Here is a 57,671-nt window from a genome sequence, read left to right as displayed (position 1 = left end):
CAATGGCATGCATTGGGCCGAAGTAATCTGGATGGCTTACCAGGCGGAAGAAGTTCCGGTCAGTAAAGAAACCTTCCGGAATGCCTATGTGCACGGCGAACGAACGTTAGGTAAAAACCCTATCGTAAAGCCTCACCACACTTTCCTCGACATGCTGCGCCTGAAGACAGACATACAAATTGAATGGCTCAAAGCCGGCGACTTTATTCCGGAAGCTTACGCAACCTCCGGATTAAAACAACGGCTTGCCGACTGGTGTTATGCTTATGCACGAAAATCCATCGACACGGCACGTCCTATACTTGAAGCTTTATCACAAAAGTACCCGTTAATACTGGTTTCAAACTTCTATGGCAACATCGAATCGGTATTGAAGGACTTCCACCTGGACAGCTATTTCCAGTCGATTGTCGAATCGGCCGTAGTCGGTATCCGCAAACCCGATCCTGCCATATTCGGATTAGGAGTCAAAGAGTTATCGCTTCCGGCTGAAGAGATCGTCGTTATCGGCGATTCCTACGACAAAGATATTGTACCGGCCACTACTATCGGATGCAAAACAATCTGGTTGAAAAGCATCGGCTGGAGCGATTACGCGGGAAATGAGACAGCAGATATTGTTATTTCTGACTTCAAAGAACTGGAACAAGTATTCGCCCTATAGGTATTCTGACCATCAAAGGTTCAATCAGAACCTTTCAGAAAATAAAAGTCGCCCTATCTTTGCATATAAAAAAGATAGGGCTTTTATTATGTTAAAAAAATACGTATTATTACTGTTCGCTGTACTCACTTCGTGTAACCTGATAGACTACCATCCCTACGATGGCAGGTTGACCATTCCCGAACGTAACATCAATAATCAAAATATATCGCTAATCGAGACAACTACAAAAGAGAAAGACACCATACGTTTCGTATTGACAGGTGATACACAACGCAATTACGATGAAACTGAAGATTTTGTAAAACATATCAATGCCCAAAAAGATTACATTGATTTTATCATTCACGGAGGAGACTATACCGAATTCGGGATGAAAAAGGAATATGAATGGACTATTGATATCCTATCCAAACTCAATACCCCTTATGTCGGATTGATTGGAAACCATGATGTAATAGGCAATGGAGACCAGGTTTTCCATAAATTATTCGGGGAAGAAAACTTTTCCTTCATCGTAAGGGATGTCAAATTCGTTTGTCTCAACACCAATGCTATCGAATACGACTACTCCCATCCTGTCCCCGATTTCAAATTTCTTAAAAAAGAGCTACAGGATAGTTCGCGTCCGTATCGTCGTACAGTCGTAGCCATGCATGCGCGTCCAGGAAGTGAACAATTTGACAATAACGTAAAAGATGTATTCCAATTATACATCCGTGAATTTCCATCGTTAATGTTTTGCTTAAATGCACATGACCATAACCTACAAATAGAAGACCTGTTTAACGATGGAATTATCTATTATGGTTGCAGTAATATAGCTAAACGAAACTACCTATTATTTACCCTAACTCCTGACAACTACACGTATGAAGTTATCAATTTTTAAATGGATGATCCTGTTTCTCTCTTTGACAAGTACCCTACAAGCTCAAACGGAAAGAGAAATAGATGAGGTGCGATATAAAAAACGTGTAGAAAAATACATTTCCCGATGGAATAAGCTGATTCCACGCTACAGCAAACTCCAATATGCCGGTTCCATGGGAATGCTTTCACTCGGAACCGGTTGGAATTATTATCGCAATCACTGGGAAACAGATGTATATTTGGGAATAGTTCCCCGTAATTCAGACCGCCATGCAATGGCAACCCTTACGCTCAAACAGAATTATTACCCCTGGAATATCCATATCACCGACAAGTTGTCTTTCGAACCTCTTGCCTGCGGTATCTACATCAATACACTTTTGGATCAAGACTTTTGGGGTAAGCAACCGGACAAGTATCCACAAGGTTATTACTGGTTTTCGACACGCATCCGTACGCATGTGTTCATAGGAGAACGATTCACTTTAAAATTGAATACACAAAAGAGCTGGCATAAATCCATTTCGTTCTTTTACGAACTCAGCACTTGCGACCTATACCTGATAAACAAAATCGGGAATCGTTATCTGAAACCCAAAGACTACCTGAGTCTTTCGTTCGGCCTCAAACTGCAAATTCTATAAAGCGCAAAACAGGAGGTATATTCAAGATAACCTCCTGTTTTCTAATAAACTACATAAAACACTTAAAAGAACAAACTTCTATTTTAGAATGCAACACCGAAGCGTACGCCCCAGTTATTTATTCCGTCCATGGAATAAGTCAGGACTTTGCTTTTGTTTGTTGCATAGTTGTAATAAGCGGCTACGTGCAAACCGAATTTCTTTTCCGGAGTAAAGAAAATATTCATACCGATTTCAGGAGCTACATAGAAACCCCACTGGCGGTCGTATACTTTCATTACATTCATATAAGTCGACATTTCGCTGTATTCAGTACCCAATTTAGCTGATACATAAGGTTCGAACTGACCTTCACGTGTAAAGCTATAACGGAATGCTGCACCAAAAGGCAACTGGAATAAGGAATGTTGCTGATCGGATGTGATAGCAGAAGTTTCGCCTACATTGAGTGTCTGACGGTCGATGTATTTATTATTCGTGTGATAAGAAATAAATGCACCTACTGCAAAATTAGGAACTACATAATAACCGGCTTCACCGTGAGCACCCCAACCGCTTGTTTTATCAGCGAAGTTGTTTCCGAACGGAGTGTTAATATCCCAGTCGATATTGAAATACATATTGTTTACAACCTGGGCGCCAGCCAGTGAGGGCATCGCTAAACAGGCGATAAGTAAAGCGACTAATTTTATTGATTTATTTATCTTTTTCATAAGACTCAAATTTTACTGATTCGCGTTTAATTATTTCCTGAGGTAGGGTGATTGAACAAATGCCTGATCGATTGCACGGATTGACAACTGAGTGTCGACCTTATCAGAACCGGACAATAATCCAGCCATGTAAGCAGTCCAAACAACCGGCAGTTTAGTATCTGCTTTTGGAGTCGGAGCTTTCAGATCAACCATTTCAGCAAGCAGTGAACCTACGCTATAGCTGTAAACCACTGGGTACGGATAATACCAATCGTGCCAGTCATATCCCCATGTCGGACCCCATCCTGGTCTCCAATAATTCGGTGTCCAATAACCTGGGTAACCCCACCACCAGTAGTTGTTATTATAATCATTATACCAGTTTGTAAAATAATTTACATTTTCTACAAAAGAAACCTGCAGACCCAGATCTGCGTCTTCTTTATCCATTGTGCGTGTATAACCACGACTTTCCATATTGCCGATCACTGTAGAAATAATATTGTCAGCTTCTGATGCTGTCCAGTACTGAGGTTTTTCACTACTACCGATTACCAACACGCTGTCAGGTACATAGAATGTAGTGAACGATTTAAAATCCGTTTTGCTATCATGGTTTGTGTACACCACGAAATCATTATCCAGCTTTGACATATCCGGATCTTTCTGACAGGATGCCAGTAAAAGGATCAACAAGAAAAAAGGAATAATCTTTTTCATCTCATTTTAACGTTTAAAACAGTTTATACTATTATTTGTGCTTATATATAAGTTATCCATGAAACAGCAAATACTAAAAAAAGGTTCTCTTTGATGTTATTTTGGCTGTGTTAATTAACTTCTTGTAAGACTTCAAAATGCTTATAAACGATAGTTAAACGAGATAGGTTTTTACGGAAAAGAAAAGATCAGGTAAGGAACGCAGACGACGCAGAAAACGCAGACTTTCGCAGACTTTTTAATTATTTATCTGCGTGAATCTGCGTTATCTGCGTCGTCTGCGTACGGTAATAGCGTGTTTCAGCTTACCTTAAAGTACCCTGCTGTGCATCCTGTATCATCTTTTCGTTGGCAAGGATCAGGATTTCTACGCGACGGTTCAGTGCACGTCCTTCCGGCGTATCGTTGCTGGCAACAGGATCATGAACGCCTTTACCTTCATATTCCATACGACGTCCGCTTACACCCTGGTCGACCATCATATAGTCGTATACGCTTTTGGCACGTTTTTCAGACAAGGTCTGATTATAGTCTACCTTACCCGTATTGTCGGTATAGCCAACGATCTTGATGTCGGTATCCGGATTTTCATTCAAGCTGACAGCCAGTTTACGCAATGCACTGCGTGAAGCGTCACTCAATGTACTTGAGTTGGTTGCAAACAAAATACCTGAATCGAAAGTCACTTTCAGAGCCTCACCGTTATTGATTGTTTCAACAGTGGTTTCGGGTGGCAAAGTAGCTTCCAGTTCTTTCTTCTGTTTGTCCATCTTCTTACCGATCAAGGCTCCGGCTGTACCGCCTACGGCAGCTCCGATAACAGCACCTAATGCCGTGTTACCTGCCAACGCACCGATACCGGCTCCGGCAGCAGCACCGCCACCTACACCTATCGCAGTTCCCTTTGCTGTGTTATTCCATGTTCCACAACTCGTAAATACTACCGCCATACATAACAGTATGGATAATAACTTAAAATGTTTCATCTTTTTGCTCTTTTATAAACTTTATATGAATATAACAGTTTATCAATCGAACATGTTGATAGAATCGCAATATTCAAGTTCTCCCTGCACAATAAAACCGATTGCTTCGGGATCGAATTTACCGACACCATCCTTTTGCGCATTCTTCACTACATATTCAATCAATTCATCTTCATCTATTTCCACATCGACATCATCGTCTGCATCATCGTTCAGATAACCGCGTGATTCATAGAAATCGTAGATCAGGTCTACAATATAGTTAATATCGTCATTACTGAATTTGCCTTTCAATTCCTGGGGAAGATAGTTCTGAATAAATTTTACAGATTCGTCTTCATCGTAAATTAAATCGTCTTTGTCGCTCATAACTTTTTCAGTTTAATTGGTTACATACTCATGCAAAGATAAGTATCTTTTATTTATTTGTAAAACGAATAAATTATTTAAATACAGATCTTACCGCATTATCTCCTTCTTTCAGGATGTTGTCGATGATGCCGTGCTTTGTCTGGATCGTCAGATAAATGGCTTTCAACTTCGTAATGCCGATCATCTCATCCGTAGATAGTTCGGAACTGTACTTCTCATATTTTGTTTCTGCGAATTCGACATACTTCTTTTCCAACTCTTTCCAGTCATCTTTCGAATACTTATCTTCATTCGCCTGTACTTTCTCTACGAATTTTGTAAAGTCCTTTATATATGAATCTTTCGATTCCCCACAACTGCTCATGACAAAAAGAGCCGTCGCTGCAAACATCATCATTAAAAACCTTTTCATATCTTTTCCTCTTTAGATTAATTCCAACAAAAGTAAACAAAAAAAGAGGATCTGCACTGTCCGGCAGAATGAAACTGCCGGGCAGGTATTAATCGGCTGTAGCTACGATCCGGTCTGCCGTCCAACTATCAGCTACTATCTGTATCCGGTCTGCGGGTAAAGAAGAGGTAAAACTGATCGTTAAAGTACAATGGTCACCCGGCATAAGCGTGATATAGTTATCCGAATAATGTACAGGAAGGATACGCTTGCCGGTTTCCTTATCCAGTACTTTGATACGGTTGAAAAAAGAAATATTCGTTTTCGAATGGAGCGATACCATACCGGAATAGTTTGTTCCTTCCCTTTGCAGAGAAACTTTCACCTCCGGCTTTGCTTTGGGCAAACGGGATAAGCCGGAATAATCTTTTGGAAGTGTGGTCAGCCAATAGATATTCGGGGCATCCGGTAATGCGACGGCTACGTTGGAAGGCCGGGCAGGATCAGCCGGTTGCATAGACAGGCGGAGGAAGTAGACTCCTTGTACCTCTTCCGGAACGGGAACATCAAACAAGGGCGCTACCGTATTGGCTTTGGCATCCGACTTTATTTCTTTTTCCCAACGGATCTTACCGCTGGTGTCGTAGATACGGGCATTTACAATCAGATCCGGGTAATCGGACAGGGATGTATTCAACAGTTCTACCTGCCGAGTGACGGGATTGTAAAACGGATGCAGAGGTTCGCATCCTTTACGTGTACCGTACAGGGAAGCATTTACATCGAGGAACCAATCGTACATCTGTCCGCGCAGGGAAGTCCACGGGTTCTGGGTTTTCCAGATCAGTATGCCTGTGTACCAGTCCCAAAGATGCGAGCCCCAGCCCTCCATAAAACTACGGTATTGATCGTAATTCACGACCTGAGCATATTTACAATAGGTTTCGATATCCTTAACCTCTCCATAACGTTCCAAATGATCCTGATATCCCAGATCTCGATGATAACGCCAGGTGGCATTACGGGTAAAACCTTTTCTCGGAAATTCTGCCAGGTCTTTCTCCGTCATCATTTCCCGCATACTTTCCACCTCCGGCGAACCGACAGAGCCTGCCTCCGGATTAAACGGATGCGAACGGAAAGTAAAGAACCATTCCGGCTCCTGAATACCGTAAGGGCCGTCGCCATTATCGCCCAGCAGGTTGCGGGTAAAGAGGGAGTCGGTCGAATAACTGACGAACAGGCGTTCGGGATCAAGCTCGGGGAAGATTTTTTCCTTCAGTTGCTTGTCGATGTTTTTTGCCAACGGCCATTCGTTAGCTCCACACCAAAGACAAAGGCTCGGATGGTTACGTATCATTTTGACCTGGTCTTTTACCGAGGCGATAAAAAGATCGTGGTTATCGGGATATTCCCAACGACGTTCGCGGGAGTCCATTTTCATCGGGTCTTCCCAAGCACCGTTACAATCGCCGCTACCCCATAAGTCCTGGAAGACCAGTATTCCGTATTCATCACAGGCATTATAAAACTCCGGACGTTCGAGCAGGGCACCTCCCCATACGCGGATCATACGCAAATTCATTTCGGCATGGAAGCGGACTTCATCGCGGTAACGTTCAGGGGAAAGACGCAGTAACCAGTCAGAAGAGATATAATTACCTCCGGTTACATAAATCTTCTGGCCGTTCACGTAGAAGCGACGGCCTCCGTTGTCCGGACATTTATCTGTTGTGATCTCACGGATTCCGTATTTGAGTTGCTGGCTGTCGCTGATCCGGTTATCTGCTTCAAAGTAAATATGCATATCGTATAGAGGTTGTTCCCCTACTCCGTTGGGCCACCACAACTGCGGATTTTTTATTTTCATCGGGTCGAAATGAACTTCCCTTTTTTCGTATGGAGACAAGGTGAGACGTTGCGTTAAACGGATACCGTTTGTTTCGCAGACTAACAGACCTTTGCGTGGTGTATCGGTGACATTCTCTACCTCAACAGAGGTCTTTACCAAAGCATCCTCCTGCGTTTTCTTTTCCGGAGAGCGGACACCCGGTACTTTCGTTACGATATATGGCGACTGGACGGTAACAGCACCGGTAGTAGTAACCGACACCTCATCCCAAATACCGGTATTACGATCCCTGATGGGTTGAACCCAGTCCCAGCCGGGCGTATATTGCATAGTGTTATTACGGGCGATCTGTCCGTCACCGCCTTGGCCGCCATTCGGATCACCGGGGTATGTCGGAGGATATACGAGGACAGCCAAAACATTCGTTCCTTTCTTTTGAAGATGTTCCGTTATATTAAACGATTTCCGCAGGAACATTCCTTCATGGGTGGTATTATTAAGCCGTTTGCCGTTCAGGAACAGTTCTGCTTTATAGTTTATTCCCCAGAAGTTCAGCCAGACAATCCGACCGTCCGGTACTGTCGGAGTTTCAAACTGGCAAACGAACCAAAATGTATAAAAATCATTGCCGGCTTCATAAATATCGGGGATCAGGTTATTGTTCATTCCGAACTCCGGTGCAGGATACAGGCCGTTTTCCAATAAAGTGGTCAGTACTGTCCCGGGAACACGGGCAGGCATCCAGCCTGTTGTTTCCAGGGGTGTAAAGCTTAAAAGGTTTCCGTCTGTCTTTATCTCACCGGCTCTCCGTGCCATCCAGCCGGAATTAAGCAAAGCTTTTTCTCCGGGTTCAGGGATTGTTATTATATTTTCCTGTGCAAATGCAGAGAATACTCCGCTTGCTATCAACAGCAAAACAATAAAAGAAAGAGTTGTATGTTTCATAATGTATTCTATTTAATAGGCGTAATATACAATAAAAAGATAAAAGGCCTCCCCCGAAAATGGGAGAAGCCTTCCTCTTTAAATATTATTAATGTTGCCGGGATAGATTCGGACTATTTAGAATCAATTCTTAAATACCAGCCCATCCCCTTCCCGATCGATAATGATCGGACGGTTCTTATCGATCTTCATACCCAGTATCTCCTTCGACAGTTCGTTAAGGACATATTTCTGGATAGCACGCTTCACCGGACGGGCACCGAACTGGGAATCGTAACCTGCATCTGAGATAAAATCGACGGCAGCATCTGTAAAGTTCAAGGCGACACCGTTGTTTGCCAGCATCTTCTTCACGCTGTTCAACTGCAAGGTAACGATCTTACGGATCTCTTCCTCATTCAGCGGGGTGAACATGATGATCTCGTCGATACGGTTTAGGAATTCCGGACGAATGGATTTCTTCAGTAATTCCAGTACCTGTATACGGGTTTCATCGATCACTTTTTCGCGGTTGTCGGGCGTGATCTTCTCGAAGCTTTCACGAATCAGGGATGACCCCATATTGCTGGTCATGATGATGATCGAGTTCTTGAAATTCACAACGCGTCCCTTGTTGTCCGTCAGACGACCGTCGTCCAATACCTGCAACAGGATATTGAATACGTCTGGATGCGCCTTTTCGATCTCGTCGAACAGGACGACAGAATAAGGTTTACGGCGAATTGCTTCCGTCAACTGTCCACCTTCATCGTAACCGACATATCCCGGAGGTGCACCGATCAGACGAGTCGCACTGAATTTCTCCTGATACTCGCTCATATCGATACGGGTCATGCTGTTCTCATCGTCAAACAGGTATTCAGCCAACGCTTTGGCAAGCTCGGTCTTACCTACACCGGTCGTACCGAGGAAGATGAACGAACCGATCGGACGTTTCGGATCCTGCAATCCGGCACGGCTACGACGCACGGCATCCGCAATGGCTGTAATAGCCTCTTCCTGACCGATCACACGGGTATGTAATTCGTCTTCCAGGCGGAGTAGTTTGTCGCGTTCGCTCTGCATCATCTTGTTGACGGGAATACCGGTCCAACGGGATACCACATCGGCAATGTCTTCGCTGTCGACTTCCTCTTTGATCATGGCGGCAGCCCCCTGCATAGTATGTAGCTTGGCTTGTATTTCCTTGATCTCTTCTTCTTTCGCCTGCAGTTTGCCGTAACGGATCTCGGCAACCTTGCCGTAATCGCCTTCACGTTCTGCCTTATCGGCTTCAAACTTCAGGTTCTCGATGTCGATCTTATTTTGCTGTATCTTGTTGATCTGTTCCTTTTCGCTCTCCCACTGGGCTTTCTGTTTCTTTTCTTCTTCCTTGAGGTTGGCGATTTCTTTGTTCAACTGTTCCAGTTTCGTCTTATCGTTTTCACGTTTGATGGCTTCGCGTTCGATCTCCAACTGTTTGATACGGCGGGAAACTTCATCCAATGATTCGGGCACTGAATCCACCTGCAAACGTAGACGGGCAGCAGCCTCATCCATCAGGTCGATCGCCTTATCCGGTAGAAAACGGTCGGTAATATACCGTGTCGAAAGCTGGACGGCAGCGATAATGGCATCGTCTTTGATACGTACCTTATGATGGTTTTCGTACTTCTCTTTCAGACCACGCAGGATCGAAATAGTATCCAGTTCATCCGGTTCTTCGACCATCACAACCTGGAAACGACGTTCCAGCGCCTTATCTTTTTCAAAGTATTTCTGATATTCATCCAATGTCGTTGCACCGATAGAGCGCAATTCACCACGTGCCAACGCCGGTTTCAGGATATTGGCGGCATCCATAGCCCCGTCGCTCTTACCGGCTCCTACCAATGTATGGATCTCATCGATGAAAAGGATGATCTCGCCTTCCGACTTGGTCACCTCGTTGACTACGGATTTCAACCGTTCCTCAAATTCTCCTTTATATTTGGCACCGGCAATCAATGCCCCCATATCCAGAGAGTAAATCTGTTTTGATTTCAGATTCTCCGGAACGTCACCACGAACAATACGATGCGCCAATCCTTCAGCGATAGCAGTTTTACCGACACCCGGTTCACCGATCAGGATCGGGTTGTTCTTTGTACGACGGCTCAGGATCTGAAGTACACGACGGATCTCGTCATCACGGCCGATCACCGGGTCGAGCTTGCCGCTACGGGCACGTTCGTTCAGGTTGATGGCGTATTTATTCAGAGAGTCGTATGTGTCTTCAGCCGACTGGCTCGTTACTTTATTTCCCTTACGCAATTCCTCGATCGCTTTCTCCAGTTCTTTTTCCGTAACACCGGCATCTTTCAAGATCTGCGAAGCCGTACTTTTTACGGTGAACAAAGCGAGAATGATATGTTCCAAAGAAACATACTGGTCACCCATCTTACCGGAATAATCGATTGCTTTCTGCAAAACGGCATTCGATTCGCTCGACAGGTAAGGTTCGCCACCGGATACTTTCGGATAGGATTCTATCTGACGATCCAGCACCATGTTCAGATTCTGGATATTCACACCCAGTTTCTGGAAGAGGAAGTTCGTGATGCTTTCGCCCGTCATAATGACAGCCTTCAGCAAATGAACAGGTTCGATCACCTGTTGGTTATTCTTCTGAACCAACTGTACCGCCTGCTGAACAGCCTCTTGTGATTTAATTGTAAAATTGTTTAAATTCATACCTTATATTACTTTCTTGTTATCTTCTTTATTTTAAACTTTCACTGATAACTCTACAAAACAAATACCAGATCAAAAACAAGTCATTTTGTCAGTATTATTTAATTATAAGAGAAAGATGTTATGCCGATCAGTCGGGATTAACGACATATTTTGCACTTTCGGTAAGAAAACAACAAGAAAGCAAAAAAGGTTTACTTTTGCAGAAGATGTGTGACTTTTTCACACACCGGGGTACTAATCCAATACAAACTAAAAGAGAAATGAATATGACAAAAGGTGAAGCAGACTTCCTTTCTGCGCTGGAATCGAACATAAGCATACTGATCAAGATCGCCCGGGTGTATGCTTATACCACGCACGACAGGAAAGACCTGATCAATGACATCATCCTCGAATTGTGGAAGTCGTACCCGAAGTTTAAAGGCGACTCCAAAATATCGACCTGGATCTATCGCGTCTCGCTCAACGTGGCGTTGAATGTCAAACGAAAGCGAGACAACAACAAAGTATTGTTTTTCGATGAGTTGAAGGTAACGGACGGCAGTGATATCCTCGAAGTCCCGACCGACAACTCCTCTGAAATCGGCCAACTCTATCGGTGCATCGAAAGTTTATCGGAACAGAACAAGGCGATTATCCTATTGTATCTGGATGATAAATCGTACGAAGAGATCTCTCAAATCCTCGGTCTGTCCAGGACGAACGTCAGTACACGTTTGAACCGGATAAAAGAACAATTAAGAAAACAAATGAACCCCAATAAATGAATCGTTATGGAACTCGATAATATAAAAAACAGCTGGAAACAGGAAAACCAGCAAATTGTAGCGAATGTACATCTGAATAGAACAGCCCTGATGAAAAAGATCTCGGCAGAAACAAACCGGATGAAAAGAAAGAATCTGTTACTCTTGTTGTTCAGAATACCTTTTCCGGTAGTTATCCTTGCCATATTATTTTCACACCTTCATATACAAAACATGGTTAATTTCTATATTGGAATAGTGTTGTTTCTGGCTTTTGCCTGCTTTGCCTCATGGGGACTGATAAAATATTATCTGAATCTGAGAAAGCTGGATATAACAGATTCATATCTTGAAAATAAAAAGACTATACGGGAACTGGAGTTATATAAACTGAATGTGACGAAAAGGAATTACTATTGCAGCCCGGTGGGAATAGCCGGTATTTTCCTGATGATCAATGCGCCTCTGTTTACTACTACCGAAGGGGCTGTCATGTTGTTACTTATCATGGCTGTCATGGTTGCCTCCATATTCATAAATCTGAAATATGTCTTACCGGCACAGTTCAAACGGTTGAATAAGGAGATGGAGGAGATTCGGAGGATGGAAGAGGAATAGGCAAACTCAAAATCATTTGTGTGTTCGAATATAGCGGCAGATCATATCTGTCGCTATATAACTTATATCGAATTAACGATGTATAATCCTGTTGGTTTTTGAAATAAAAGAATATCTTTGTGCATCAAGGTTTTCACATTGAAAAGCTTAGTCTAATATCGGCAGCATGACCAGAAAAAACATATTCGGTTTATTATTTGCTATTCTCTGTATATCAGGATGTATATCGTGTAATAAATATCTCCTGAGTGAGAAAGACAAAGTGAAAGAGAAGGAGGATGTTCCTATTGAAACATTTGAAGCTATTTCAAATATTGACCTGTCTGCCCGAAAGAATTGGATACTGATAATGAACTTCGATTGTATATACAATTATACCATAGATAAAAATATAATTAAAGCTACTCCTAAAGATACCCTCAGCTATATATATGGTCCATACATAACAGAAAATGAGGATGGGCAGGATTGGATTATCTCGGGATTAGGTCCGTATTTTCACTTTGCATCTCATAGTTTCTACTCTAATTTCATATCCGGAACCGACACTACATTACAAATGAACTTTGATCAAACAACTGAAGAGAAGTTATTTGCCGCCGACTGTTTGTCTTGCCAATATTCAGGAAAAGTATCGACCTATCTTTCCGGTATTTTAGTTCATTACAATTCTTTTTTGGATTTTAAGTTAAAGAATGTTCCCGAATCTGCAACCGTCATGATAAAAAGCCGGATGCCTATCCAACCATTCAGAGAGAAGACGAATCCGCAGCATTATAAGGCGATCGTCTTTTCTTATTGTGGAGATGGTTATGCAGACCTTTATATTACTATGACTAATAAAATTTATTGTATCAAATTAACCCCTAAAATAAACGTCTCTGAGCCCAATAGTGATCTATACCTAAACTCACGTCACTACACAAACCCAGATACTTACTACAAATTCACTTTGTCTTATGACAAAGAAATAGACAACTTTTCAATCGAAGATATAGAGAACAAGGTGTGGAGTCAGATGCCATAAAGGTATCGATATTTGTCGTGTCATAATGTTTACTATAAAAAAGTTAGCCTACTAATAATTGCTTCACTATCTCCTGAAATTTCCGTGGTATCCGTTTAAATACTTCCGACCGGATTCCGTCCGGCACCCCATAAAAAGCCTCGGCTATCCCTCCAGTGATACAAGCTAGCGTATCGCTATCGCCACCTAAAGAGACAGCCAGGCGGATGGCGTTTTCAAAATCTGTACTATCCAGAAAGGCGATGATTGCTTCGGGAACGGTGCCCTGGCAACTTTCATTGAAATGATAAGTCGGACGTATATCGTCACAGGTACGGTTCAGATCATAGGAAAAAGTAGTTTCTATATATTGTTTGATTTCTTGCTTGCTTTTTCCGGTTCGTGCCAGATAAATCGCAGCTGCGGTAGCCTGAGCTCCTTTTATTCCTTCGAGATGGTTATGAGAGACAATAGCTGTTTCCCTGGCGACATCCAAAGTCTCCTCCAACGAATCGAATTTCCATCCGACAGCACTTACCCGCATCGCCGAACCATTTCCCCAGCTGTTATACGGTTGCGGATCCTTTTCCCGAAGCCAACCGCTGAAACGACCGCCGTAACCTCCCATCGGACATGGATATTTACGTCCGTATTCCTGCATGACACGGGTCAGATCTCCCCCATTAAGCAGCCAGTCTACAACGGCAATTGTCATGATCGTGTCATCCGTATAATCACTTTCACTTGTAAACAGCGGAAAGTCCGTCGTCTTTATATTATCGAATTCATAAACGGAGCCGATAATGTCTCCTGCTATTGCACCTATCATAGTATGTTAATTAATATTCTTCGGTTGCATAAATATAATAAATATATTCAAACCTTACTCGCTTGTACTAAAAAAACTATATAAATCATCGGATTCCTATATCCTTCAGATATATTTGTGTACTTATTCAAATTCAAAACAGTATTTAATATGAAAAAGACGATTACGTGTGGCCTCTTATTACCTATCGCCACACTGGCATTGATTGCTTGCAGCGGAAATAATAATCTTACAAACCAATTAAAAGGTTCCTGGGTCGCTCCTATCAACGGTATGCCCGAACAGATGGAAGGTTTCGAACTGAAAGACGATGGACTTGCCTCTTCTATCAATATGGCAACACTGGTTTATGAGAAGTGGGAAACTATAAAACTGGACAATACAGATGTCTTGGTACTTCAGGGAAAAAGTATCGGCAACGGACAAACACTCTCATTCTCCGACACACTAAAGATTGACAAGATATCTGAAAACTCACTGACGCTCACCCAAGACAGTTACACCAGAACATATACAAAAAAGTAAAAGAAAGCCACTGTCTGTAATACGGATTCCGTCTTACAGACAGTGCTGATCTTCAATCATGTAATCCTGTCCGAGCAATACTTCTTCCGCTTACATGTCTTGCAAGGAATTCCCATCCAAAGCTCATCGAACTGTTCGACGGCTTCCGTCACCAACTCTTCTACGGAGGTGAAGATTCCCGCTTCGAAGTTACGGTTGTCTTTTCCTTTCATGCCTAACGCGGCTCCCGTCAAGTTTGCCGATCCGATATAGACCTGCTTCAGGTCGAATATCAATAACTTGAAATGGACACGCGGACAAAGTACGCGCTCCATCCGACTCCAAAGCAAAGGATACTTATCAAAATCATCGCGGAAGTTCTGTCCCGGTTCTTTAGCATGGATCAGACGTACTTCGACACCTTCCTTCACCTTTTGCTCCAACAGCTTCAGGAGGGGCACAGCGTCTTTTCCTTCTTTGATATAAAGGTCTTTTATATCAGCCGTACCGATCCATACCGTCCGCTTCGCCTGCCGGATAGCCTCGATAAGGGAAGAGTAATGTTGTTCGTTTTTAATGTATTGGAGCATAATTCAACTTTAATCCTTCTTTAACAGCATTCAATAGTTTATTATATAAAAGTTCTTTTGAATATCTTCTTTGTTGTGGATGATAAAAGCTAACTAACAAAGGCCCATTCTTTATCTGATATGTCCAAACTCCACCAAATTTATGGCCTTGGCCAGGTTGATATTTATAACCATATAAATCCTCAAATAAAGTAACAAACAATGGAGTTATAACACTACCACAACAGATTATTATCTCGACACCTTCATACAAACTCAACTGCATTGGCAAGTATTTTCTATCTTTTTCATGAAAGGTCTCTTTCAACTTTCTATTTTTAGACACTGAACCACCAGGCTCTTTGTTGATGTTGACAATACATAAGTTCCTCAATATATCTTTACGGTCAATTTTTCCAAACACCTCAACAACCTCTCTAAACGACAGATTCTCTTCTAAATGTAACAGACCATACGCCCATTCTGATAAAACTTGCCAAGTTTCTTGTCTGCCACCTTTGTTCAACTCATGTCTTAAATCAAAACGATTTCCAGCATTCGCTTCTTTCAGCACAAACAAGATCTTTCGGTTTACAGCATTCCAGCATTCTTCATTAACCAATCCGTCCATAACAAAAGGAGCAATATACGAAGAGCTCCAGTCATCAAACAACTTATTTTCCAAATCCCTTATCGACATATTTAATGCATTTATTTTATTCTTCCTTCAAATCTTCATTACGCATCCCCTTCAACCAGTTCTCGCGCAACACATAATACTTCTGCTTCCCTCTCCCCAGCCAGGTCAGCTTGCCCTGCTCGTTCAGCTTTTTCAAATCCTTCAGTGCCTGGTAGCGGCTGCAATGGTTGAACAACATACAATCGGTGGAAGAGACCAGTCGCTCCTTTTTTAATTTGGACAGGATGTTATCCAGCCGTTCTTTTTCTGCGATCTCTTTGCGTTTCGGAAGGACGGCACGGACAAGAGGCATCACTTTCAACTTATGTTTCAAGTCTGGAGAAGTACGGTAGACAACATTGTTGAAACTGATCGATTCGGCACGGATTTGTTTAGGGTCAGTGATACCTTTCGGGGTCTTTAGTGTCACAGAGAAGTTACCGACGCCTTCGATATCAACCGTCTCACCCTCACGCAGATGGTAATGCAACTGTTCGGACAAAGCCCTGATAACCCCTTTTACGTCACCTGAAGTGAATGTCGACCGTCCGGCTATCTCTTCAGCCAACTGGTCGGTCGTGATCTTACCACCGGAAACGACTTTGGCATACAGCGAACCTGTTTCTCCCGTTTCCCGGTTCGGTGGATTCTTATAAAACGTATATTTAGCACACATATACAGTAGATTTAAGTTTTAAGTCCTTATTATTTAGTTCGAAAGATAGCAATAATTTTTCTTTTTCACAAGCATAAAATCAATTTTGAGCTAGCTAAAAATCAAATTCGAGCATGCTGAAAATTAATTTTGAGCTTGCTCAAAAGTAAAAAAATAAGGGAGAAAAATAATAGTTATTCGTATGTTTTGAGTTAGAATATAGGGAAGAAAACACTAAATTTACCCGGTAAACCAGAAACAATATATAAATATGCTAATTATATTAACCTCGGCCAAGACAATGACCGGCACTTCCAAGATAAAAGCGCCCGCAGGGACAACACCCCGTTTCACACAGGAAGCGACGGAAATAGCCCTGAATATGGCACAGTTCTCTGCCGATGAACTGAAAAAGATATTGAAACTCAACCCCAAGCTGGCGCTGGAGAATTACAACCGGTTCCAGGAGTTCCATACGGAAGAAGTGCATCCGCTACAGGCGTTGCTGGCATACACGGGCGTTGTTTTCAAGAATATCAACCCGAAGGACTTTTCGGAAGAAGATTTTCTGTACGCCAACGACCATCTGCGGATCGCTTCCATCTGCTACGGCCTGCTCCGTCCGCTCGACCTGATCAAGCCTTACCGGATGGAATATGAAGTGAAACTGCCGGAACTGGGCGAAGGGAATATGTATAATTACTGGCGTCCGCGTCAGACCCAGCTACTGATCGATGAAGTGAAAAAGAACGGTAATATCCTGATGAACCTTGCCAGCCAGGAGATACAGGGAGCCTACAACTGGAAAGAGGTGGAAAAAGCGGTACGCATCATCACGCCGGAGTTCAAGGTATGGAAAGACGGAAAAGCACAGACAATTGTCATTTACACGAAAATGGCCCGCGGACAAATGACCCGGTATATGCTGAAAAACCGGATCACTGACCCTGAAGAGCTCAAACAATTCTCCTGGGAAGGGTTTACTTATGACGAGAGCATGTCAGAAGGGGATAATTGGGTTTTCCTGCAAAGCTAAATACAAAAGATCGCCCTTCCACTCAATAATTCAGGAAGAGAAACGTTATATTTACGTTCCTTTTTAAACGAATCATGAAATGAAAAAGACCTGTTTACTATTACTCTTGCTCGTCGGGATAATCTATATAAATGAAGGTTACCGGATTATCAGCGACGATATGCCGGTGAAAAGTACCACCAAAGGTTCCCTCTCGGACATTGCCGACGAGGTGATAGCCATTCCGCTGGAAACGAAATCGGACTGCCGGCTGAAATATGCCACACAGATCAAACGCGACAGGAATGAATTGTTCCTGGTTAGCAACGGGCAGCTTTATCATTTCGACTGCTCCGGCAAGTTCGTCAACCGCATTACCAGCAACCAGCATTTCCCCGTTGCCGATTACGTCATCAATCCGCTCGAAAGACAACTGATCGTCATGGATAACGAGGAAAATGTTTATTACTACGATTACGACGGAACGTTGCTGGAAAGGAAAAGCCTTGCCGGAATCAATCCGCTGAAAGCCCCTACCCGCCTGATGTATTACGACCGCCATATCTGGCTGACGGCACAAGCATTGTCACCCTCCAAAGAAGATGCCGGCACACAATGTATGGACCAGTGGCTTTACAAATTCGATACGACACTCAACCTGCAGGACGCACGTAAACTGACGGCTGCCGACCTGGGACGTTTCTATCTCGGAGCCTGCTTCTCCACGGAGCTTTCTGTTGCCGACGGTAATGTGTATGCCTATTCACCCTCCACGCAACCGGACGAATTACTGGCCGATACACTTTATCTGATCAGCCGGAACCAGCTGAATATCCATAATGATTATTCCTCCATCCTGCCGTTGTGCATTGCCGGACGTTACCTGGTTTCCACTTATTCGAATGCAGCTGACGAAGAGGAGAATTACACGTTCTGTTACGACCGTCGCGAAGAATATGCTTATAATGTAACAGGCGGTTTCGAAGATAATTTCTATCATACGGGAAGAGTACCCGATTTGAAGGCGTTGGATGTTTACAACAGTTCTTTCTGTTACTGCCGATCGGGGGAAGAAGTGAAAAACGCATTTCCGGATCGTACGGAAGAAGATAATCCGGTTCTGTTTATCGTCCGGATGAAGGCATAATGAAAGACCAGGCATTTACCTTCCTAAAATGAATGATGAAGGCAAATACCTGGTCAAAATTTATTCAGGATCAGAATAATCTGCCACAGAAGCGTACTTTCATTACCGGATAAACAGTCAGTTTATCCATAATCTTTGTAAAGCTATCATCTCCATCCGTAAAAGCGTCACCCAAGTCACCGGCACTTGAATAAAGTTTAGGTGAACCATGGAACTGTACACCCAGTTCAAACTGCACACCGATACGATTTTTAGGTACAGCACGCCCGAAGCCCACACCGACATAAGGACGGAATCCATTCACTTTCAGACCACCGGATACATTACCATTCTTATCCACCGGAATAGTCTGGTCGCCGATAACGATTCCGGCAAAACCTTCATGCTGCACGTACTCAGCCAGTTCATCACTATGTCCGTCTATCTTCAGCAACTTAGAACCACCGAAATAAGCACCGGCAGTCACAAAGAAAGAGGAAGCATTAGGGAACGGATAAAAATTGACCAGCAATTCACCGGAAGCACGCTTTGTACTTCCTGTCATATCAAGAGAACGCACCTCAGGTTTCGAATTAACACCTTCATCCACAGCAACCAGGTCTACATCCACATCTGTATTAATGTGAATACCCGGCATGATTGAAACACCTCCGCGAATAGCAAAATAAGGCGTGACAGGAGTTGCCACATCGACACCGATACCTGTCGTACCGGCACTTACACCTACCGAAAGAGAGTTGAAAATTCCCAGTTCCTTCTGAGCGGAAACGGGATTAAACAATACGTTCAGGCATACGAATGCCCAAAGGAAAATCACCTTTTTCATACTAATAGAGTTTAATATTGTATACTAGTTCTGAGTTTACTGCTATATACCAGTCAGTCCGCGAAAGTACGAAAAAAGGAAATGACATAAAAAAAGTGGTGCATGAATTACTCCTGCACCACTTCCTTTTAACATATCGGATAGAATTTTATTCTTCGTCTTCGCTCAGATCTTCCTTCATATTATGGAAAACATTCTGAACGTCATCGTCTTCTTCCAGTTTTTCGATCAGCTTATCCAGTGCTTCACGCTGTTCGGCAGTCACTTCTTTCAAGTCGTTCGGGATACGGACAAACTCGCTGCTTGTGATCTCAAAACCGTTCTCCTCCAGATATTTCTGAATAGCCGAGTTCTGTGCAAACTCGCCGTAGATAACCACTTCTTCTTCGTCCTCATCCACTTCATCCACACCATAGTCGATCAGTTCGAGTTCCAGGTCTTCCAGTGAAATGCCTTCCTTCTTCGCAATATGGAATACGCACTTATGGTCGAACAGAAATTCAAGGCTACCGCTTGTACCCAGCGAACCACCATGTTTGTTGAAATAGCTACGCACGTTTGCAACCGTACGGGTAGTGTTGTCAGTCGCTGTTTCCACGAAGATAGCGATACCATACGGGCCGTATCCTTCATAGTTCATTTCCTTATAACCGGTGAAGTCTTTTTCTACAGCACGTTTAATGGCACGTTCAACATTGTCCTTCGGCATGTTCTCCTTCTTCGCGTTCTGCATCAATGCACGCAAGTGGGGATTGTTTTCCGGATCAGGACCGCCCGCTTTCGCTGCAATAGTGATTTCCTTACCCAGTTTCGTGAATACGCGGGCCATATTGCCCCAACGTTTAAATTTTCTTGCTTTACGGAACTCAAACGCTCTTCCCATATTATATGAATGTTTTTATTGTTATAAATGAATCATTATCTCAATGATGCGCCCAGTTTGTCTTCCAGGTTCTTCCGGATCTTCTGCATGATCGCATCGATTTGTTTGTCGTTCAATGTCTTTGTCTCATCCTGCAGGAAGAAACTTACAGCATACGATTTCTTTCCTGCCGGCAGGTTCTTGCCTTCGTAAACGTCGAACAGGGAGATATCCTTCAGAAGCTTACGCTCACTGTCGCGGGCAATCTTCTCGATTTCGGCAAATTGTACCGACTTGTCAAGCAACAACGCCAGGTCACGTTTTACTGCCGGGAACTTAGATATCTCAGAGAAAGTAACCTTGCTCTTCTTCGTTTCTTTCATCAGCAGTGTCCAGGATAATTCGGCAAAATATACGTCGAAGTCAATATCCATAGACTTGCATATCTTACGGCTGACAATACCGAAAGTACCCAGCTCGCGTCCTGAACCGGTCGTGATGCTGATACCTGACGAATAGATATCGTTGCTCAGGTTTCCAAAGATCACTTTCTTTCTGTCGACACCCAGGCGTGCCAGGATGTTTTCAACGTAAGCCTTCAGTTCGTATACGCTGGATTTCTCGTCGGCATGTGCCCAACTATTCTCTACACGGTTACCGCAGACCCATAATCCCAGACGATAGTCTTCCGAGAACTCAGCTAAAGTTGCGTCTTCGCGTTTCTTTTCAACATTATAATCGTAGCAGTTTCCGAATTCGAAGAAACGGATATTGCCGTTCTTACGTTTCGCATTGTGTTCGATACTTTCCAGACCGCCGAACAACAACGTCTGACGCATACCGTTCAGGTCTGCACTTAACGGGTTCATCAGCATGACGCAATGAGAAACCGGATAAGTAGTCAGTTCGTCGTAATAAGCGGAACGAGTCAACGAATTGTTCAGAATCTCATTGAAGCCCGAACCGCAAAGCTGTTCAGAGATCAGATTCTGCAACTGGTAACCACGGTCGGTAGCTGTCTTGTAGCTCAGATTCGATTTTACATTTTCACTGAACTCTACATTATTATATCCGTAGATACGGAGAATATCTTCAATGACATCGACATCACGCTGTACGTCGATACGGTAAACCGGTACATGGATAGTCAGACCTTCTTCAGTCTCTGAAACGATTTCCATTTCCAGACTTTCCAGAATGCTCTTAACCGTTTCCACCGGAATATCCTTACCGATCAGGGCATTGATCTTATTATAAGTCAGTTCTACCGTATAAGGCAGCATCGGACTCGGATAGACATCCTGAATAGCACCGGTGATCTTACCGCCAGCTACTTCCTGGATCAACAGAGCGGCACGCTTCAATACATAAATGGTATTGTTAGCATCCAGCCCACGTTCGAAACGGAAAGAGGCATCGGTATTCAAGCCGAAACGACGAGCTGTCTTACGGATCCATGTCGGATGGAAACAAGCTGATTCCAGGAACACATCCGTAGTCTGTTCCGTCACACCTGAATCGAGACCACCGAACACACCACCGATACACATCGCTTCTTCCGTGTTGCAGATCATCAGGTCGCGATCGGTCAACGTACGTTCAACACCGTCCAAAGTAACGAATTTAGTTCCTTCCGGCTGTGTCTTTACGATCACTTTGTTTCCTTTCACTTTACCTGCATCGAACGAGTGCAGAGGCTGCCCCATTTCGTGCAACACATAGTTAGTCACGTCCACTACATTATTAATAGGACGCAGACCGATTATAGTCAAACGGTTCTTCAACCATTCCGGACTTTCTTTTACCGTTACACCTTTGATCGTCACGCCGGAGTAACGCGGGCAGGCTTCCGTATTTTCAACAATCACTTCGATAGCCGGAGTTTCATCGTCGATCTTGAACGCGTCTACAGACGGGCGTTTCAAAGCTGCCGGCTTACCGTTTTGTTTCAGATAAGCAGCCAGGTCGCGGGCTACACCGAAATGAGAGGTTCCGTCCACACGGTTCGGAGTGATATCCACTTCGAGTACGTAGTCGCTCTTTACATTATAATACTCCTTCGCCGGAGTTCCTACAACTGCGTCAGCCGGCAGTACGATAATACCCGCATGATCTGTTCCGATACCGATCTCGTCTTCCGCACAGATCATACCGTTCGATTCAACACCACGAATCTTCGAGCGTTTGATCGTAAAGACTTCATCACCGTCATAAAGTTTCGTACCGTTCACAGCAACGACCACTTTCTGGCCTGCTGCCACATTAGGTGCGCCACAAACGATCTGTAAAGGTTCTTCACCGCCTACATTCACAGTGGTAATATGCAGGTGATCAGAGTTCGGGTGTTCCACACAGGTAAGAACTTCTCCGATAACCAATCCTTCCAGTCCACCTTTAATTGTTTGAACTTCTTCTACTCCGCCGGTTTCCAAACCGATAGAGGTTAGTGCTGCTGATACTTCTTCAGGCTGCAAGTCGAAATCAAGATACTCTTTCAGCCAGTTGTAAGATATATTCATTGTTCTAAAATTTATTCAATCAAGTTACTATGCGTCTGCGGTATTTCCCGCTTACGGCAATTTGACTGGCAAAAGTACAAATAATAGAACTATTATTCAAAACGTGTACTGACTTTATTCTCACATTGCCGGAAAAATCTTATAAATCAATGAATAATATCGGCAATTCATTTCGATATTCCTTGCCTAATACAAAAAATCACTCTACCTTAGATGCGTATTTTCAACCGATAAGATTAGCTTGAATACTAAGAAAGCGTTTTGAAAATCAAATCTAACATTCTAAAACACTAGTATTCTTTATTATAACGATATGTCTGGCAAATATTTATCGGTACAATTCATACTTTTCCCGTTGTTGGCTCTCCTGCTTTTCAACTCCTGTTCGCAGGCCGCAAAGAAAAAACATATATTGATCATTCAATCGTATGAATCCAGTTTTCCTGCCTATAAGGAAATGAAAAAGATCCTGGCATCCCGATTACAGAAAAAAGACATACAAGCAGAAGTCTATTCCTACTATCTGGACTGTGAACAGAATCTGGAGAAAAAGCAAAAAATAAATCTTTTCGGGAAGCTGAACGAACTGTGCCCCTGGAAGCCTGACATCATCCTGACTTTCGACGACCAGGCATTGAATATTTTACTAAGTTGCGGCCATCCGTGCATAGCCACGATTCCGGTTGTTTTCACCGGAGTGAATTATCCCAATGCTTCTTTTATTCAAAAATATCCCAATATTACCGGCTTCCACGACAAGCCGGATTATAAAACAAATATCAAACTGATCGAACAGCTGATCGGAAAATGTATCGTAGTCAGGGTTACCGACGGAGAGTACATCGATCAACTTATCTTAAAAGACATGAACGAGCAGATCAAAAACATCTGCAAAATGAACGACCTTTACTCGCCTGACAGGATACGCATCTCCGGAAAGAACGGTATTTCGCTGAACGGAGAAAAGAAAATAGAACCGGATACCATGTATGTCAGTACGATCAACGGCAAGTCCACGCGATCGCTGGTCAAAGGATTAGGCGAAAATTATTACAATAAAGCCTACCTTGCTACCAAAAGGGATTATCTGACTCTTTCATTGGGACGTTTCAGTTCGTTTCCGGGCTTTTCCGTCATTTATGAAATGATCGGAAGCAACAATGGAGTGGTTGGCGGTTTCGTTTCGCCACTCGAAGATTTGACGATTCTTGCAGCAAACCGTATTGCCCAAATATTGAAAGGAGCTTCTCCCTGTGATTTTTCACAGATCACAGAGACCAGCAAAGCCTATATCTTCGATTATAAAGTACTGGAGCAATGGGGTATCAGCAGAAGCAAATTACCCGCCGGTTCCCTGTTCGTAAACATGCCTTTTTATATACAGTATAAAATATATATCATATTCCTGCTTATTCTGGTCGGGATCTCATTCATCATCATTATCACTTATCAACGGATACTCTATAAGAGAGAGAATGCGCGTAAAATAGAAATACAGGAGAACCTAAGGCAGGAAAAGGAATTTCTCTCATTCGCCCTGGAAAGCGGTAACATTTTTACTTTCCGTTACAAAAACGGTACATTCCTATTCGACAAAGAGTTTTATCATTATCTGGATATGCCGGAAGAGCCAATCAGCGCAGACCGTTTCCAACAGGCCATTCATCCAAGCGAACAGGCTGACTTTCTATTAAACCGCTATAAGCTGGATCATGGCTTCACTTCCCGTCAGATTACCAGAAGACGATACGACTTTAACAAAAAGGGATACCTTTGGTGGGAATTTCGTTATGCACAAAACACCAATCTAAACAGTCAGAGCGCAGACAATCAGGTCGAGGTAAACGGTCTATGCTTGAATATCCAGCATACAAAAGATACAGAACAGGAACTGATCGATGCCCGCAAAAAAGCAGAAGAATCGGATCAGATGAAATCTGTGTTCCTGGCTAATATGAGCCATGAAATACGTACGCCGCTGAATGCGATAGTCGGTTTCTCCCAGCTGATAGCTTCCGAAGAGATGCAGCTGGAAGACGAAGAAAAAAAAGAGTTTATCAGTCTGATCAACAAGAACAGCGATCAATTGCTTAAACTGATCAACGACATACTCGATTTGTCACGTATAGAATCCGGTCATATTTCATTCGCCTACGAAATATGTAATCTGAGCGAACTGATGGATGATGTCTATAATACGCACCGGCTACTGATGCCTGACGGAGTGGAGTTACGAAAGAAAGTACCTGAAAAACCAGCGATCATTAATACCGACCGCATCCGCTTAACCCAGGTTCTTACAAACTTCATCAATAATGCCACAAAATTTACGGAAGAAGGATATATCGAAATCAAGTATGAATACAGCGACGATAACCGGTTCATCCTGCTTTCTGTCAAAGATACGGGGAAAGGTATTCCCCAGGAAAAGATAAAGCAAGTATTCGAACGTTTTCAGAAACTGGATGAGTTTGCCAAAGGTACGGGTTTGGGACTTGCGATCAGCCAAAGTATCATCAGGACTTTCAAAGGGACGATCCAGCTGGAATCCGAAGAAGGGAAAGGCAGCAAATTTATAGTATCACTGCCTTATGAACCATCCTCACTCGGTCAGTAATTTATTCGCTTTGGCTTCTTCACTCCACTGAGGTACTACTGTTTTCAGGAATATCTCCTTGGCTTCATTTTCGGCTTTCATATCAAGGCCGATATATCTTTGGGCTTTCTCTTTCGTGGAGATATCCGGCATAGGAACATCGCCTGAATATCCCAGTTTGAAAAGAACTTTCATTATATCCATCTGTGCCTGCAGGGTTTTATCGATACCGTTTCCCATTATACGCAACACTTCCTGCGATGCATGAAAAGACGCTCCGTGAGATGCAACACAAAAGTCCCAACGCCATTGTGCCTGCCGGATTAATTTCAATATATTTTTCATTTGCTCTTCCGTTGCTCCCCGATCCCATGCAAACTTAGCCTCGATATGGGTTTTCGCTAATTCTGTTTCCAACCGTTCACGTATTTCAGCCACTCTGATCTGACGGGTATATACATCCTGCCGTAAAGTTTCTTCCGTCTCACGATGGCAGGTCTGACAGGTCCGGTCGATCATAGCCAGAGGACTTTGTATATGGTGATCGTTATAGCCTTCCTGATTTTCGCCCACATACGGCATGTGGCATTCTCCGCAAGAGACTCCCCGGCGGGCATGAATACCCATCTGTGCCAGTTCGTAATCGGGATGCTGTGCTTTCAACAAAGGGGCTCTGCTCAATTTATGAATATAATCGGAGAAGTCCATCCGGTCATAATATTCCTCGATATCTTCTACCGAATATCCATTATCCCAAGGTATGACTACCCGTTTATCTTCCTTTGAAAAATAATATTCACAATGACACTGAGCACAGACCAGCGAACGCATTTCCTGTTCCGAGACATTATCGATGTTCATTCCTTTCCGCGTACAGGCTTCCGTCAGAAATAAACGAGGTATGTGCAACTCCATACTCTCCGGATCATGGCAATCTGCACAAGCGACCGGATTCACGATCTCACTGCCCCAGCCAGCCCATTTCCTTTTATAAAAAGCTTCCCGGCCTACTTGCTCGATCAGGCGTGGAGCATCCGAGCTTTTACAAGCCCAACAAGCAGCCGGTTGAGGGCCATCCTCTTTTCCTTTTGGAGCACCGGTCCTTAAACTGAGATCCATATCTTCGATTGCATACATATGCCCTCTCGGTGTATTATAACTTTTAGAAAATGCATATCCGGCCCACAGAATAACCAGGTTTGGACGTTCAGCCAAAAGGTCTACCGCTTGATTTCCATTAAACAGACTGGTAAAACTCGTATCCGTCGTATTTTTCCAGCTCCGGTATTCATTTGAATTACGTAGTTCGAGCTTATCCGTTGATAAATTCTCATTTATTCCCTGATTTCCTGTATTTACATCATCGATAAAAGTAATGTTATCCTCCCCGGTAAAACAATATACGACAGACGCAACCAAGCTTCCCAGTATGATTCCTCCTAATAGTAAATAATGATATTTTATATTTAGTTTTTTATTCATCCAAATCAATTTGTTCATTCAACCCTACGCCATTCAAAAAGCTTTGATTTTCCAAAGTTTCAGACCACGACACAAATTTAGTAAAAAGATATAACGAGCCAAGATTTATCACCTATTTATAACAGAAAAAGATTAAATGCCACTCTGCATATCCTCCGTTCCCGAACGATTCTTATACCTATTTGCATACGCATCCCAAATAATATCGTATTTTTGCATCGTTTTATCAGATAAAAATATCCAACGAGAGATTCCTATTATGCGTATCGACATACTTACCGTACTTCCTGAGATGATTGATGGAATGATTAATTGCTCCATCGTAAAGCGGGCACAGGACAAGGGCCTGGCTGAAATCCATTTACATAACCTGCGTGACTACACCACTAACAAATGGAGACGCGTCGACGATTATCCTTTTGGCGGCGAAGCCGGAATGGTGATGCAGATCGAACCCATCGACCGGGCTATCTCTGCCTTAAAAAGCGAACGGGAGTACGACGAAGTGATTTATACTTCGCCCGATGGTGAGACATTCAACCAACCGATGGCGAACAGTATGTCATTATTAAATAATATGATCATCTTATGCGGTCATTATAAGGGTATAGACTATCGCATCCGGGAACATCTGATCACCAAAGAGATATCGGTAGGCGATTATGTACTGACGGGCGGCGAACTGGCGGCTGCCATCATTACCGATGCGGTCGTACGGCTGATACCCGGTGCCATCGGTGACGAACAAAGTGCCCTTTCCGATTCTTTCCAGGATGATTTGCTGGCTCCGCCGGTTTATTCACGACCGGCAGAATATAAGGGATGGAAAGTTCCTGATGTCCTCCTTTCCGGACACCAGCGGAAAATAGACGAATGGCGTTTGCAGCAGGCACACGAACGGACTGCACGATTACGTCCGGACTTATTGAAAGAGAAATGATTATATACGAAAGGCGCAGAATGAATATCGTTCTACGCCTTTTCTCTGTTAACTACCTATTTTATTAAAATACACAAATGACTCTTTTTCTGTCGTGCCATCAATTGGGCTATATATAATGAACGGGGGAATATATTGATCTCATTCTGTCCCTCCCAGATGCCATACGGGCGGTCCGTAAAATGACCGGGATACTTCTCCCCTTTCAGTCCGATACAATAATTCTTCCCGGAAGTCCACGGATTCTGTACAGCAGCACGTTTTACCCGGCAATTCCATAATACCTGTGTCACGCCTGCCCAACCATGTCCGCTCCCCATCTGACCGCGATCTTGCACATTTATTTCCCCATCGGTTACAATATTATCATACAAAGTTCCGACAGACCAGCGATGATGGGGGCCTATATCAGCAAATGTCTGGGAAGCTGTACAATTATAGAACACATTCGGCCCGCATACCTGAGCACCGGTCACATAATCATGACGACCTTCCGTAGCCTGGCAGTTCATAAAAAGATTCTGCTGTCCCCAGTTATTGAAAGAATAGCGGTATCCGCCAGTTATCAGAGATTTCGATTCCAGGCAACGACAGTCTATCACAGAAACATTTTTGGCAAAACGTTCGCAACTGACAGCGGAGTAACCGAAATAACGGGCAGTAATATTCTTTACCCAGCAGTTCTCCACCTTATCCAGTTCCACAGCGATCCAGCCATGCTCCAAATCTTCGTAATCTTCAAACTCTGATTCGAAACAGATATCAGATACACCGACTTCACCGATACGACCGTCAAAACGGTATTTATAGATTTCACCCCCGCCATACTTTTTATCCATTTGCATAACGACAGGATTATCGATGAAAATACGGTTCCCTTCTATTTGGGTAATTTCCCGTTCAAACGCCAGATTATATTCCTGCGGTGTCCATTGGCGCGTACCTTTTCGCTCTACGATCTGATCCATCTTTATATCATGTATCCACTCCTGCGTTCCGGGGCGGTAAACGATCACACGGTCACCCACTTTAAACCCTTCGGTTGAAGAGACACGGAAAGAATGGCTGCCAACCGGTACAAAATCATCTGTGATCTTCACTCTTGTACCCGGAACTTCCTCCATAGTACCGTTACCTTTCACCTGTATCAGTGAACGTCTTTCTTTTCCGGTAGCGATTAAGCAGGTTTCATTGACGTTATCCCCCTCTCCTTTCAGGATAATACCGCCTGTACGAATCGTAATCGTACCGCCAATCTCGTAAACTCCGCGCTTCAATAAAATGGTACCCCGATGTCCGTTCTCATCCGGACTTCTGCGTGAAACTTCATCGATAGCCTGCTGTATCAATGCTCCGCTATCTCCCTCTTTTGCAGGAAGAACCTCTTTCACAACCGGATATGCAGGAATGCTTCTATCTCCATGATGATAACCGACCCGGCTGAAATCCGGAATCGTATTTCCTTCTTCATCCGGGATATATGTCAAAGTGCCCATATCACTGATCCTGACAAAAGAAGATTGCCATGCCGGAGGTAACTTCGTTTGTGCATTACAAACGAATGTTACCCCGACTGCCAATCCAATTATTACATATTTAAATGCGCCCACTTTATACTCAATCTTCTATGATCACACGGAAACCTACATTATGTACTTTCTGCCAAGGCAGATAAGATTTACGATAGTATGCTGTCGATGTTTTCGGATGGTCGGTCCATGAACCGCCACGAACCACTTTCTCCACTCCGTTACCCTGTACTTTCTCGTTGTACGGGTAAGGCAGATAATCCGAGCGGGTCCATTCGGCAATGTTACCCTGCATATCATACAATCCCCATGGGTTTGCCTGATAACCGCCACCTTTTACCATCAGCATATTGCCGTCGTCTACATTATTATCCTTCGGCTGATAAGTATAATATTTATACCAGGAGTCATTAGGACTCATCGGCTGGGGATTTACACCTCTTACCGCCAGTTTATTCAACTGTTTGTCACCCATATTTTCAAACCGGGAGAAATCGGTATTCAATGCACCGTACCAGAAATCGTCTCCGCTACCGGCACGACATGCCCATTCCCATTGTACCTCTGTCGGTAATGTCACTTTCAGCCCTGTTTTTTCGCTTAACTTCTCACAGAATGCCATTGCTTCTTCCCAGCTGACACGGATAGCAGGCTGTTCCGGATTATTTGCCGGATAACCTTCATGCACATGGTCTTTCCAAAGTTGGTTGACGAAACGGCTGTTATGATCCGGGAAGATCGTACGGAACTGCTCGTTACTTACTTCGATCTCAGCCATCCAAAAACCTTTTTTCACTTCCTGCTTGTTTGCCGGTGAATAATCGGAATGCTTCCGGTTAGTCCCCATGACGAATTTACCTGCCGGGATACGGACAAAGTTCATGACGATACCCGGAGCCAGCTCGATACTTTTCTTCGTTTCCTGTTCTTTTGCCAACATCGCTTTTGCAGCATCCGCATCAAACGGCCAGCCTTTTACTTTCACGTCTTTATCCTTATATTCCTGACGTTCAGGTTTTACGGGAGACGGCTTCGGCTGCTTGCTCAGATAGTCTGCATAGCTGCGAATCTCTGTCTGCCAGTCAACGCCCGAACCTGCATATTTATCGGTCAGTTCTATACGACGGCTGATCTGTTCGATGCCATTAAACAGGTTGGCTTTAAACGTACCGTGATAAGGAGCATTAAAGTCAATCCAGTTATAAAGTGTTTTCCATTCCTTATCTGTCAACTCCACACCATGATGACCGGTCTTCAACATCTTGACCAACTGGCTGGTAGATACATGATATTCGTAAGGATTCAGAACTTCAATCTCAGCTTCCGGTCCCTGACGGTGAACATACGGATGCAGGTTCAGATAGCTTTTACCATATCCGGAAAATTCATCGATAGTACCACCGGTGAAATCAGCTAATTTATTGGAACCGTCATGACAAGCGATACAAGCACGGTCCAGGATCGGCTGAACCTCCAGATCAAATGTAAACGGACGTTGTCCTCCTTCCGGCAAGGTGATTGCATGCGGTTTAATCGTCGAAGCGACCACACGTTTCGGAATAGGTATCTGATTCTGATCCTCATGGCAGCCGATGCAGGAAACGGTTTCACCCGGCATACCGGTCAGCCAGCTTCTCATCCATTGCACGGCACGCCCGCATGAATCGAGCGGCTGAAGCGAGATAGGCGTATTCGCCGGTATGGAGAACAAAGCCGAACCGTCTTCTTCTACCGGAACAGTACCCAGCAGGCGTTTTATATCCCATCCGCTTTGTATGCCCTGTGCCCAATGGTCGGACGGTGTTTTGTTATAAGCATATTCGTAAGCAAGTACACGGAAAGCTTTCACCGTACCGCGTGGTACACCTTTCAAACCCTCACCTTCATAAATATCCTGAATAAAGACAGTTGCTTCTTTCGTTCCGGGTTTTGTACGATCCGGAATAACAGGAGGAACCGGCGTTTTCCGTACCGGTATCGGATGGATCAATCCTTCACCCTCGTATTCTGCAATCAACGTCAGGTTGTCGAATACGTCTACCAGATAGATACCCCACAATGCATTCGGATTCAATTTGGCTGTTACCAGGAAATATTTATCGTTCAGAGGATAAGGTTTGATGAACTGGGGCCATACATCATCCACCAAACGGTCTTTTACAATCGGTTCGATCTTCCGGTCACGGAAAGGTAACTCCTGAACCATTCCCAATGTCGATTTACGTCCTTTGGACGGATCGAACAGGATCAGACGGCCTGAACGGGCAACGCCATGATGTCCGGAGATAATTCCGATAAAGCCGGATGCCTGGCCCGGGATCGGTTTCGCATCGAAAGTACTGTTCGGGAAATAGGCGCCGCTGCCGTAAAGGGCTTTCTGTTCCGTTCCGTCGGGATTCATATGCATGACGAAGCGGGAGAAATAATGGGTAAGGTCGGTATATTCCCAGCGGGTATACATCACCTTTCCGTTATTCATCACTACCGGCGACCAGTTTGCGTCCTGGTCGAATGTCAGACGGCGCAAGGATTTATCTTCCGGATTATATAAAACCATATTACCGACTTCGGAGTTCCCGTTCACGCAGGGCACACCGTTGTAACCGATATTAGATACAGCCATGATCTTTCCGGAAGGTAACCAGGTCGCATCAAAAAACTCCAAATCTTTCTCGGGAGATTCGATCAGATTCTTCAATCCTTTTCCATCCATCCCGACTTCGAAAACCTGCCAGCGGTTATCGGTATCGACCATCGAAAACATCACACGGTCTGCATTCCAATGCAATTTCAGGTCAGGTACGGACGATCCGTTATCCGGTTTGAAAATGGTACGCGACTGAACATCACCACGCAGATTCGACAATTCGACGATTTCTGCATTAAACCCACGACGAGATGCGTTACTTTGATTCGACCAGTTATTATTTTGTGTTCCTAATGCCGGCGGATTGATTTTCCGTGCAGCCGTCCCTATATGATAACGGCCGACGATCAATTTATCCATATCCAGTTCCGGATTTGCCAGCAGGATATCACGTTTCAACTGCAAGGCTTGTTTTGCCTCCTTTATAGTAGTCGCATCATTTGAGTAGATACCGTCAAATCCTTTATTTACCAATGCTTTCAATGTAGAAAGCCTGGATTGGTTGGCAGTCTGGTCAAATGACTTGTTACGTTTCATATCATTAAAAGCCTCTTCGATGGCCCGCACATTCAGCCAGCTCAAAGACTCCTGCAATTCGTATACCTGCATAGCATCCCGTGCTATGTCCAGATAAGCGATCACCTGTTTATCCAACTCTTTTTCCTGATCGGCGGCAGCAATACGAGTTGCAAAATAGCTTTTATCCGCCAGCAAGTCTGCGACCGATTGAGCTATATGTTTTTCTATGTCAGCTGTGTAGGTTGTGACCAGTGCTTTCATGTCACCTCCGGCAAACGGAAGAAATTGTGCCGATTCACCCGGAAATCCGGCAATAATCTCTTCGGATAACTCTTTTCCGGTTATCCCCTGTAAGCGGAAAATAACTGTTCCTGTAGAAGAACGGCTTTCCAGTCCGATCTCAGCTTCAAAGCGGACATATTTCTTATCCAAAGGCACGACGATCTGTGCATTAGCATTCGCCATGATCGTCCGCTCATAGGTTTTCCCAGCCATAACGACCGGGACATCTTTCGCATTGGCATTAAAGACCAGACGGCCTGTGCCGGTATCTTTAAATGTATCTTTCAGGTCATTCAGCCAAACTGATGATCCGTCGGCTGCAATCAGCCGGGCATTTGCCCATACTGCCTGGTCGTCGGCTGCACCGTCGACAGTCCCCCAGGTGTAAAGAACCATTTCATCCAGCCCTGTTACATCGGCTGTAAACTTTTCAGCAGCTTTCCTAGCCTTGATCACTTTGGATGCGACCGGAAGAGAGCTTTTCTTCATTTGCTCATAGGCATTCTGTTTGGCTACGGCAATTCTTTCCGGCCAGGAAGCAGGTGTATTCACTTGCTTTTTCTGCTTTTGGGAAAAGGCAGAAAGTGAAAAAGCCATGCAGGCTGATAAAATAATTAATCTCTTTTCCATGATATCTATCTCCTATATTCAGCGAAGGAAGCCCCGCCAATAACAGCGAGGCTCCTCACCCATATTAATTATTAGCGAACGATTAATAGTTCGGATTCTGGATCAAGACTCCGTTAGAGAAGTCGATCTGACTCTGTGGCAACGGGAAATATTCGTGGGCTTTCGACCAAGCCGTTACATGTCCGGCCAATAACGGATCGAGTTCAAGACCATTCAGCTTATCCATGATCTTCCAACGTTTCATATCATAATAACGAATCAACTCAAATGGTGTCTCAACGCGGCGTTCATGTCGGATGGCCTCACGCATCTGATCCTGAGTCAGATTAGCTGCCAAATCGTCTAATCCGGCACGCTTACGTACCTGATTTACCATATCGGCGGCACCAGTAATACCCAGTTCATTAGCTGCTTCAGCTTTCAACAATAACAATTCACCCCAACGCAAGAAAACCCAATCTTGTTCACTACGAGTACTAGCCTGCCACATATCGCCATCTTTCATCAATGGGGTCAACCATTTCACCATAGCTTTCTTTAAGTCACTTCTATTCAAAGAAACAACTTCACCGCCCGGCCATTGGTACTTATCATCGAAAGCAACGATCTGTCCTAAACGATTATCACCTTCTTCATACTCATTCGTCAGGTTTGCAACCGGACGAACTCCGGAATAATTACCATATATATGGTCAAAATTATTATAGTTATTCGGAGCCAAGAACTTAATAGAGAAAAGGATTTCCGGACTAGATTCTTGTGTATCATAAGTGAAGTTATCAGCATAACGATCAGCCAAAGAGTACCCTTTGATTTCGTCCAACAAATTATAAGCTTCCTGAACCTCATCACGATTAGCCACTTTTCCGTCTTCTCCAAAAGCATGGAACATAAGTACACGAGCTTTCAGTGCTTTTGCTGCACCTTTTGTTACATGTCCGCCGGATCCCTTATAAGTTTTATCATCCAATTTATCAATCGCAGTCTGTAAATCGGCAATCAAATTCTTATATACATTATCAAGCGTTTCTTTCGGCATATTTTGTGTCGTAAGATCCAACGGCATCGTTGGATACGGAACTTCACCATAACACAGATAAAGCAGATAGTAGCAATAAGAGCGCAGGAACATAATTTCACCTTCATATTGGTTACGAACATTACTCATGTCCCCACCTTGATAATTTTTCAACTGATATAAAAAGATATTCATACGAGTAATAGCCTCATATGCTTCCTTATAAAGATCCGGAACAAATCCCTGCATGGATGGGTCTATATTATCAGCCTGAATCAAGTCCGTTTTATATACATAACTGGAACCGGAGCTACCATAACCATTGTCTGTCAAACAATCATAAACAACCATTCCATAAGATAATGTTTTAGCTTGCATACCTTGATAACAGCCGGTCAAAGCCGAATCAAAATCAGATTTTGATTGCCAGAAAATACTTTCTGACGGAGAAGTTGTCGGAGGAGTATCCAAAATATCAGAACAGGAAGACACTGTCATCATACCGGCAACCAATAGTGAAATATATGATAGTTTATTCATTTTCATAATTATTTTACATTTTAATTAGAATTCAAGATTTACACCGAATGAGATAATACGGTTCTGAGGATAATAAACCAAACGTGTCCCCTTCGTAGAGTTATAATTACGTTCCGGGTCACCACCCTGCGGGAATTTGGTAATCGTTAACAAGTTATCACCCGAGAAATAGAAACGCAGACGTTCAATTTTCGCATTACTTGTCAATGCTTTCGGCAATGTATAACCGAATGTCAAGTTCTTCAAACGGAAATAAGAAGCATTATACAACCAGTAAGTACTTTCACGCTGGTTCTTTGCTCCGCCTAAATCTGCAAAATATAAACGTGGATATTTAGCGTCTTTGTGATCTTCTGTCCACATATTATCAATATAATCCTGTGAAATTGGCGTTCCTTGATAGAACGGACGCAATCCCCAACCGCTGGCATAATGTTTGGCACCCTGTACGCCTTGTCCCATTAAAGAGAGGTCGAAACCTTTCCAGTTGGCACCCAGATTAATTGTATATTCGAAATTCGGTAAACGCCCGTCAAGAACTTTACGGTCATTTTCATCAACAATACCATCCGGAACTCCGTTCGGACCACTGATATCTGCATACTTGATATCCCCCGGCAACGTTTTGTCATTAAACTGTTTAGGAGAATTAGCCACATCCTCTTCATCTCTGAAAATACCAATTGCTTCATAACCATAATATGACTCATAAGGCAAACCTTCCTTATAGATCAAGCCTTTAGAAGAGTCTATAAAATCTGCACCGTATTTCGTCAATTCGTTTCTCGTACGATCAAAAAATACACCGGCATTATAATTTAACCCCTTAAATACACCTTCTTTGATATATCCATTATAAGCTAACGAAACTTCAATACCTTTATTTACCATTTCACCGGCATTGATATACGGAGACTTCAAACCTAACAATGAATTACTCTGTGCTTCACGAAGAATATCGTATGTTCTCTTCTTATACCAGTCAAAAGTAATATTGAAACCGTTGAAAGCAGTAATATCGATACCAAAGTCACCTATAGAAGTTGATTCCCATTTCAGATCACGGTTAGTAAGAGCTGTCTGTGCCACACCTGCATCCAAATTTGAGTTGTCAAAGCTATAATCTTTACCTGTTGTAACTAAAGCATAGTAAGAATAAAGATCAATATTCTGATTACCCAAAATACCCCATGAACCACGTAATTTCAGGCTATTCAACCATTCCCAGTTCAGTTCTTTCATCCACTCTTCTTCGCTTACACGCCATCCCAAAGAGAAAGATGGGAAGATACCCCAGCGAGAATCCGAAGAAATGCGGGAAGAACCATCGTACCGAGCATTCACTTCTAACAGATAACGTTGTTTGAATGCATAGTTAGCACGGAAAAAAGCAGACATAATACCCCATTCTTCTGAATACCCCTTATTGGTCTGTACCGAAGAAATACCAGTATTCAGTTCATGCAACGGGAAGTCAAAATTTTGGCGATAACCTTCCAAATTATCTAATTTATAATATTCCAGGTTATAACCAGCCATTACAGAGAAATCATGTTCTTGATTAGGAGTTGCCCAATCATATTTCAAATAAGTATATAAGTTGTAGTAAGAGCTATTATCCATTTTACTAGTTAAACCCGTACCATTTGTATTCAAAGTACCATTCTGAACACCGTCATGATAATAATAAACTGGTGTAGGCAATGCACCCCAATCTTTTGTATGCTGTTGTTTATAACGCATAGCACCCTTAGTATACCAGCTTAGACCTTTGATAGGACTAACTTCCAACCAAGCCTGCGCATTGACATCTGTATTTATATAGTTTTTAAAGTTCTCTGTTTCAGTGATAGCAACCATGTTTTTATTATTACTTTCAAAAGTAAAAGCTTTCATTGTGTAACGCTTAACACCCGTTCCATCATCCGGCAACCAAGGCATATAAGTCGGGGCCTGTGAAATAGTAGACAAATAAGCATCGGTATCACCCTGGCGTGTTTCCTGACGATCACTGCGGCTACCCGTAAAATACATACCGAATCTGATCCAATCATTTACCTGTGAAGTCAGGTCCAATGTTGCATTGTAACGTTTGAACTTCTGTCCTTTCATTGTACCAGGCTGATTGACCATACTTAAAGAAGCATTATAAGAAGTTTTACCAGTCGTACCGGCAACACTCAAGTTGTGTTGCTGAACGAAAGCAGGATCAAACATATAATCCAGCCAGTTGAAACTCGGATACTTAGTCGGATCGGATGGATTCGTGTAATTCGCAATCATTTCATCTGAGTAACGGTCTGTTGCCGGAGCACCGGAATTGTCTTTTGCCATATTGAAATATTTCATATATGTAGGAGAATCCCAAATCACATCCAGCAAGTTTGTCGGATTGTGAACAGCAAAGTTTCCATTGTAACGAACTGAAATACGGTCTTTTGTTTCCGAACCATTTTTAGTAGTAATCAAAATTACACCGTTTGCGGCACGCGAACCATAGATAGACGCCGAAGCTGCATCCTTCAATACTGAAACACTTTCAATAATGTTTGGATCGAGGGAGGCCAAGTCTCCCTCGACTCCATTAATCAGGATTAATGGGTTGGAGCCTGTTCCCGAGTATGTACCCTGTCCACGCACACGGATCTGAACATTTTCATTACCCGGCTGCCCTTTGTCGGAAGTGATGCGCAGACCCGGCATCTGTCCTTGTAACATTGTCGAAGTGTTTGCTACCGGTCGTTTAGCTATTTCTTCACCCGTCACAGCAGCAACGGCACCTGTCAGGTTTACTTTCTTCTGCGTACCGTAACCTACTACAACTACTTCATCCAAATTCTGAGTATCTTCCTGGAGAGTAATTTTCAGACGACCATTACCGGTAATTTTTATTTCCTGGTCTTTGTAACCAAGATACTTTACCAATAAGACATCGCCATTTTTTGCCGACACGGTAAAGTTACCGTCTACATCTGTAATGATACCTGTGGTTGTTCCTTTTACTAGTACAGACACTCCGATCATCGGTTCCCCGAATTCATCCAGAACGATTCCGGAGACAGACTGTGTTTGCGCGAACAAACTTAGACTTGAGTTAAATGCCACCATTAATAATAATAATCGCCAAAACGATACAGTGACCTTCTTAATTCTCTTTTTCATTTAATCATGGATTTAATTAGACTTAAAATTTCAACAAATTCAATAACACAAAGAAACATATTCTCTTTTTCACAAAAGAAAACATACTTCCCAATTTAGTATTAAATTATTCTATATAAATAGTTTGAGACAAAAGTAACAGGAAACTGATACAAATTTATCAGTTTCCCTGTTCCAACTTTCCTTTAGATTGCACAAACTCGGTCGGAGTACAACCATAAAAAGTCTTAAAAGAGTTGGAGAAATAAGAGTGGCTATTAAAACCAAGGTGTGAGGCAATTTCAGATACATTCATTTCCGAATCTTGTAATAGTTTCGCCGCCATCTCCAATCGTTTATTACGGATCAGCTCCATAGGCGAAAGTTCGGTAATAGATTTGAGTTTGCGGTAGAGGTTGGCACGACTGATACCAATCTCCGTACATAAGAGTTCCACATCCAGTTTATCGTTGGAGATGTTCTGCTCAATTACGGCAAATAATTTCTGAGAGAAACGTTCATCCGCCGATTTAACTTCTATTCCCAGTACATCCGGAGAGAAACGCTTTCCATATAACTTTTTTAACTGTTCCCTCGAAGCCAGCAGGCTACGGATACGGGTTTGCAACACGTCCATATTGAACGGCTTGACGATATAATCGTCAGCTCCCGCCTGGAACCCTTCTTTTATGTGCACAACCATAGAACGTGCCGTCATCAAAATCACAGGGATATGTCCTATTCGCAGATCGTTTTTAATCATTGTACAAAGTTCCAGTCCGTCACGCTTCGGCATCATGATATCGCTAAGCACCAAATCCGGGAAATCCTGAATTGCTTTTTCGTAGGCCCGTACTCCGTCACCCGCTTCAATAACGGTATATTCAGCTTCCAGACTCTTTTTCAAATAACTACGCACATCCTTGTCATCCTCAACCAGCAGAATTTTATATTTCGTTCCTTCAGCCTTTTCCGGTGCAGGAAGTGAAGCTGAAATATCATCAGTATTGGCTACTTCCGAAATTTTATCTAATTCTACACTTTCAATCTGATCGTCAGAGAACGCAGATCGGGAAATCGGAAGGATGACAACAAAACAAGCACCTGCCTGTTCTGTATTATCCACATCGCAATAAATAACACCGCGATGAAGCTGAACAATCGTATAGACAAGACTCAGCCCAATACCTGTTCCCGACAAGTTGATACCGGATGTCTCCGGAATCTGATAGAAAGGAGTGAATATTTTATCCACCTCTCCCTCTTCTATACCCTTACCGGAATCTTTTACACGCAATACAAGATAATTCGCATTCTCATCTTTATATAGTCTGTCTATATGTTTCGGATTCAGTCCGTTCCATGAGGTTTCCGAAACCTCCATGGTGATGGATTCTCCGGAGGGTGTATATTTGAAAGCATTTGACAAGAGATTGAATACAACTTTTTCTAAAAGTGACTTATCAAACCAGGCATCGATCGTTTTAGGCGTACAGTTCAATGAAAACTTAATCTCATTAGTGAGAGCAATCTGATTAAAGGCATAATATATTTCCTTTATATATTCGCAAATATCCCCTTCACTGACTTTCAGTTCCAAACTACCCGCCTGGTTCTTATGCAAATCCATCAGCTGATTGACCAAAAGCAGTAGTTTTTGGGCATTCTTATAAATAATAGAAAGTTTATCATGCAATTCAGCAGGAATGTCTACCCGCTTGACCAACTCTTCGAACGGGGTTATGATCAGCATCAAAGGTGTACGCAACTCGTGGGAGAAGTTGGTGAACAGACGGATCTTTGCTTCGTGAAACTCCTCCTGTTTCTGTTTTTCCATTTGCTTAAGTTTTAGCCCGGCTTCCAGATTTCGCTTAATTGTCACGTAATGAAGAATCGCATAACTGATGGCAGCCAATGCAATTATATAGAATAAATAAGCGTACCAGGTTCTCCATAAAGGCGGTTGTACGATAATGACCAGCGAACGACCCTGTTCATTCCATACACCGTCATTGTTGGAACCTTTTACATGGAAAATATATTTACCCGGACTCAGATTCGTATAGAAAGCCGAGTTTCGTCCGCCGACCTGGTTCCAGTTGTCATCGTAGCCCTCCAGTTTGTAGGCATACTGATTCTGCGTAGAATAAATATAATTCAATGCCTGATAGGTAATTGAGAAATTATTCTCATTATAGAGCAGGCGAATCGTATCCGTGCTGTCCAATACTTTATCCAAAATACCCGACTGGTCTCCTACTTCAATCGGCTGGTTGTTGACGGATAATTGTTCCAGTACTACCGACGGTATATTTTCGTTCTTATCCATCTCGGCGGCCTGGAAAGTGACAAAACCGTTACTACCGGAAAAACAAAGAGCCCCGTCCGGAAGAGCAATCCCGCTATGCAACGTAAACTCCCGGATATCAATTCCGTTATGACGATGATAGTTCCTAACTTCACCTCCTACGGGATCAACCATAATCAACCCGTTCACCGTACTCATCCACAACTTCTGATCGCTGCTTTCTACCAACGAACAAATATTATTGTCCAGCAATCCTTCACGGGTGGTCATCACCCGCTTTACATGCTCCGTTTTATCAAACTGAAATATACCGCCTCCGTAGGTCGATACCCATATTTCACCTGATTTCGTACGGATAATGGAAGAGATATAGTTATTAGGAATACGGTAACTATCAACTGTTGCCTCATTGGAATATTTTGTCATCCGTTTTTTATTCGTGTCGAAACGAAGCAATCCATCAGACGTACTACCCAACAATAATATACCGTCTTCTTCTTCCAGAATAGAACGGACGTTCGAAATTATAAAAGGTTCATCCACGTTATTGGTAAAGTTCATGACCAACTGGTCATGAACAAAACAAGTCAGACCGAATTCCGTCGATGCCCCTCCTATCCATAACCGGCCTTTATTGTCACGCAAAATAGAATAGATGGAATATTCCTGCGGATATTTATGATAAAGAGTAAACCTTTTTGTCCGGATATCAAATTTATATATTTCCCCCTTCGTCGTTCCACACCAGACAGTTCCGTCTTCATAAAAAACAGACTTGATAATATTCGTATTAAAAGTAAAACGCGTGGACGGATCGATCAGATAATAGCGTGATTCATTAGTTTGATTATTGTAATTCAACAATCCGTAACCCTCTGTCGCGATCCATAAATTGGAAGGGGATTCATAGGTTATTGCACCGTAAATACCCGTTCGGATATTCAGTTCGTCTTCCGGACGATGAAGCACAAATCGGTTGGTAAATTTATTCAGATAATTGATACCGCCTGCAAATGTCCCGACCCACAATGTATGATCCTTGTCCACGCAAAATGAATAAACGGAATAATGGCTTAAAGAATGATTTATATCGTCATATCCAGCTACTTTCGTTATCTTTCCGGATTCCGGAGTCAAAGCAAATATACCGTCAAAAGTTCCAATCAATAGCTTTCCCTGCCATTCGATCAAACAACGGATGGTATTATTACTCAACTGACTATTTTTACTTGTAAATGACTGAACCTCATTATCACGCAAATTAATCTTATTCAATCCATATTTACTACCGATCCATATCTGTTTATGCGAATCTTCATATATACTGGTAATATTATTATTATTCAATGGCATATTTCTAGATTGACTTGTAAAATGGCTTATAATATTCAGTTGTTTATCACACAAATAAACACCTTTTGCCACTGTTCCGATCCACAACCGGTCTGCGCTATCTTCAAATAAAACGGATACGGAAGTATCTTTCAATTCATTATCCAAAAGAATCTGTTCAAAGCAATCTTCTTCCCTGTTATAACGATTTAATCCACCCCATGTTCCAACCCAGAGACAACCGGAAGCATCGGTATATACTTTAGTAATTCCCCCAGGCATCAAGCCATGCAGTCCTGAACCATATCGCTTAACCTGATTCGTATTTAAATTGATCCGGTTCAATCCGTTATAGGTCCCGACCCACAAATAGCCTTCATGATCTTCAGTGACGGAGGAGATCGAATTACTAGACAAACTCTGTTCATTTCCATCCTCGTGGCGATAGATTACATATTCCTTGCCGTTAAAACGATTCAGCCCGTTCTTGGTGGCAAACCAAAGGTAACCTTTCGAATCCTGATATATATCCATGACAGACAGCTGAGAGATACCTTCGTTCAGGTCAGAGTTAAAGGAATACAGATAGTTAGCCTTCTCTGCATGTAGAGCAGATAAAAAAAGGGCTAGAAACAATATAAACGAAAATCTCCTTTCCATGGCAGTCGAATCTGATTAGATAAAGCAAAAATAGTAAAAGTTTCGGTTAGTGGTAACAGATATGTATTTATCCGTTACCACCTGTCGCTATTTTCATCATTATTTCAATTCAATAAAAGCAGTCGGTATGCCTTTCGCCTTAACAGCAACAAGACTCTTGCCTTTATTCAGATTCACTTTGATGCATGCCCGTCCATTATATGCCTGGACCTTCCGGCTACCGGTAGATGTTCCCTGATTTTGTATCAGTGATCCGTCACCGGCTATTTCAAATTCAATATATTTCTTCGAATCAAGACAACGGATACCGTCCTTATCCAAAAGCTGGACTTCCAGTAAAACAGTATCGCCTTCACGCGAAACGATTGATACAGCAGCAGCTGATTCTTTGCCCCACTTGGCAGTCTGATATTCCTGGCTGATTTCATCTGTCACCTTTGTTTTTCCCTGTATGGCAACGGCACGTATCTCGTTCTTTCCTTCCTCGTACACACAGTTCCAGCGCAATCCGGCAGCCGGATAATCCTGGCTGTTACGCTTCTTTACTCCCTGGCTGATGCCGTTGACGAACAGTTCTACGGTTTCGCAGTTCGAGTAGACCAAAACTTCCTTACGGTCGCCTTTGTTTCCCCAGCGTACAGGCCAGCTATGACCATAAATATGTACCATCGGCTCAGTCGTCCAGTAAGATTGGAAGACATAATAGCTTTCCTTGGGAGTGAAATCACGTTCGATAACGCCTTTTTGGTTTACGTAGGGAACCGGATTTTCAGGACGGACAGGTGTTGAGAAGTCCTTGAATGGCCAATAGGCGGCACCTGTCAGCCAAGGCATCGTTTCCTGTTCTTTCAGATGCCAGTCGATCAGGCGGACAATATAACTTTCCGACCAGTCGCCATCTTTGGATGCACGGGCGGCACCTCCGTAAAGGGAAGCATCCCCGTCGCGCTCATCAGCACCTTTTCCCGATTCAATTCCTTTCAGATTGGCAAAAACATTCTCCGAATGACGACGGGCATGGCTGTCGCCTCCCCATTCCACATGCAGGAAATGTTTGACTTTCTTCATCTCTTCTTCGGATACGGATTTATAATCAGTGAATACACCACGATACCAGCCTGCCCAGATGGAGGGGGAATAGACATCGACGATGTCGCTGCAAAATTCACAACGGCGGATAGCGGTCATACGGGTATCGTCCAGGCGATGTGCCAGATCATGTTGTTCTTTCATAAAAGCACGGATGGCACCTTTATCGAACGTACTGAAATCGTTCGGCCAGTCGTTTTCATTTCCTAATCCCCAAATAATAATGGAAGGATGGTTATGATGTTGATTGATCATATTTGTCAGCATACGGCGTGCTTGATTCTTGTAGGTCTCTCCACCCAAACCACCACGACACCAAGGGATTTCCTCCCATACAAGAATACCTAGCTCGTCACATAATTGGAGGATGATATCCGATTGCTGATAATGTCCGAGACGGATAAAGTTGACACCCATGTCTTTCATCATCTGCATCTCGGTACGCATCATCTCTTCCGTCATAGCCTGTGCTACGCCTGCATGGTCTTCATGACGATGTGTTCCGCGAAGCAGAAGGCGGCGGCCATTCAGATAAAACGGGCCTTTTTCCTTAAATTCTGCCTGGCGGAAACCGAAGCGCTCACTGGCTGTCAGGGTTTGACCGTCAGCTTTGATAGTCAGCTCGCAGGTATATAGATTCGGAGAATCGACATCCCACAAGGCTGGATTCTTGATCTTGGTTTCTACCAGGAACTGGTCACCCAAAGGGAGGATATTCTCTACTGTCTGAGAATATATTTGCTGATGCCCGGCATCATAGATAGTGACAGTCACGTCGGCCTTACGGATATCTTCCGGATTATAGAAAGAGGCTTTTACTTTGACTGTCCCCTCTTTCCGGTTGGCAGAAAGCTCCGGTTCCAAACGTATCTGTTCAAAAGAAGCTTTCGGCAAATAGACCAAATTCAGATAACGGTAAAGGCCGCCATAAAGATTGAAGTCGGACAGGTCGGACGGGATCATCTCTACATCGCGCGAGTTGTCACAACGGATAGACAAAGGGACTTTACCTTTGAAGCGTTTCATTAACTTATCATCAGCCATAAAGTTCTTTACAGCTTCGGTTATATCGACACTCCACTCATCGTAACCTCCTACGTGTTCACCGACCAGTGTTGTGTAGATATAGACTTTCGTCTTCTGTCCGGCACCTTCAAAGTCAAGTACGACACGACCGCCGGCGTACGGATTGTCGATCGTCAACTGCGTTTTGTACCAGCCCGGTCCTTGATAATAATTGATATCCGGATCTACTGCGTCTTCAGCATTAAAGCAATGAGGTAAAGTGACTTTCTGCCAGATGGGGACAGATTCCGGATTTCCTGGCGAGAATGGACGTACGGCTTCCCAGATTCCTCCCAGGTCACCTTTCAGGTATTCCCAGTTTTCTGTTAACCGTTGTTTTTGTTTTGTCGGTACTTTTCCCGCCATCGAAAAACAACAGAACAGGAAAAGACAGGTGTAAAGAATGTTTTTCATTATGTTTGTTTTTATATTTATAATATGGCTGTTCCTTCGTTCTCTAGTTTTTGTTTTCGAAGGAGGGCTTCCAAATAATAATAATCGGCATAGACGATAGGTACATCTACTTCTACATTATGCATTTTAGAACCTGTGCTGTGTAATAACAGAAAACCTCTGTCCTTGCCGGGTGTTGTACGGTAGCTTTTGGATAGATTCTCCAAAATGGTATTTGCTTTCGTTATATAATCCTTGCCGTTGACAGGGTCGTACATGCTCAGTTCATACAAAGCAGAAGCCGTTACCGTTGCAGCCGACACGTCACGAGGTTCGGCTGGTATCCCCGGCGCATTGAAATCCCAGTAAGGAATCAGATCTTCAGGCAGATTCGGATGAGTAAAGATATAATTCTCTATATGTTCAGCTTGTTCCAGAAATTCAGGTAAACCAGTTTCACGATAACACAGGGTGTATCCATAAAGTCCCCATGCCTGACCACGTGCCCATGCCGACTCATGTGAATACCCCTGATGTGTCTGTTTCTTTAGCACAGCTCCGGTAATCGTATCATAATCGATCACATGATAAGAACTATAATCTTTACGAAAATGATTCTTCATCGTAGTACGGGCGTGATTCACAGCTACATCATAGAACAAAGAATCACCACTCGTCCTGAATGCCCAAAAAAGAAGCTCCAGATTCATCATATTATCGATAATGACCGGGCAATCCCATTTGTCACGACTGTGATCCCATGAACGGATCACTCCTGCTTTCTCCTTGTAACGCGTAGTCAAAGTATAAGCAGCCTGCAGCAATACATCTTTATAGGCAGCATCACCCGTCAGACGATAACCGTTCCCAAAACTACAATAAACCTTGAAGCCCATATCATGTGTCCCGCCATTCATCTTCTCACGCTCAATCAAAGCCGTTTGTTTCTGAGCCTTTTCTTTCCAAAAATCATCCTTGGTATATTCATACATATACCAAAGTTCGCCCGGGAAGAATCCGCTGGTCCAGTCACGGGAAATGACCATATGCAACGTACCGTCGGCTTCCACATTACGCGGACTGGCTAATGGCCCGAGATTCTGTTTATCGCGCAAAGCCTGCTTTTCTCTGGGTTCTGCGGAACGTACAGCATCCATTTCAACAAAAGCCTGCTTCAATTGCGTCGAAGCAAAAGAGAAATTATCCTGAACAAGATCAGGCTGATCGGTTCCGCAAGAAGTGAAGGCAACCAATAAAAGTAAAAGAGGTGTTTTAAAATCCATAGTTTTTTAACGAATAAAATATAGTTTATTGTCCTATAAAACATTGTTTTTTTACAACCATAACAACGGATGACGGATAGGCAAATTCCTTACCACTTCATCATTGACAGGAAAATGTTCCAGCATTGTCCAAAGAGATACATAGTCTCCGTTAGGTGTATCACAGGCACTGAACAGCAAAGCCGGATGGGCAACAGGCCATTCATCCCAATACATCACGTCTTTATTAAACGGCCATACGGATTTATCCTTTATATAAGGATACAACCATGCAACTCCTTTCTGCATATTCCGTCCGTCTTCCGTTGTATATTGCCATAAATTATGATTTTCATCCGAAAGGATATGGCAGACTGTTGCCATTGCATCCAGGTTAAAAAGAGAATATCCATACGGCTTTGTCCGGTTCAATTCCAATGGAAAGCTGCCGTCCGTATCCATCTGATCCGGCAATAATACATTCCGGTAACGTTCTCTGCAAAACTCCAGTACTTCGGTATTCCCTGTATATTTAGCAAACAAAGCTGCCTGCATCACCCAACAGGTCCCGTGGTTATTCTTCGCATTCATTTCATCTTTCCCATACGGATGATTGGTCAGCCAATGCAGATATTTCGAAAACCAGTCTTTTGTCGCAACCGCCTCTTCCGCTGATAGCAAACCATTCTGTTCCATTACGATCAGAGACTGCACGACTTCCATCAGATGGATCGTATCGATAATCCCTATTCCCCGCCCTGTCACAATACCTTTGATAGCCTGGGCATACTGAAGGTCCGGATTCATACTTGTTTCAGGGTCAATGAACCAGGCATGAACATGTTTCAGGGCTTGTTCGATGTATTTGGTATCTTTAGTAACGATCCAGGCAGAAGTAAGATCGCCTACGACGGTGCTGAAACGGATCATTGCATGGCGATGGGCCACAAAATTATCGGGATTCGTTTCGCCGTCACGACGGATATAGGCACTATCCGGACTTAGCGGATTCGGCCACCAGTAATCGCCTTCAGAATAAAAATCATGAATTCCCCCGGCACTCCGTTCTGCCACAAAAGAGGTTATTGTAACAGGTTCCTCTCCTAATGCATCATCTCCCCGGAGGATAATTTCGGGGCGTAGCAAGTCTGACACTTGTTGCTTTAATTCTGTTTTGACAGAACAAGAACAAAAAATAAATGCTGTTATTGAAATTAATAATAAAAACTTCGTATTCATGGCATAGACAGATTTTTCTTGCTCAAAAATACAGTTTGTCCCCCTTTCTCGTTTTTAATATTATCGCAAAAGCTTGTAGATTTATTGCAAAAGAGGAAATTTGTGAGATATTTATACAATACCGACAGATAGTCATATCCTAAAAAGAAAAGAATCATCCTATTGACTTGTGGATAGTTATCGGCAGGCCTGCTCACAATTGTCGACAAGCAAAAAGTTCGTTTTTCGGAAAAGAAGTTACTATATATAGTATAATGTATTCTTATTTTGAATAAATAAACGTATATTCATACGTATTCACCTCTGCTATTTTATCGGTAGAACTAATCTGTTCCCGAATTGTCAAACCTGTAATATAATCGCCGGTAGTAGTAAAATGATACGTATAACTTGCAGTCGTATCATCATCTCCAGACAGGCTGTAGGAATTGGCTGATTCAGGCAAATTTCTGCTCTGATTTCCATAAAGCAGATTTATAGGAGAAAAAGCGTCGAATCCCACCGGATTAAAAGATGGGATTACACGCCACGGGAAGTTACGCGGAGTCAGAGCCGTGCTGCTATATTTATATTCTATTCTTTTCTTATCCCGGGTAAACAGAGTGACATTACCATTCTCCCATATATAAGCTTCTTCCTTATCAAACTTCTGCGATTCATAGCCGCTCTCACCTTCTTTCGGCCACTTCATTGTCAGAGATGCACTAGTCAGACTGGCTCCGTTATACAGGTAGTTATATTCATCGCTCGTATATACTTCCTTGTTAAAAGGATTATTTTTATTAACGGATTTCTTAATAATAACATTTCCATTCATAAGATATTCAATACGTTCGATATCTTCATCCGGATTAACCATCGTGATTTTATCTCCTACATATATGAAAGGAACATTCTTACCATTAACAAAATCCATAGAAGCGATCTTACCGTCATCGGTATAATTGATATATGCAAAATAGAGCACATCCGTACCTTTAGCACAAACGACTTTAGTTAACTTGTCCAATTCCGGTATAACAGGTTTATCATCATCCCCACATGATAATAAACCTAAAGTCATTACCACTAATAAAAAAACATACTTCTTCATTTTCATCTCTCCTATATTAACTATTCAACGTCACAAAAGTAGAACATTTGGCAAAATAAAGAACGAAGTAACTTATTTTAAGTAATAACTAAATTTTAATAACACCTTTTTTATTCTACACAAACCTCGTCTACAAACAAGAAAGCATCAGCTCCCGGCCACATATGCCATGCAGGAAGTTTCGGAGTCACCTTTGCCACTATACGTACATAACGAGATTCCGTTTCCGGAAAACTTAGTGAATAAGGATAAATACCATCTTTATCATCTTTGTTCAGTATCGGATAAGACTGGGAAGCAACAGTATGAAAATCCGTACCATTATCGGAAAGCCGGATTTCAAATCCGACAGGGCCCATCACTGCCGCCCCTTTGGATATATTCGCAGTAAACGATACGATCCTGACCGGAGTCTTTTCCTTCAGATCAATTATCAAGTCCATATCCGTAAGAAAACCGAGCCAGCGTCCAGTATTATAATTCGTATTTCCTGTGAGACCATCAATCAAAGTAGAGACTCCACTAAACGTATAGTTAGAATGAGGAGGAGTTACTAATCGACAAGGCTTAAATGTAGCTTTATTTACCCGGATAGTTTCAGAAAACAGTTCGCTTGTATCCTTATCCAAAATGACCCGCGCTTGCAAAACCGCATCTTTATCGATTCGGACAGGTTCTGTATAGAGAGACGAATGTGTATCCGGTATACTTCCATCCATCGTATAATAAACCGGACGATTCCCTATGGTAGACAGTGAAACTGCTAAATTACCCTTTACCGTATCCGGATCAAATGATTCCGTTATTTGAAAAACATGTTTCGAATAGACATAACCTTTCTGATCATACAACTTGATCAGACGATAAAGTCTTGTCATAAAATCATCAAAATCATGTGTTTCAGGAGCAGACCATGCTAACTCACTCAAAGCGGCAATACGGGGAAGAATCAGATACTCTGCCCGTTCCGGCTTTTCAATACGTTCCGACCAAAGGCAACCTTGAACACCGATAATATGCTTCTGCACATCTGCCGGCAATGAATCCGGAGTAGGGTCGAAATCATAGACTCGTTTGACACCACGATTTCCGCCAAGTTCCAGCAGTTGCTTACTACTAAAATAAAGGATTCCGGCTGGTGTCATAATCACATCATGATGTTGTTGTGCCGCTTTAATTCCATTTTCCGTGCCACGCCATGACATGACAGTTGCATTCGGGGCAAGACCACCTTCCAATATTTCATCCCAACCGATTATCCGGCGACCTTTGCTGTTCACAAACTCTTCGATACGGGTCATGAAATAGCTTTGTAGCTTATCTTCCACTTTATGTTCTTTCGTTTCTTTCCAGCCCATCTTACGAATTAACTGCTGGCATTTAGGACAAACACTCCAGCGGTCTCGGGGACATTCATCACCACCAACATGGATATAATGTGACGGGAACAGGTCAATAATTTCCGATAAAACATCCTCCACAAAATGAAGAGACTGTTCATTTCCAATACATAAAACGTCTTTATGAACACCATACGTCGTAGCGACCTCGTACGGTCCTCCTGTACACCCTAGTTCCGAATAAGCTGCCAGTGCTGATGTTATATGGCCCGGCAGATCAATTTCCGGAATAACCGTTATATAACGGTCTGCTGCATATTTTACAATTTCACGAACTTCATCCTGTGTATAAAACCCACCGTAAGGAGTTCCGTCAAACTTACCGGAACCATCGTTCAGTAGCGACTCTTTACGCAGTGAACCGATCTCCGTCAGGCGGGGATATTTCTTAATCTCAATCCGCCATCCCTGATCTTCCGTCAAATGCCAGTGAAAGGTATTAAAGTTATGTAAAGCTAGAATATCAATATATTGTTTGATAAAATCTGTTGAAAAAAAATGCCGTCCTACATCCAGGTGCATCCCTCTGTATGGAAACCGGGGACGATCTTTTATCTGAACTGCCGGAAGAATTATTTTTTTATTCCCAACTTCTGACACTAACGATTTACGCAGGGTTTGTATTCCATAAAAAAGTCCGGCTTCACTTTTAGCTGTAATGGAAACTGTTTTATCATTCACTTCTAACCAATAAGCTTCCGGAGAGTTTTCAGAAATATCCTCTAACAACAGATTTATTCCGTTAGAAAATACTGCTCCTTCCACTATTTCCGGTTGAAATCCGGTTGCCTCTTTTATATATCCGGAAAGGAAAGAAGCCAACTGTTTCGCTTTTTCATTACCAGTGAAATATCCGATACGCGTTGTTCCGGAAAGAATGAATGAGGAAGTTCCGGCTTCTTCTATTTTTACCGGTTGAGGTATGACATGATAATCAGCCGACAGTTTTTTATCACCGTTTGTACATGACAAAAACAAAACTGCCAGCATTACTGTTACTATCTGTTTGAATGTTCTTTTCATTGTACTTATAATTTAGCTTGTGAAGAACGGAAAACAGTTCCCAGATTTATTTTTGATTGTTGACGGATAGTTCCTTTCAAACGGATATCTTTGCAGGAGCGTCCTATCATAATACGAAAATCGCCGGGTTCTACTACACGGTTTAAATCTTTATCCAACATCGACAAGTCTTCTTCTGTTATCAGAAAGCTCACTTTCCGGGCTTCGTTCGGAGCCAACGACACCGGTTTAAAATGGATCAACCGGGTAATAGGCTGTGTGACAGAGACAACCTTATCAAGTAAATAAAGCTGTACGACTTCATTTGCCGGATACTTTCCCGTATTCTTTACCCAAAATGAGACTGTATAAGAAGAGGTATTCCCCGGAGCAGGTTCTATATTTAGATCTTTGTAATCAAATTCCGAATAACTCAATCCGTAACCAAACGGAAATAAAGGTTCTCCTGTCAAATTCAGATAATCATCGCTACGCCCAGTCGGTTTATGGCTATAGTTCAATGGCAGCTGGGCTTCATCGATAGGATATGTAATCGGAAGCTTTCCGGATGGATTATAATCGCCAAATAAGACATCGGCAACTGCATTTCCTCCTTCTTCACCTGGATACCAAGCATTTAATATGGACTGTACATTGTCTATCCATTCCGACATCACAACAGCACTTCCTCCTATCAGTACAACAACTGTCGGCTTTCCGGTTGCAGCCACCCGATTGATCAATTCCTCCTGCCTTCCTGGTAAAGTCAGATAACCTCTATCGCGAAACTCTCCCTCTTCCAGGCCGACCACCACAACCGCCACATCCGACTGACGAGCCGCCTGTACCGCACGTTCAATACTATCATCTTCACTTTTAACTCCATAATCCCAAACCAAACGAATACGAGCATTACGAGTGTTCTCATAGAAACGGATCTTTATATCATAGACCTTTCCTTTTTCAAAACAGAATGGTACGAGAGAAGTTCCGAATGATGTTTTATAAGGTTTATCTATCAACTTGTTCCCGTCTATCCAAAGTTGGTAACCGTCATTGCCTTCCAGGCCGAATTGATACGTTCCGGAAACAGGTGACTGCATCTTTCCATTCCATTCGACGGAAAACCAGTCAACTGCCAAACAAGTATCCGGAGCAAAAAGCGTCCAGGAAAATTGGATCTGTTTATCGATCCGTTTCAGATCCGGTTGTCCGTCACAGGTTATATTATTAAAATAAGTTCCTTCCAATCCCGGTTTTCCATCCGGAGTGAAAAGAGAGCTACCTGGTACTGTTACGTAAGCAGGATTAACCCGTTTACACCCCATTTCACAAAAGATCTCTGTCTGATCGCCCAATTTATTCTTCAATCCCTCCAATATACTAACTTTCTTTACTCCAGGACCACTGTATCCTCCTAAGCGTGCAGCGGTAGCATCCTCACCTATTAGTGCAATACGACCGATCTGTTTGGATAAAGGCAATACCTGATCGTTGTTTTTCAGCAGGACCATCGATTTACAGGCAGCCTCACGAGTTAAAGCCCTGTGTTCTGCACAAGCATTCCACCGATCTGCTTCGGTTTCATCGGCATAAGGATGTTCGAATAGTCCCAGACAGAACTTAGCTTTCAATACTTGTCCGGCAGCCCGGTCGAGAGCCTCCTTTGTAACCCGACCATCCAAACAAGCCTGTAAAAAAGGAAGATGCTCATCGTAAGTCGTCTGAAAAATAACATCCAGTCCACCATTAACAGCATCAGCACCGGCCTCTGCAAAATTATTAACAGTATGATGTAATTTATGAATGATACCGACCGCATCGGCATCGGCTATTGTAAAGCCGTCAAAGCCCCACTCACCCCGAAGTTTATCTATCAACAACCAGGGATTGGCCGTGCAGGGTGTTCCGTCCAGCATATTATAAGCAGTCATTACCGATTGTGAACCACCTTCCATAAAACAGGCTTTAAACGGTACGAAATGTGTTTCCTCCAAATAACGTTCGGTAAAATGGATTGGATTGCTGTCACGCCCGCCATCACCGGAATTGGCAACAAAATGCTTGGGAGTAGTTATCACACCCAATTCTTCAAAACTTTTCACAAAGTTTACCCCCATACAAGCCGATAAATAAGGATCTTCCCCATACGTCTCTTCCACACGTCCCCAACGTACATCCGTTGCCAGGTTGACAACTGGTGACAAAATCTGCCGAATACCACGTGTCTTTGTTTCCATAGCGATTGCATGAGATACTTTTTTCATTAAAGTAGTATCGAAACTGGCTGCCAACGCTATCGCCTGCGGGAAAGCAGTAGCTCCGCCACGCACCAATCCGTGTAAAGCCTCATCAAAAGCAATAATAGGAATTCCCAACCTGGTTTTTTCTACAAAAAAACGCTGAATTTCATTTATTTTCTTAACCGTCTCACGCGCTGTCAAAGTCGGATTATACTGTAAAAGTTGTTTCAGTTCAGGATTATCCGCCCCGACAGTCGACACCTGAAAACCAAAAATCCCATGGGAGAACTTTTCCTTTCCCAAATCCAGATCGCCCGGCATCATATAGATCTGCCAAAATTTTTCTTCAACCGTCATCCGATTTAACAAATCTTTCACCCGTTCTTCAACCGGCAATGTCGGATCCTTATAAGGCAAACGTTTTTCCGACTGGGTAAAGGAACACAGAAACAAAATCAAAATACAACAATAACCAAGTATTTTCATACATAATAATATAAGAGATGATTACACAATAATAAACAAAAAGTGGTCGTGCACATATAGCTTAGTATATATGTCACAACCACTTCCATGTGCAATATTCAAAAAAAATAACGAATAAAACAAATGGAAAAGAAGAAAAAAAGGGATATATTTGACCTCTGAAAACGAGTCTAAAGGAATATTTGATGAAAGACATCTCGCCAACAGAAAGAATCAAAAATGGAGATCGAAATGCTTTTGATGATCTTTATAAACAGCATTATTTTTCTGTCCGTTCATACGCCAGGTTATTGCTGGATGAAAGTGAAGCTGAGGATGTCGTTCAAGATGTCTTCTTCAATTTGTGGCTACATCGGGATACGTTGAATGAAACCCTTTCTTTACGTGGGTATTTACTCCGTTCTACTTACAACACTGCCTTAAATATACTGAAACGCAAAGGTTTACTAGACAATTATAGTAATATATATAAACAAGAGATTGAAGAAATCGGATATCAGTACTATAATCCCGATACGAATGATACATTACGGAATTTATATAATCAAGATCTCAGAATTGAATTGAATGCAGCTATTGAAAGCCTCCCACCCCGTTGTAGAGAAGCTTTCTCTTTAAGTTTCTTATATGATATGTCTGCTAAAGAGATCAGTACAAAGTTAGGAGTATCCCAAAGCACCGTAGAAAATCATATCTACAACGCTCTTAAAATTCTCCGGACAAAACTGAAATCCTATAAAGGAGGCTTACTGTTCATTCCGGTCTTGTTTAAAATTATAGAAATTATTTATAAAACGAATTAGGTATTTTTTCTTATAAAGTTGTATATAACAATAAGAGAGTTAGCAAATGGAAGAGGATATTATATACAGATATTTCACCTGTCAGACTACAGAAGAAGAGGATAAAGCTGTTTTGAACTGGATAAAGGCTTCAAAAGAGAATGAAGTTCTGTTCTTTGAATTAAAGACAATATGGCATACTTACTCCGAACAAAAAAAAGAAGATCCATGGTTTTTGAAGCATTCATTGAACAATTTAAACCAGCGCATCGACAATGTGGAAAAACAAGCAAACAAGCGTCTATTCTCCAGGAAATATCTGTATCTATGGAGTAGTGCCGCCGCTATCATAGCCATCTTCCTTATCTTCTCGGTTTTCTATACGATGAAACGACCAGTATCCTTGGCGATGCATACAATCACCAATGTCTTCACCGACTCAGTCATGCAAATAAAATTAACAGACGGCAGTACTGTCTGGCTAAATTCCGGAGCATCTCTAAGCTATCCTGATGAGTTTACAGCCGACACCAGATCTGTCAATCTGAAAGGAAATGCTTTCTTTGAAATAGCCAAAGACACACTGCATCCTTTTATCGTTTCCACCGAACTATACCGTATCAAAGTACTGGGTACTATATTTAGCATCAACACCAGCAATACAGAAGATATGGGGGAAGCGGTATTGCTGGAAGGATCCATCCAATTGGAAAAAGCCAACGGAGAAAATCTGGTTGTTCTTCAACCGGGCCAGCAAGTGTTATTTACCAACGACTATTCGTCTGTCAAAGTAAACAAAATAGATGCACGTCAGCATACCTTATGGCGATTCGGACTGGTTTGTCTCTCCGACGTCTCTTTAGATGAAATACTTTCCAGCCTGGAAGAGATCTATCATGTAAAAATACAGATGGACATCCATCAATTATCTGATCGCCGTTATAACTTCTCATTCAAACAAACAAACAGCCTGGAAGACGCGCTACGGCACCTGTTCTATCTCACTGGTGTGCAAGCGACTGTCCTATCCGAATAAAAAAATAATTTTCCTTTAGGTATTTCTTTAAACAAAATTGTATTTATAATGTAACGAGTGGTAAAAGCGTAATGCTAACGCCATTCCTACATAATAAATACACCCGTTCGCCATATCATAAAGCGGGATTTCATGAGAACACGCATTATCAATATAATGTACTATAAATCAATTATGTTAAACTAAAAAGAGAAGCCTATGTGAAACACAAAAAAGAACCTCGGTTTTTTAACCCTGGACAGAAAAAGAGTAAATTGTTACCAGTTAATCTTAAGAAAACAAATAAAAAGAATGTATGAAAAGAAAAAGTAAAAACTTTATTGCAGTCAAAAGCCTCTGCATAGGACTTTCCTTATGCTGTATGGCAAGCGGAGCGCAAGCTGCATCTAACAGCGCATTTGAAAAGAAGTTTGATGTTCAGTTCTCTCTTAATCAAGTAACATTGAAGAATGTAGTAGATATGCTACAGGAGCAAACTGATATCGTATTCAGCTACGATCATGCGTTGGAATCAATCAAAGTAAACAACGTATCAGTTAAAGCTAAAAATGAAAGTATTGAATCTATACTAAAACAAGCCCTGAAAAATACGGGCGTTAACTACAAAATAGAAAATCACATCGTTGTACTTTATGCCGCAAACACTTCCAAAAATAATGCAAGAACAAGTATAACACAACAAACCAAAAAAGTAACAGGTATAGTTAAAGATGCAACCGGCGAACCTATCATCGGAGCTAATGTCATCGAGAAAGGAACGACTAACGGTGTCATGACCGGGCTGGACGGAGATTTCACACTGGAAGTACCAGCCAATGCCATACTGGAATTCAGTTATATCGGATACGCACCAGTCAGTATTCCCGTTAACGGACAGACTATTTTTAATGTTATTCTAAAAGAGGACACACAGACTCTGGATGAAGTTGTCGTAACAGCTTTAGGTATCAAACGTCAGAAAAGAGCACTAGGTTACTCTACCACAACCGTAGGAGGTGATGACTTTACGGTTGCCCGTGATCCAAACCTGGGTAATGCCTTGTCCGGAAAAATTGCCGGTGTTACAGTTGCCGGAAACTCTACAGGTAGCGGTGGTAGTAGCCGTGTTGTTATTCGTGGTAATGCTTCTTTAACAGGTAATAACCAGCCTTTGTATGTGGTGGATGGCGTACCTTTCGACAATTCGAATATGGGTAATGCCGGAACCTGGGGCGGTCTCGACCTCGGTGACGGTCTGTCAAACATCAACCCCGACGATATTGCAGATATTCAGGTTCTAAAAGGAGCTGCAGCGTCCGCATTATATGGTTATCGCGGAGGTAATGGAGCTATTCTGATCACAACAAAATCCGGTCAGAAAGGAAAACCCGTTAGCATCGATTTCAACAACAACCTGACATTCAATACCATCTATGACTACAGAGATTTCCAGAACGTATTCGGTCAAGGTTCGGAAGGACAACGTCCTCTAACTGCCGATGCAGCGAAAGCAACCGAAGTCTTGAGCTGGGGTGAACGTATGGATGGAGGCAAAGCAGTCAACTTTCTTGGAAGAGAATATGCTTATTCTCCGGTCGACAACTGGTCTAACTTCTATCGTACAGGCGTTAATAATGCGACTTCGCTAGCTATCAGCGGTGCCGGTGATAAAATCACCTATCGTTTTGGCGTTTCCAATACGTACGAAAAAGGTATCCTTCCTAATGCCAGCATCAGTCAGCAGGGTATCAACATGAATACCACTTATGATATCCTCAAAAACCTGCATTTGAGTGTAAATGCGAACTATGTATTTGAGAAAAACCAGGGCCGTTCCAACCTATCTGACGGAAATGGCAGTACCAACGCATCTTTGTTATATCGTGCCAACACATTCGATATTCGTTGGATGGAACGTGAAAACGAAGACTGTGACTGGGGTACAACGGCCAGTGGAAAAGAAATGATCGGCGGTACGAATGAATATTTCAATAACCCGTATTGGCTACAATACCGGAAAGTAAACACAACCAATAAGAACCGTCTGACAGGTGGTATCACATTGAAATATGATATCTTTGACTGGTTATATGCTCAGGGAGGCATAACCCGTGACGGTTTTAGCTTTGAATTCAGAAATGTGCAG

The 57,671-nt window shown here is 42.7% G+C and carries 40 protein-coding genes (2 of these 40 only partly in view); 14 read left to right on the top strand and 26 right to left on the bottom strand.

The features are described from left to right. The 3 genes from DXD68_RS11205 to DXD68_RS11195 all read left to right on the top strand — a co-directional run. Positions 1-664, top strand: the 3' portion of a protein-coding gene (locus tag DXD68_RS11205) for an HAD family hydrolase (protein ID WP_122361581.1). 59 nt of this gene lie to the left of the window's left edge; only the last 664 of its 723 coding nucleotides appear in the window; its start codon lies off the left edge, out of view; its stop codon occupies positions 662-664. An 88-nt stretch (positions 665-752) separates the two neighbouring features. Beyond that, positions 753-1,556: a metallophosphoesterase family protein gene (locus DXD68_RS11200; protein WP_122361580.1), complete on the top strand. Its 804-nt coding sequence runs from the start codon at positions 753-755 to the stop codon at positions 1,554-1,556. Continuing rightward, positions 1,537-2,181, top strand: a complete 645-nt coding sequence (locus tag DXD68_RS11195; RefSeq protein WP_199715630.1) for a hypothetical protein — start codon at positions 1,537-1,539, stop codon at positions 2,179-2,181. The genes DXD68_RS11200 and DXD68_RS11195 overlap by 20 nt, the downstream gene beginning before the upstream one ends. A gap of 83 nt (positions 2,182-2,264) precedes the next feature. On the opposite strand, the gene DXD68_RS11190 is transcribed toward DXD68_RS11195, so the two are convergent. The 7 genes from DXD68_RS11190 to clpB form a co-directional block, all read right to left on the bottom strand. Beyond that, on the bottom strand, positions 2,265-2,894 hold the full coding sequence (locus tag DXD68_RS11190) for an outer membrane beta-barrel protein (protein ID WP_122361579.1): 630 nt from the start codon (positions 2,892-2,894) through the stop codon (positions 2,265-2,267). A 30-nt stretch (positions 2,895-2,924) separates the two neighbouring features. Next, on the bottom strand, positions 2,925-3,596 hold the full coding sequence (locus tag DXD68_RS11185; RefSeq protein ID WP_122361578.1) for a DUF4136 domain-containing protein: 672 nt from the start codon (positions 3,594-3,596) through the stop codon (positions 2,925-2,927). 305 nt (positions 3,597-3,901) lie between these two features. Then, on the bottom strand, positions 3,902-4,582 hold the full coding sequence (locus DXD68_RS11180) for an OmpA family protein (protein ID WP_122356242.1): 681 nt from the start codon (positions 4,580-4,582) through the stop codon (positions 3,902-3,904). Between the two features lie 42 nt (positions 4,583-4,624). Next, positions 4,625-4,951, bottom strand: coding sequence for a hypothetical protein (locus DXD68_RS11175; protein WP_122361577.1), 327 nt, complete (start codon positions 4,949-4,951; stop codon positions 4,625-4,627). A 73-nt stretch (positions 4,952-5,024) separates the two neighbouring features. Next, positions 5,025-5,366 (bottom strand): DUF6565 domain-containing protein, encoded by a 342-nt coding sequence (locus DXD68_RS11170; RefSeq protein ID WP_122361576.1) that lies wholly within the window; start codon positions 5,364-5,366, stop codon positions 5,025-5,027. Between the two features lie 88 nt (positions 5,367-5,454). Further along, on the bottom strand, positions 5,455-8,142 hold the full coding sequence (locus tag DXD68_RS11165; protein ID WP_122361575.1) for a glycoside hydrolase family 2 protein: 2,688 nt from the start codon (positions 8,140-8,142) through the stop codon (positions 5,455-5,457). A 123-nt stretch (positions 8,143-8,265) separates the two neighbouring features. Then, positions 8,266-10,854, bottom strand: coding sequence for an ATP-dependent chaperone ClpB (gene clpB / locus DXD68_RS11160; protein WP_122361574.1), 2,589 nt, complete (start codon positions 10,852-10,854; stop codon positions 8,266-8,268). A gap of 269 nt (positions 10,855-11,123) precedes the next feature. Between clpB and DXD68_RS11155 the strand changes: the two genes are divergently transcribed. The 3 genes from DXD68_RS11155 to DXD68_RS11145 all read left to right on the top strand — a co-directional run bounded on the left by DXD68_RS11155 (position 11,124) and on the right by DXD68_RS11145 (position 13,248). Continuing rightward, on the top strand, positions 11,124-11,624 hold the full coding sequence (locus tag DXD68_RS11155) for an RNA polymerase sigma factor (RefSeq protein WP_233577109.1): 501 nt from the start codon (positions 11,124-11,126) through the stop codon (positions 11,622-11,624). Positions 11,625-11,630: 6 nt separating this feature from the next. Beyond that, a complete protein-coding gene (locus DXD68_RS11150) occupies positions 11,631-12,221 on the top strand; it encodes a hypothetical protein (protein ID WP_122361572.1) in 591 nt (196 codons plus the stop codon). Positions 12,222-12,387: 166 nt separating this feature from the next. Next, positions 12,388-13,248: a hypothetical protein gene (locus tag DXD68_RS11145; RefSeq protein WP_122361571.1), complete on the top strand. Its 861-nt coding sequence runs from the start codon at positions 12,388-12,390 to the stop codon at positions 13,246-13,248. Between the two features lie 43 nt (positions 13,249-13,291). On the opposite strand, the gene DXD68_RS11140 is transcribed toward DXD68_RS11145, so the two are convergent. Next, a complete protein-coding gene (locus DXD68_RS11140) occupies positions 13,292-14,056 on the bottom strand; it encodes an ADP-ribosylglycohydrolase family protein (protein ID WP_122361570.1) in 765 nt (254 codons plus the stop codon). Between the two features lie 150 nt (positions 14,057-14,206). On the opposite strand from DXD68_RS11140, the gene DXD68_RS11135 reads away from it, so the two are divergent. Then, positions 14,207-14,581, top strand: a complete 375-nt coding sequence (locus DXD68_RS11135) for a lipocalin family protein (protein WP_122361569.1) — start codon at positions 14,207-14,209, stop codon at positions 14,579-14,581. Positions 14,582-14,637: 56 nt separating this feature from the next. Here the strand turns inward: DXD68_RS11135 and DXD68_RS11130 are convergent, their stop codons facing one another. The 3 genes from DXD68_RS11130 to DXD68_RS11120 are packed head-to-tail and all read right to left on the bottom strand — an operon-like array spanning position 14,638 to position 16,484. Beyond that, positions 14,638-15,150 carry a phospholipase D-like domain-containing protein gene (locus DXD68_RS11130; protein ID WP_122361568.1) on the bottom strand — a complete coding sequence of 171 codons (513 nt, stop codon included), beginning with the start codon at positions 15,148-15,150 and terminating at the stop codon, positions 14,638-14,640. Beyond that, positions 15,134-15,829, bottom strand: coding sequence for a hypothetical protein (locus DXD68_RS11125; protein ID WP_122361567.1), 696 nt, complete (start codon positions 15,827-15,829; stop codon positions 15,134-15,136). Before DXD68_RS11125 ends, DXD68_RS11130 begins: the two co-directional genes overlap by 17 nt. A gap of 16 nt (positions 15,830-15,845) precedes the next feature. Then, positions 15,846-16,484, bottom strand: a complete 639-nt coding sequence (locus tag DXD68_RS11120; RefSeq protein ID WP_122361566.1) for an HU family DNA-binding protein — start codon at positions 16,482-16,484, stop codon at positions 15,846-15,848. A 250-nt stretch (positions 16,485-16,734) separates the two neighbouring features. On the opposite strand from DXD68_RS11120, the gene yaaA reads away from it, so the two are divergent. Together yaaA and DXD68_RS11110 are read left to right on the top strand one after the other, a co-directional pair. Continuing rightward, entirely contained in the window at positions 16,735-17,499 is a 765-nt protein-coding gene (yaaA, locus tag DXD68_RS11115; RefSeq protein ID WP_122361565.1) for a peroxide stress protein YaaA, read from the top strand. Between the two features lie 79 nt (positions 17,500-17,578). After that, the gene (locus DXD68_RS11110; protein ID WP_122361564.1) at positions 17,579-18,625 is read left to right on the top strand and encodes a 6-bladed beta-propeller; all 1,047 of its coding nucleotides are present in this window, start codon (positions 17,579-17,581) and stop codon (positions 18,623-18,625) included. A gap of 70 nt (positions 18,626-18,695) precedes the next feature. Here DXD68_RS11110 and DXD68_RS11105 read toward each other — a convergent pair whose 3' ends face one another. From DXD68_RS11105 to pheT, 3 genes are all read right to left on the bottom strand, one after another. Next, positions 18,696-19,451, bottom strand: coding sequence for a hypothetical protein (locus DXD68_RS11105; RefSeq protein ID WP_122361563.1), 756 nt, complete (start codon positions 19,449-19,451; stop codon positions 18,696-18,698). Positions 19,452-19,599: 148 nt separating this feature from the next. After that, on the bottom strand, positions 19,600-20,334 hold the full coding sequence (locus DXD68_RS11100) for a YebC/PmpR family DNA-binding transcriptional regulator (RefSeq protein WP_122361562.1): 735 nt from the start codon (positions 20,332-20,334) through the stop codon (positions 19,600-19,602). 35 nt (positions 20,335-20,369) lie between these two features. Continuing rightward, complete coding sequence (pheT, locus tag DXD68_RS11095; RefSeq protein WP_122361561.1) at positions 20,370-22,832, bottom strand: phenylalanine--tRNA ligase subunit beta; 2,463 nt, start codon at positions 22,830-22,832, stop codon at positions 20,370-20,372. A gap of 313 nt (positions 22,833-23,145) precedes the next feature. On the opposite strand from pheT, the gene DXD68_RS11090 reads away from it, so the two are divergent. Further along, positions 23,146-25,449: an ATP-binding protein gene (locus DXD68_RS11090; protein WP_122361560.1), complete on the top strand. Its 2,304-nt coding sequence runs from the start codon at positions 23,146-23,148 to the stop codon at positions 25,447-25,449. On the opposite strand, the gene nrfA is transcribed toward DXD68_RS11090, so the two are convergent. Continuing rightward, complete coding sequence (nrfA, locus tag DXD68_RS11085; RefSeq protein ID WP_122361559.1) at positions 25,435-26,910, bottom strand: ammonia-forming cytochrome c nitrite reductase; 1,476 nt, start codon at positions 26,908-26,910, stop codon at positions 25,435-25,437. The two genes, DXD68_RS11090 and nrfA, sit on opposite strands and share 15 nt — an antisense overlap. A gap of 259 nt (positions 26,911-27,169) precedes the next feature. Between nrfA and trmD the strand changes: the two genes are divergently transcribed. Beyond that, entirely contained in the window at positions 27,170-27,850 is a 681-nt protein-coding gene (trmD, locus tag DXD68_RS11080) for a tRNA (guanosine(37)-N1)-methyltransferase TrmD (RefSeq protein ID WP_122361558.1), read from the top strand. A gap of 56 nt (positions 27,851-27,906) precedes the next feature. Here the strand turns inward: trmD and DXD68_RS11075 are convergent, their stop codons facing one another. The 11 genes from DXD68_RS11075 to DXD68_RS11025 all read right to left on the bottom strand — a co-directional run bounded on the left by DXD68_RS11075 (position 27,907) and on the right by DXD68_RS11025 (position 53,728). Further along, positions 27,907-29,460: a hypothetical protein gene (locus tag DXD68_RS11075; RefSeq protein WP_122361557.1), complete on the bottom strand. Its 1,554-nt coding sequence runs from the start codon at positions 29,458-29,460 to the stop codon at positions 27,907-27,909. Positions 29,461-29,467: 7 nt separating this feature from the next. Continuing rightward, positions 29,468-33,457, bottom strand: coding sequence for an SUMF1/EgtB/PvdO family nonheme iron enzyme (locus DXD68_RS11070; protein ID WP_122361556.1), 3,990 nt, complete (start codon positions 33,455-33,457; stop codon positions 29,468-29,470). Between the two features lie 82 nt (positions 33,458-33,539). Continuing rightward, positions 33,540-35,015, bottom strand: coding sequence for a RagB/SusD family nutrient uptake outer membrane protein (locus tag DXD68_RS11065; RefSeq protein WP_122361702.1), 1,476 nt, complete (start codon positions 35,013-35,015; stop codon positions 33,540-33,542). Between the two features lie 24 nt (positions 35,016-35,039). Then, entirely contained in the window at positions 35,040-38,177 is a 3,138-nt protein-coding gene (locus DXD68_RS11060; RefSeq protein WP_122361555.1) for a SusC/RagA family TonB-linked outer membrane protein, read from the bottom strand. 160 nt (positions 38,178-38,337) lie between these two features. After that, positions 38,338-42,456 carry a hybrid sensor histidine kinase/response regulator transcription factor gene (locus DXD68_RS11055; protein ID WP_122361554.1) on the bottom strand — a complete coding sequence of 1,373 codons (4,119 nt, stop codon included), beginning with the start codon at positions 42,454-42,456 and terminating at the stop codon, positions 38,338-38,340. Positions 42,457-42,555: 99 nt separating this feature from the next. Then, complete coding sequence (locus DXD68_RS11050) at positions 42,556-45,024, bottom strand: glycoside hydrolase family 2 protein (protein WP_122361553.1); 2,469 nt, start codon at positions 45,022-45,024, stop codon at positions 42,556-42,558. Between the two features lie 17 nt (positions 45,025-45,041). Continuing rightward, positions 45,042-46,286, bottom strand: a complete 1,245-nt coding sequence (locus DXD68_RS11045) for a glycoside hydrolase family 88 protein (protein ID WP_122361552.1) — start codon at positions 46,284-46,286, stop codon at positions 45,042-45,044. A 51-nt stretch (positions 46,287-46,337) separates the two neighbouring features. Continuing rightward, positions 46,338-47,504: an alginate lyase family protein gene (locus tag DXD68_RS11040; RefSeq protein WP_122361551.1), complete on the bottom strand. Its 1,167-nt coding sequence runs from the start codon at positions 47,502-47,504 to the stop codon at positions 46,338-46,340. Between the two features lie 262 nt (positions 47,505-47,766). Continuing rightward, positions 47,767-48,597 carry a DUF5032 domain-containing protein gene (locus DXD68_RS11035; RefSeq protein ID WP_158585874.1) on the bottom strand — a complete coding sequence of 277 codons (831 nt, stop codon included), beginning with the start codon at positions 48,595-48,597 and terminating at the stop codon, positions 47,767-47,769. A gap of 110 nt (positions 48,598-48,707) precedes the next feature. After that, on the bottom strand, positions 48,708-51,020 hold the full coding sequence (locus tag DXD68_RS11030; protein ID WP_122361549.1) for a family 20 glycosylhydrolase: 2,313 nt from the start codon (positions 51,018-51,020) through the stop codon (positions 48,708-48,710). Between the two features lie 5 nt (positions 51,021-51,025). Then, the gene (locus DXD68_RS11025; protein ID WP_233577107.1) at positions 51,026-53,728 is read right to left on the bottom strand and encodes a glycoside hydrolase family 3 C-terminal domain-containing protein; all 2,703 of its coding nucleotides are present in this window, start codon (positions 53,726-53,728) and stop codon (positions 51,026-51,028) included. 185 nt (positions 53,729-53,913) lie between these two features. Between DXD68_RS11025 and DXD68_RS11020 the strand changes: the two genes are divergently transcribed. The 3 genes from DXD68_RS11020 to DXD68_RS11010 all read left to right on the top strand — a co-directional run. Continuing rightward, positions 53,914-54,531, top strand: coding sequence for an RNA polymerase sigma-70 factor (locus tag DXD68_RS11020; RefSeq protein WP_122361548.1), 618 nt, complete (start codon positions 53,914-53,916; stop codon positions 54,529-54,531). A 46-nt stretch (positions 54,532-54,577) separates the two neighbouring features. Further along, a complete protein-coding gene (locus DXD68_RS11015) occupies positions 54,578-55,546 on the top strand; it encodes a FecR family protein (protein WP_122361547.1) in 969 nt (322 codons plus the stop codon). A gap of 295 nt (positions 55,547-55,841) precedes the next feature. Next, positions 55,842-57,671 carry the 5' portion of a TonB-dependent receptor gene (locus DXD68_RS11010; RefSeq protein ID WP_233577105.1) on the top strand. 1,611 nt of this gene lie beyond the right edge of the window, so only the first 1,830 of its 3,441 coding nucleotides appear in the window; it begins with the start codon at positions 55,842-55,844; its stop codon lies off the right edge, out of view.

This window comes from Parabacteroides sp. TM07-1AC, from assembly GCF_003480915.1.
Taxonomy (GTDB): Bacteria; Bacteroidota; Bacteroidia; order Bacteroidales; family Tannerellaceae; genus Parabacteroides; species Parabacteroides chongii.
This window is presented reverse-complemented; position numbering and strand designations above follow the sequence as displayed.

Bases quoted from the DNA above. Each gene is read 5' to 3' on its own strand.
- DXD68_RS11020 (WP_122361548.1), top strand. From the start codon at position 53,914: ATGAAAGACATCTCGCCAACAGAAAGAATCAAAAATGGAGATCGAAAT.
- pheT (WP_122361561.1), bottom strand. From the start codon at position 22,832: ATGAATATATCTTACAACTGGCTGAAAGAGTATCTTGATTTCGACTTG.
- DXD68_RS11125 (WP_122361567.1), bottom strand. From the start codon at position 15,829: ATGTCGATAAGGGATTTGGAAAATAAGTTGTTTGATGACTGGAGCTCT.
- DXD68_RS11090 (WP_122361560.1), top strand. From the start codon at position 23,146: ATGTCTGGCAAATATTTATCGGTACAATTCATACTTTTCCCGTTGTTG.
- DXD68_RS11030 (WP_122361549.1), bottom strand. From the start codon at position 51,020: ATGAAAAGAACATTCAAACAGATAGTAACAGTAATGCTGGCAGTTTTG.
- DXD68_RS11190 (WP_122361579.1), bottom strand. From the start codon at position 2,894: ATGAAAAAGATAAATAAATCAATAAAATTAGTCGCTTTACTTATCGCC.
- DXD68_RS11145 (WP_122361571.1), top strand. From the start codon at position 12,388: ATGACCAGAAAAAACATATTCGGTTTATTATTTGCTATTCTCTGTATA.
- clpB (WP_122361574.1), bottom strand. From the start codon at position 10,854: ATGAATTTAAACAATTTTACAATTAAATCACAAGAGGCTGTTCAGCAG.
- DXD68_RS11200 (WP_122361580.1), top strand. From the start codon at position 753: ATGTTAAAAAAATACGTATTATTACTGTTCGCTGTACTCACTTCGTGT.
- DXD68_RS11180 (WP_122356242.1), bottom strand. From the start codon at position 4,582: ATGAAACATTTTAAGTTATTATCCATACTGTTATGTATGGCGGTAGTA.
- DXD68_RS11040 (WP_122361551.1), bottom strand. From the start codon at position 47,504: ATGAATACGAAGTTTTTATTATTAATTTCAATAACAGCATTTATTTTT.
- DXD68_RS11110 (WP_122361564.1), top strand. From the start codon at position 17,579: ATGAAAAAGACCTGTTTACTATTACTCTTGCTCGTCGGGATAATCTAT.
- DXD68_RS11070 (WP_122361556.1), bottom strand. From the start codon at position 33,457: ATGGAAAAGAGATTAATTATTTTATCAGCCTGCATGGCTTTTTCACTT.
- DXD68_RS11065 (WP_122361702.1), bottom strand. From the start codon at position 35,015: ATGAATAAACTATCATATATTTCACTATTGGTTGCCGGTATGATGACA.
- DXD68_RS11155 (WP_233577109.1), top strand. From the start codon at position 11,124: ATGACAAAAGGTGAAGCAGACTTCCTTTCTGCGCTGGAATCGAACATA.
- DXD68_RS11100 (WP_122361562.1), bottom strand. From the start codon at position 20,334: ATGGGAAGAGCGTTTGAGTTCCGTAAAGCAAGAAAATTTAAACGTTGG.
- trmD (WP_122361558.1), top strand. From the start codon at position 27,170: ATGCGTATCGACATACTTACCGTACTTCCTGAGATGATTGATGGAATG.
- DXD68_RS11045 (WP_122361552.1), bottom strand. From the start codon at position 46,286: ATGGATTTTAAAACACCTCTTTTACTTTTATTGGTTGCCTTCACTTCT.
- DXD68_RS11060 (WP_122361555.1), bottom strand. From the start codon at position 38,177: ATGAAAAAGAGAATTAAGAAGGTCACTGTATCGTTTTGGCGATTATTA.
- DXD68_RS11055 (WP_122361554.1), bottom strand. From the start codon at position 42,456: ATGGAAAGGAGATTTTCGTTTATATTGTTTCTAGCCCTTTTTTTATCT.
- yaaA (WP_122361565.1), top strand. From the start codon at position 16,735: ATGCTAATTATATTAACCTCGGCCAAGACAATGACCGGCACTTCCAAG.
- DXD68_RS11185 (WP_122361578.1), bottom strand. From the start codon at position 3,596: ATGAAAAAGATTATTCCTTTTTTCTTGTTGATCCTTTTACTGGCATCC.
- DXD68_RS11130 (WP_122361568.1), bottom strand. From the start codon at position 15,150: ATGCTCCAATACATTAAAAACGAACAACATTACTCTTCCCTTATCGAG.
- DXD68_RS11015 (WP_122361547.1), top strand. From the start codon at position 54,578: ATGGAAGAGGATATTATATACAGATATTTCACCTGTCAGACTACAGAA.
- DXD68_RS11120 (WP_122361566.1), bottom strand. From the start codon at position 16,484: ATGTGTGCTAAATATACGTTTTATAAGAATCCACCGAACCGGGAAACG.
- DXD68_RS11140 (WP_122361570.1), bottom strand. From the start codon at position 14,056: ATGATAGGTGCAATAGCAGGAGACATTATCGGCTCCGTTTATGAATTC.
- DXD68_RS11195 (WP_199715630.1), top strand. From the start codon at position 1,537: ATGAAGTTATCAATTTTTAAATGGATGATCCTGTTTCTCTCTTTGACA.
- DXD68_RS11050 (WP_122361553.1), bottom strand. From the start codon at position 45,024: ATGAAAAACATTCTTTACACCTGTCTTTTCCTGTTCTGTTGTTTTTCG.
- DXD68_RS11025 (WP_233577107.1), bottom strand. From the start codon at position 53,728: ATGAAAATACTTGGTTATTGTTGTATTTTGATTTTGTTTCTGTGTTCC.
- DXD68_RS11150 (WP_122361572.1), top strand. From the start codon at position 11,631: ATGGAACTCGATAATATAAAAAACAGCTGGAAACAGGAAAACCAGCAA.
- DXD68_RS11035 (WP_158585874.1), bottom strand. From the start codon at position 48,597: ATGAAGAAGTATGTTTTTTTATTAGTGGTAATGACTTTAGGTTTATTA.
- DXD68_RS11105 (WP_122361563.1), bottom strand. From the start codon at position 19,451: ATGAAAAAGGTGATTTTCCTTTGGGCATTCGTATGCCTGAACGTATTG.
- DXD68_RS11135 (WP_122361569.1), top strand. From the start codon at position 14,207: ATGAAAAAGACGATTACGTGTGGCCTCTTATTACCTATCGCCACACTG.
- DXD68_RS11175 (WP_122361577.1), bottom strand. From the start codon at position 4,951: ATGAGCGACAAAGACGATTTAATTTACGATGAAGACGAATCTGTAAAA.
- DXD68_RS11170 (WP_122361576.1), bottom strand. From the start codon at position 5,366: ATGAAAAGGTTTTTAATGATGATGTTTGCAGCGACGGCTCTTTTTGTC.
- nrfA (WP_122361559.1), bottom strand. From the start codon at position 26,910: ATGAATAAAAAACTAAATATAAAATATCATTATTTACTATTAGGAGGA.
- DXD68_RS11165 (WP_122361575.1), bottom strand. From the start codon at position 8,142: ATGAAACATACAACTCTTTCTTTTATTGTTTTGCTGTTGATAGCAAGC.